Annotated in this window: 53 protein-coding genes (1 of these 53 running past the window's edge); 37 read left to right on the top strand and 16 right to left on the bottom strand. The window is 60.1% G+C overall.

The genetic code is table 11. The annotated features are described in order from the left end of the window. Window positions 1-1,810, bottom strand: partial view of an ATP-binding protein gene (locus H147_RS0115645; protein WP_019956335.1) — the 5' portion only. 1,157 nt of this gene lie to the left of the window's left edge; only the first 1,810 of its 2,967 coding nucleotides appear in the window; the start codon lies at window positions 1,808-1,810; its stop codon lies beyond the left edge, outside the window. 662 nt (window positions 1,811-2,472) lie between these two features. On the opposite strand from H147_RS0115645, the gene H147_RS0115640 reads away from it, so the two are divergent. Both H147_RS0115640 and H147_RS19955 read left to right on the top strand, forming a co-directional pair. Then, a complete protein-coding gene (locus H147_RS0115640; protein ID WP_026352598.1) occupies window positions 2,473-3,732 on the top strand; it encodes a site-specific DNA-methyltransferase in 1,260 nt (419 codons plus the stop codon). Then, entirely contained in the window at window positions 3,729-5,057 is a 1,329-nt protein-coding gene (locus tag H147_RS19955; protein ID WP_019956333.1) for a site-specific DNA-methyltransferase, read from the top strand. Before H147_RS0115640 ends, H147_RS19955 begins: the two co-directional genes overlap by 4 nt. A 478-nt stretch (window positions 5,058-5,535) precedes the next feature. Here the strand turns inward: H147_RS19955 and H147_RS0115625 are convergent, their stop codons facing one another. From H147_RS0115625 to H147_RS0115595, 7 genes are all read right to left on the bottom strand, one after another. After that, a complete protein-coding gene (locus H147_RS0115625) occupies window positions 5,536-6,069 on the bottom strand; it encodes a DUF3489 domain-containing protein (protein WP_019956331.1) in 534 nt (177 codons plus the stop codon). Window positions 6,070-6,081: 12 nt separating this feature from the next. Then, complete coding sequence (locus H147_RS0115620) at window positions 6,082-6,306, bottom strand: hypothetical protein (protein WP_019956330.1); 225 nt, start codon at window positions 6,304-6,306, stop codon at window positions 6,082-6,084. Continuing rightward, the gene (locus H147_RS0115615) at window positions 6,296-6,523 is read right to left on the bottom strand and encodes a hypothetical protein (RefSeq protein ID WP_026352597.1); all 228 of its coding nucleotides are present in this window, start codon (window positions 6,521-6,523) and stop codon (window positions 6,296-6,298) included. The genes H147_RS0115620 and H147_RS0115615 overlap by 11 nt, the downstream gene beginning before the upstream one ends. A 102-nt stretch (window positions 6,524-6,625) precedes the next feature. Continuing rightward, window positions 6,626-6,922 carry a hypothetical protein gene (locus H147_RS0115610; protein WP_019956328.1) on the bottom strand — a complete coding sequence of 99 codons (297 nt, stop codon included), beginning with the start codon at window positions 6,920-6,922 and terminating at the stop codon, window positions 6,626-6,628. 32 nt (window positions 6,923-6,954) lie between these two features. Continuing rightward, window positions 6,955-7,167 (bottom strand): hypothetical protein, encoded by a 213-nt coding sequence (locus H147_RS0115605; protein ID WP_019956327.1) that lies wholly within the window; start codon window positions 7,165-7,167, stop codon window positions 6,955-6,957. A 12-nt stretch (window positions 7,168-7,179) separates the two neighbouring features. Further along, complete coding sequence (locus tag H147_RS0115600; RefSeq protein WP_019956326.1) at window positions 7,180-7,392, bottom strand: DUF6900 domain-containing protein; 213 nt, start codon at window positions 7,390-7,392, stop codon at window positions 7,180-7,182. A gap of 2 nt (window positions 7,393-7,394) precedes the next feature. Further along, window positions 7,395-7,667: a hypothetical protein gene (locus tag H147_RS0115595; protein ID WP_245541169.1), complete on the bottom strand. Its 273-nt coding sequence runs from the start codon at window positions 7,665-7,667 to the stop codon at window positions 7,395-7,397. A gap of 85 nt (window positions 7,668-7,752) precedes the next feature. Here H147_RS0115595 and H147_RS0115590 point away from each other — a divergent pair, with 85 nt between their 5' ends. Genes H147_RS0115590 through H147_RS0115550 form a run of 9 tightly spaced genes read left to right on the top strand, consistent with a single transcriptional unit; the run spans window position 7,753 to window position 15,795 of the window. After that, a complete protein-coding gene (locus tag H147_RS0115590) occupies window positions 7,753-8,292 on the top strand; it encodes a hypothetical protein (protein ID WP_019956324.1) in 540 nt (179 codons plus the stop codon). After that, window positions 8,240-10,300 (top strand): phage terminase large subunit family protein, encoded by a 2,061-nt coding sequence (locus H147_RS0115585; RefSeq protein WP_026352595.1) that lies wholly within the window; start codon window positions 8,240-8,242, stop codon window positions 10,298-10,300. The genes H147_RS0115590 and H147_RS0115585 overlap by 53 nt, the downstream gene beginning before the upstream one ends. A gap of 1 nt (window position 10,301) precedes the next feature. Continuing rightward, window positions 10,302-10,517, top strand: a complete 216-nt coding sequence (locus H147_RS0115580) for a phage head-tail joining protein (RefSeq protein ID WP_019956322.1) — start codon at window positions 10,302-10,304, stop codon at window positions 10,515-10,517. Window positions 10,518-10,520: 3 nt separating this feature from the next. Next, window positions 10,521-12,017 (top strand): phage portal protein, encoded by a 1,497-nt coding sequence (locus tag H147_RS0115575; RefSeq protein ID WP_019956321.1) that lies wholly within the window; start codon window positions 10,521-10,523, stop codon window positions 12,015-12,017. Continuing rightward, the gene (locus H147_RS0115570; protein WP_043700164.1) at window positions 12,017-13,348 is read left to right on the top strand and encodes a S49 family peptidase; all 1,332 of its coding nucleotides are present in this window, start codon (window positions 12,017-12,019) and stop codon (window positions 13,346-13,348) included. Before H147_RS0115575 ends, H147_RS0115570 begins: the two co-directional genes overlap by 1 nt. Window positions 13,349-13,390: 42 nt before the next feature. After that, entirely contained in the window at window positions 13,391-13,771 is a 381-nt protein-coding gene (locus H147_RS0115565) for a head decoration protein (RefSeq protein WP_019956319.1), read from the top strand. 53 nt (window positions 13,772-13,824) lie between these two features. Then, on the top strand, window positions 13,825-14,847 hold the full coding sequence (locus H147_RS0115560; protein ID WP_019956318.1) for a major capsid protein: 1,023 nt from the start codon (window positions 13,825-13,827) through the stop codon (window positions 14,845-14,847). Between the two features lie 10 nt (window positions 14,848-14,857). After that, window positions 14,858-15,172, top strand: a complete 315-nt coding sequence (locus H147_RS0115555) for a head-tail joining protein (RefSeq protein WP_019956317.1) — start codon at window positions 14,858-14,860, stop codon at window positions 15,170-15,172. Beyond that, complete coding sequence (locus tag H147_RS0115550) at window positions 15,169-15,795, top strand: DUF6441 family protein (RefSeq protein ID WP_019956316.1); 627 nt, start codon at window positions 15,169-15,171, stop codon at window positions 15,793-15,795. Before H147_RS0115555 ends, H147_RS0115550 begins: the two co-directional genes overlap by 4 nt. A 22-nt stretch (window positions 15,796-15,817) precedes the next feature. Here H147_RS0115550 and H147_RS19950 read toward each other — a convergent pair whose 3' ends face one another. Next, on the bottom strand, window positions 15,818-17,128 hold the full coding sequence (locus H147_RS19950; protein WP_019956315.1) for an MATE family Na+-driven efflux transporter: 1,311 nt from the start codon (window positions 17,126-17,128) through the stop codon (window positions 15,818-15,820). A gap of 128 nt (window positions 17,129-17,256) precedes the next feature. Between H147_RS19950 and H147_RS0115540 the strand changes: the two genes are divergently transcribed. The 14 genes from H147_RS0115540 to H147_RS21545 all read left to right on the top strand — a co-directional run bounded on the left by H147_RS0115540 (window position 17,257) and on the right by H147_RS21545 (window position 31,176). Then, a complete protein-coding gene (locus tag H147_RS0115540) occupies window positions 17,257-17,679 on the top strand; it encodes a hypothetical protein (RefSeq protein ID WP_019956314.1) in 423 nt (140 codons plus the stop codon). A gap of 24 nt (window positions 17,680-17,703) precedes the next feature. Then, window positions 17,704-18,642 carry a phage tail tube protein gene (locus H147_RS0115535; RefSeq protein WP_019956313.1) on the top strand — a complete coding sequence of 313 codons (939 nt, stop codon included), beginning with the start codon at window positions 17,704-17,706 and terminating at the stop codon, window positions 18,640-18,642. After that, complete coding sequence (locus H147_RS0115530; RefSeq protein ID WP_019956312.1) at window positions 18,642-19,079, top strand: hypothetical protein; 438 nt, start codon at window positions 18,642-18,644, stop codon at window positions 19,077-19,079. Before H147_RS0115535 ends, H147_RS0115530 begins: the two co-directional genes overlap by 1 nt. A 62-nt stretch (window positions 19,080-19,141) precedes the next feature. Then, window positions 19,142-19,309 (top strand): DUF7697 family protein, encoded by a 168-nt coding sequence (locus tag H147_RS21625; protein ID WP_446001675.1) that lies wholly within the window; start codon window positions 19,142-19,144, stop codon window positions 19,307-19,309. Then, window positions 19,302-21,749, top strand: a complete 2,448-nt coding sequence (locus H147_RS0115520; protein ID WP_026352594.1) for a phage tail tape measure C-terminal domain-containing protein — start codon at window positions 19,302-19,304, stop codon at window positions 21,747-21,749. The genes H147_RS21625 and H147_RS0115520 overlap by 8 nt, the downstream gene beginning before the upstream one ends. Further along, on the top strand, window positions 21,749-22,375 hold the full coding sequence (locus H147_RS0115515; protein WP_019956309.1) for a DUF2460 domain-containing protein: 627 nt from the start codon (window positions 21,749-21,751) through the stop codon (window positions 22,373-22,375). The genes H147_RS0115520 and H147_RS0115515 overlap by 1 nt, the downstream gene beginning before the upstream one ends. Further along, on the top strand, window positions 22,372-23,256 hold the full coding sequence (locus tag H147_RS0115510; protein ID WP_019956308.1) for a phage/gene transfer agent baseplate hub protein: 885 nt from the start codon (window positions 22,372-22,374) through the stop codon (window positions 23,254-23,256). Before H147_RS0115515 ends, H147_RS0115510 begins: the two co-directional genes overlap by 4 nt. Next, a complete protein-coding gene (locus H147_RS0115505) occupies window positions 23,256-23,756 on the top strand; it encodes a C40 family peptidase (RefSeq protein WP_019956307.1) in 501 nt (166 codons plus the stop codon). The genes H147_RS0115510 and H147_RS0115505 overlap by 1 nt, the downstream gene beginning before the upstream one ends. Before the next feature lie 9 nt (window positions 23,757-23,765). Continuing rightward, window positions 23,766-27,764: a baseplate multidomain protein megatron gene (locus H147_RS0115500; protein WP_019956306.1), complete on the top strand. Its 3,999-nt coding sequence runs from the start codon at window positions 23,766-23,768 to the stop codon at window positions 27,762-27,764. 10 nt (window positions 27,765-27,774) lie between these two features. Next, window positions 27,775-29,700 carry a DUF2793 domain-containing protein gene (locus H147_RS0115495; RefSeq protein WP_019956305.1) on the top strand — a complete coding sequence of 642 codons (1,926 nt, stop codon included), beginning with the start codon at window positions 27,775-27,777 and terminating at the stop codon, window positions 29,698-29,700. A gap of 12 nt (window positions 29,701-29,712) precedes the next feature. Beyond that, window positions 29,713-30,021, top strand: coding sequence for a hypothetical protein (locus H147_RS0115490; protein ID WP_019956304.1), 309 nt, complete (start codon window positions 29,713-29,715; stop codon window positions 30,019-30,021). A gap of 75 nt (window positions 30,022-30,096) precedes the next feature. Continuing rightward, entirely contained in the window at window positions 30,097-30,771 is a 675-nt protein-coding gene (locus H147_RS0115485) for a YcbK family protein (protein WP_019956303.1), read from the top strand. After that, on the top strand, window positions 30,768-31,022 hold the full coding sequence (locus H147_RS0115480; protein ID WP_019956302.1) for a hypothetical protein: 255 nt from the start codon (window positions 30,768-30,770) through the stop codon (window positions 31,020-31,022). Before H147_RS0115485 ends, H147_RS0115480 begins: the two co-directional genes overlap by 4 nt. Before the next feature lie 25 nt (window positions 31,023-31,047). Further along, window positions 31,048-31,176 carry a hypothetical protein gene (locus H147_RS21545; protein WP_311135617.1) on the top strand — a complete coding sequence of 43 codons (129 nt, stop codon included), beginning with the start codon at window positions 31,048-31,050 and terminating at the stop codon, window positions 31,174-31,176. A 263-nt stretch (window positions 31,177-31,439) separates the two neighbouring features. Here H147_RS21545 and H147_RS19945 read toward each other — a convergent pair whose 3' ends face one another. Further along, window positions 31,440-32,276, bottom strand: a complete 837-nt coding sequence (locus tag H147_RS19945) for an endonuclease domain-containing protein (RefSeq protein ID WP_019956301.1) — start codon at window positions 32,274-32,276, stop codon at window positions 31,440-31,442. A 46-nt stretch (window positions 32,277-32,322) separates the two neighbouring features. Continuing rightward, window positions 32,323-32,688: a hypothetical protein gene (locus tag H147_RS19940; protein WP_019956300.1), complete on the bottom strand. Its 366-nt coding sequence runs from the start codon at window positions 32,686-32,688 to the stop codon at window positions 32,323-32,325. 207 nt (window positions 32,689-32,895) lie between these two features. Between H147_RS19940 and H147_RS0115465 the strand changes: the two genes are divergently transcribed. Together H147_RS0115465 and H147_RS21065 are read left to right on the top strand one after the other, a co-directional pair. Continuing rightward, window positions 32,896-34,248 carry an IS1380 family transposase gene (locus H147_RS0115465; protein WP_019956299.1) on the top strand — a complete coding sequence of 451 codons (1,353 nt, stop codon included), beginning with the start codon at window positions 32,896-32,898 and terminating at the stop codon, window positions 34,246-34,248. 279 nt (window positions 34,249-34,527) lie between these two features. Then, window positions 34,528-35,133 carry a hypothetical protein gene (locus H147_RS21065; protein WP_162561695.1) on the top strand — a complete coding sequence of 202 codons (606 nt, stop codon included), beginning with the start codon at window positions 34,528-34,530 and terminating at the stop codon, window positions 35,131-35,133. Window positions 35,134-35,456: 323 nt separating this feature from the next. Here H147_RS21065 and H147_RS19935 read toward each other — a convergent pair whose 3' ends face one another. The 3 genes from H147_RS19935 to H147_RS0115445 form a co-directional block, all read right to left on the bottom strand. Further along, window positions 35,457-35,786 (bottom strand): type II toxin-antitoxin system RelE/ParE family toxin, encoded by a 330-nt coding sequence (locus H147_RS19935; protein ID WP_019956297.1) that lies wholly within the window; start codon window positions 35,784-35,786, stop codon window positions 35,457-35,459. Further along, on the bottom strand, window positions 35,783-36,052 hold the full coding sequence (locus H147_RS0115450) for a hypothetical protein (RefSeq protein WP_245541168.1): 270 nt from the start codon (window positions 36,050-36,052) through the stop codon (window positions 35,783-35,785). Before H147_RS0115450 ends, H147_RS19935 begins: the two co-directional genes overlap by 4 nt. Window positions 36,053-36,739: 687 nt before the next feature. Continuing rightward, window positions 36,740-40,483, bottom strand: coding sequence for a hypothetical protein (locus H147_RS0115445; RefSeq protein WP_019956295.1), 3,744 nt, complete (start codon window positions 40,481-40,483; stop codon window positions 36,740-36,742). A 481-nt stretch (window positions 40,484-40,964) separates the two neighbouring features. On the opposite strand from H147_RS0115445, the gene H147_RS0115440 reads away from it, so the two are divergent. Continuing rightward, window positions 40,965-42,236 carry a tyrosine-type recombinase/integrase gene (locus tag H147_RS0115440; RefSeq protein WP_019956294.1) on the top strand — a complete coding sequence of 424 codons (1,272 nt, stop codon included), beginning with the start codon at window positions 40,965-40,967 and terminating at the stop codon, window positions 42,234-42,236. Between the two features lie 3 nt (window positions 42,237-42,239). Here H147_RS0115440 and H147_RS0115435 read toward each other — a convergent pair whose 3' ends face one another. Next, entirely contained in the window at window positions 42,240-42,842 is a 603-nt protein-coding gene (locus H147_RS0115435; protein ID WP_019956293.1) for a hypothetical protein, read from the bottom strand. A 629-nt stretch (window positions 42,843-43,471) separates the two neighbouring features. Between H147_RS0115435 and H147_RS20625 the strand changes: the two genes are divergently transcribed. Genes H147_RS20625 through H147_RS0115395 form a run of 9 tightly spaced genes read left to right on the top strand, consistent with a single transcriptional unit; the run spans window position 43,472 to window position 57,420 of the window. Next, complete coding sequence (locus tag H147_RS20625) at window positions 43,472-43,720, top strand: helix-turn-helix transcriptional regulator (protein ID WP_081625883.1); 249 nt, start codon at window positions 43,472-43,474, stop codon at window positions 43,718-43,720. Continuing rightward, window positions 43,717-43,959: a hypothetical protein gene (locus H147_RS0115430; protein WP_019956292.1), complete on the top strand. Its 243-nt coding sequence runs from the start codon at window positions 43,717-43,719 to the stop codon at window positions 43,957-43,959. Before H147_RS20625 ends, H147_RS0115430 begins: the two co-directional genes overlap by 4 nt. Next, window positions 43,956-44,351 carry a VRR-NUC domain-containing protein gene (locus H147_RS0115425; RefSeq protein ID WP_019956291.1) on the top strand — a complete coding sequence of 132 codons (396 nt, stop codon included), beginning with the start codon at window positions 43,956-43,958 and terminating at the stop codon, window positions 44,349-44,351. The genes H147_RS0115430 and H147_RS0115425 overlap by 4 nt, the downstream gene beginning before the upstream one ends. Beyond that, on the top strand, window positions 44,348-45,370 hold the full coding sequence (locus H147_RS0115420; RefSeq protein ID WP_019956290.1) for a helix-turn-helix domain-containing protein: 1,023 nt from the start codon (window positions 44,348-44,350) through the stop codon (window positions 45,368-45,370). The genes H147_RS0115425 and H147_RS0115420 overlap by 4 nt, the downstream gene beginning before the upstream one ends. A 56-nt stretch (window positions 45,371-45,426) precedes the next feature. Beyond that, window positions 45,427-46,053 (top strand): hypothetical protein, encoded by a 627-nt coding sequence (locus tag H147_RS0115415; RefSeq protein WP_019956289.1) that lies wholly within the window; start codon window positions 45,427-45,429, stop codon window positions 46,051-46,053. Beyond that, window positions 46,029-49,406: a DISARM system SNF2-like helicase DrmD gene (drmD, locus tag H147_RS0115410; RefSeq protein WP_019956288.1), complete on the top strand. Its 3,378-nt coding sequence runs from the start codon at window positions 46,029-46,031 to the stop codon at window positions 49,404-49,406. Before H147_RS0115415 ends, drmD begins: the two co-directional genes overlap by 25 nt. Next, complete coding sequence (locus H147_RS0115405; RefSeq protein ID WP_019956287.1) at window positions 49,406-53,482, top strand: Eco57I restriction-modification methylase domain-containing protein; 4,077 nt, start codon at window positions 49,406-49,408, stop codon at window positions 53,480-53,482. Before drmD ends, H147_RS0115405 begins: the two co-directional genes overlap by 1 nt. Further along, complete coding sequence (gene drmA / locus H147_RS0115400; RefSeq protein WP_019956286.1) at window positions 53,479-56,928, top strand: DISARM system helicase DrmA; 3,450 nt, start codon at window positions 53,479-53,481, stop codon at window positions 56,926-56,928. The genes H147_RS0115405 and drmA overlap by 4 nt, the downstream gene beginning before the upstream one ends. Before the next feature lie 9 nt (window positions 56,929-56,937). Further along, window positions 56,938-57,420, top strand: coding sequence for a DUF8724 domain-containing protein (locus H147_RS0115395; RefSeq protein WP_019956285.1), 483 nt, complete (start codon window positions 56,938-56,940; stop codon window positions 57,418-57,420). A 17-nt stretch (window positions 57,421-57,437) separates the two neighbouring features. Here the strand turns inward: H147_RS0115395 and H147_RS0115390 are convergent. Further along, window positions 57,438-57,671 (bottom strand): integrase core domain-containing protein (locus H147_RS0115390; protein WP_019956284.1); only part of this gene is annotated, 234 nt, incomplete at its 5' end.

Here is a 57,671-nt window from a genome sequence, read left to right as displayed (position 1 = left end):
TCCGGCCAATTTCTGTTTGGTAGGCCTCCCAGTTGTTTCGTAATTCAGTGTTGAGACCAACACCTCGTGGTTTTGAAATAGCATGCTCCTTGCGAAGCTGATCCAAACGCAATTTTGCTTCAGCCTCCAGGCGACCAATCGCAAGCGCCTTAAGTTGTGGCGTCTTTTTGCTTTCGAGTTCGGAAAGCACGTTCGCTTCAAACTCTGACACGGTATTGGATATGGTTGTTGGCAGTTGCCCTGAGTCTACGACCTTAAAAAATGCCTCTAGCTGTTCGCCAAACTTGTCTTTCTTGCCCTTTGACTGCTTCTCTCGCTTCTTTCGGACTTCATCGAGATGTTGAAGTTCATAGCGTTTCTCAGTCCATTCCTCAGAGTATTTGCCTTTTTCCCGAAAGAAGTCCGCCGCCGATTGTATGAAGAAGTTGATCAGCATACTTCTAAACTGTCGATAGGCCTTGTCGTCTCGAAAACCTTCCCTTCCAGCTTTTTCGACTAAGTTAGGGTTGTCCCGGGAGGTTAGTTCGACTGCCCCCATAATGTTCCTAAAAGAGTAGTATGCCGTTGCTGCTCTTAAGGTTCGTCTGCGTTCGACATCTAGGAAATCAAAGTCAGGCCCGCCGTATGGTTGAACGCGCACACCATCTTTGTAGATGTAAACACCGCCAAAGCGAGCAAGTTTATGTTTGATTTTAGCGTGCTCATTCGGTTCAACCAACGAGTCAATTGACGTTGGCTGTATTACAGCCATCGAAAATTCGAATGGACCACAACTAGTCGGTTTGCCGTCAGAGTTTTGCCAGTTGAGTACATATTCCGTTGGGAGCATTTGGTACACGCCGACCTTCCCTCGAAATTGACCATACTCATCGAAGCGTCCTCGGAAATGATGATCCACGTGCCTGAACTCGTCAGGACTGAAGAAGGCTTTTTCGCCAACTCTCTCTAGAGGTTCTCCTTCGTCTACATGATCCCTAAATCTGGTTATGATCTTCGGCTTCCGAAAGTCCGGTGTCATAGTATTTGTGAAACCAATGAGGTTTTTTTCGAACCTTGTAGCCTTGGTTGATTCATCCCGATCATCAATATCTTCTTGGATGATTTCATCAGCAGGCAGAATATAGAAATGTGTTCCAGAGCCGTCCAAGTCGAAGGAAGGATGGCCTAGGTACGTCGCTGCATCGCGAGGATCAACTGTAAAAGCGTTCATGTCCTCGAAGATCGTTTCAGCAACCTTCTCGTCTATACGACTTGATAGGTTTTTAAGGTTATCCCGAGCATTTGCTACCATCGCTTGGACGTCATCAAAATTGGGTAGCGTATCGGCTCTGAAGGTTTCAAGCGGAATGACTATTTCGTCGAGGTCGATTCCAGGAAGCTCAAATAGCCCCCAATGGATGTATGCAGCGGTAATGCTCTCTTCAGCTTTTCCGTCGACTTTTGCGCGAGTTAGTACAAGCACCTGCCTTCCGATGACCGCGATTGCGAGGCGTCCTATGCCCTTCTCGCCAAGCAGCGGACGTATATCTTGAGCGCTATCTACTGGGGGACGTTTTAAGCCAGCAAACGATCCGACTTTGCTGTCAGTACCAAGTGTGAGCCAGCGATCTTCAAAGTCCTTTTCGGTCATCCCGAGGCCGTCGTCTCTTAAGACAAACAGCCCATCGTCCCGAAAGTAATCGACCTCAACGGTCGTGGCATAAGCATCATGAGCATTTTTGAATAGCTCACTTATTGCTGTAGAAATGTTAGCGATTTGCTGCCGACCAAGAAGATCTATGGTTCTTGCTCTGATGTGAAACTTTGCCACTAGAAGTATTGCCCGACTTTCTGATTAGTAAGAGTGCCCGCGTCTCTTTGATACCGAAGGTAACTGCTAAGCTTGCGTCTGCCAAGCTGGTAGTGTTGAACTGTCGTCCGCACAGTCGTAACAACACGGCATGCCATGTGGGCAATCCGACTAGCGAGTTTTCGCCGCAACGATTGTATGGCGGAAGTCCAGCTTGGATGCACGTTTCTGCCCCCCATGGCATGGTTCCTCCCTCGTCCGAAACGTATGCGGGGGGGCGCAGCGCGGCGTTTCGCTAGCGACAGGCAGTTTCACCGGGGAAGCCAGGCGGAATCCACCTGCTGGGTGATCTTGGAAAAAGCGACTCAATATCAAAGGCTTGCGGAATCACGATCTTGGCGCGCTGGATTCTTTGCGGAATCCAGGGAATCCACCTTGCGGAAGCCACCAAGCAGGAAGCCAGCCAGTGGAAGCCACCTGCTGCGAAGCCATTGAATCAAAGTGCATTTTTCGTTTGACAAAGCTGCCCCCCTTGACCTACCCATTGATCATCGAAGAATTGCGCCCGGAGGATACCCCTCTCGGGCGTTTCTCATTTCCCGACATCGCGGATCCTGATCGTGACGCTGGCATCGCCCAGCGCGCATCGGCTTGCCCGCCCTGCCCAACATGAAAGCCACCCGATGGACCTGGTCTTTGCGCCGAGCCAGATTGAAACCTGGCCGATCGACAGGCTGCGCCCCTATGCGCGCAATGCCAAGATCCACGGCACGGACCAGGTGGCCAAGATTGCCGCCAGCATGGCCAAGTTCGGCTGGACCGTGCCCTGCTTGGTGGCCGACGATGGCGAGCTGATTGCGGGTCATGGCCGGGTGCTGGCGGCGACCATGCTGGGGCTGACCGACGTACCGGTGATCCGGCTCGGCCATTTGGATGAAGCGGAGCGCCGGGCGTACAGGATCGCGGACAATAAACTGACCGAGTTGGGCGAATGGGACGAAGCCATGTTGCGCGACGAGATCGCGGGGCTGTTGGCCGAGGATTTCGACCTGTCGCTGTTGGGGATCGCCGACGAGGATCTGGACGCCCTGCTGCGCGATCCGGATCAGGTGGATGGTGGTGCGGTCGAGGGCGAGGATGACATTCCAGAGCCACCGGTCACGCCGGTATCAGTCGCGGGCGACCTCTGGCAGCTCGGGTCGCACCGGCTGATCTGCGGCGACAGCACCTCCGCCGATGTCGTTGGCCGCTTGCTGGGCGATGTGCGCCCGCTGCTGATGGTGACCGATCCGCCCTATGGCGTGGAATACGACCCAAGCTGGCGCAACCAGGCGGGGGCCGCCAAGACCAAGCGCACCGGCAAGGTGCTGAATGATGACCGCGCGGATTGGCGCGAGGCTTGGGCGCTGTTCCCCGGCGACGTGGCCTATGTCTGGCATGGCGCGCTGCATTCCTCGACCGTGGCCGAAAGCCTGCTGGCTGCGGGTTTCAACGTTCGGTCGCAGATCATCTGGGCCAAGGACCGGCTGGTGCTCAGCCGTGGCGATTACCACTGGCAGCATGAACCGTGCTGGTATGCCGTGAAGAAGACCGGCAAGGGTCATTGGGCAGGGGATCGCAAGCAAACCACGCTGTGGCACATCTCTGGCAAGGACCAGGACGCGACCACCGTGCACGGCACCCAGAAGCCGGTCGAATGCATGCGCCGCCCGATCCTGAACAATTCCAGCCCGGGTCAGGCGGTGTTTGAACCCTTCATGGGATCTGGCACCACGCTGATCGCGGCAGAAACCACGGGCCGGGTGTGCTTCGGGATCGAGTTGAACCCGGCTTACGTCGATGTGGCCATCGAGCGCTGGCAGTCCTTCACCAGTGCAAATGCCGTTCTGGCCGACACCGGAGAAACCTTCGCCGAGCTGAAGGCCAAGAGGCTGACGGCATGAACGCGCCCCTCCTGCCGGGCCGGATCGAGCATTGGCCCCTCGCGCGGCTGAAACCCTATGCCCGCAACGCCAAGACCCACGACGCCGATCAGGTCGCAAAGATCGCCGCCAGCATGGCCGAATTCGGCTGGACCGTGCCGGTGCTGGTTGCGGCCGACGGCGAGTTGATCGCAGGCCATGGCCGTGTGCTTGCCGCCGCCCACCTCGGTCTGTCCGAGGCGCCGGTCATCGTGCTGGGCCATCTGACCGAGGCGCAGCGCCGGGCCTACCGGATCGCCGACAACAAGTTGACGGAGCTGGGCGGCTGGGACGAGGCAATGCTGCTGCAGGAGTTGCAGGCGCTGTTGGCCGAGGATTTCGACCTCGGACTGATCGGGATACCCGAGGATGAACTGAATGCCCTGCTGGCGGATGCCGACGACCGCCCCACGATTTCTGACGAGGCGGCCGACGCCATTCCCGAGCCGCCCACTGAACCGATCACCAAGCCGGGCGACATCTGGGCGCTGGGCAAGCACCGACTGCTCTGCGGTGATGCCACCGATCCGGCCGCCGTCGCCAAGTTGATGCAGAATGAGGCGGCAACTCTGATGTTCACCTCGCCACCCTATGCCCAGCAGCGCGACTATGGCGCGGCCAAGGAAAAGGTCGGCGATTGGGATGCGCTGATGCAGGGCGTCTTCACCGCAGCACCGGTCACCGCCGAAGCGCAACTGCTGGTCAACCTCGGCCTCGTGCATCGCGACAGCGAGTGGCAGCCTTATTGGGAAGGATGGGTGGAATGGATGCGCACATCTGGCTGGCGGCGGTTTGGCTGGTATGTCTGGGATCAGGGCCCCGGCCTGCCGGGCGACTGGAACGGTCGCCTGGCCCCGTCGCACGAGTTCATTTTCCACTTCAACCGCGCACCCCGCAAACCGAACAAGACCGTCCCGTCCAAGCACGCGGGCGAGGTCCTCGGCGGCGGTGGGCTGCGCGGGGCCGACGGCACCGTCCATGCCAAGACCGGCACCGGCAACGCAATCCAGAGCCACCGCATCCCCGATAGCGTGTTCAGGATCATGCGCCATAAGGGCGGGCTGGGTGCTGCCGGATCGCACCCGGCCGTGTTCCCGGTTGCACTAGTCGAGGCAGTGCTGACGGCGTTTTCGGATCCCGGCGACCTGATCTATGAGCCGTTCTGCGGTTCCGGCACCCAACTGGTCGGCGCAGAACGCGCTGGACGGCGCTGTTTCGCGATGGAGCTGGACCCGGTCTATTGCGACGTCGCTGTGCGCCGGTGGGAGATGGCGACGGGGAGGGTGGCAACGGTCGTCCCAAAGTGACTCTGCCGAAGAAGGCCGCCGATGTCTGCTGTGCGGACCAAGCGGCCTTTACCTCGCGCAACCTGAGTTACAAAACCGGACAAACAAACAGAAGATCGGGCGTTACGGCCTCTGGCGCTGTTAGGCGTTGATGAAGAAGTATCGAAATATCCCATACACATAGAGAGCCGAGAAGATTACATTGATGTGTTTCAGCTGAGGCTCTGTCCGGAGCCAGCCGCAGAAAACCCAGATCAAGCAAAATGGTAAGCCAAACATCATAGCCGCCAATTGCCAATCCTGAACGATGGAAACCGTGCTAAACAGGCCCAGCAATAGGGCTGCCCACTTAAGCGGCTGCTCATATGCAGCCAACTTCAAAAGTGTCATAATTAAAACTTTCGGATAAGCAGCGCCGTTGACCCAGCGTTCTGCTATATTGTCTCATAGCAAATGAATGACATCACGACAACACAGACACATCGAGCTCATCGCGACCTCAGCCGATCCGATACACCGATCCCCTGCCGTCGACCTTCGTCGCAGTGATCGCCAACCCCAGTTTCTTCTTCAGCACCCCGGAAATCACGCCCCTCGCCGTGTGCGACATCCAGTCGGTCGCTGCGACGATTTCGGCGATGGTGGCACCCTTATCGGTCTGCAGCATCTCGATCAACATCGCCTGCTTGGTTCCGGGGCGCAGGGTCGGCGGCTTCGGTGGCGTTGCCTTTGCGGCATTTTCGCGGATGGTGACCAAGGTCTTGACGACCACCGGTTCGATTCCGATGGCCAGCAGCCCGGCGTCGGTCACCACCAGCGTGGTGCCATGGCCATCGCCGGTCTCATACCAGAGGGGTTCGCCGCGCCGCAGATTGGCGTCGACCTCCTGCAGCCAGCCGCGTTCCATCATCTTGGTGACGACCATCTTCGCCGCTGCACCGTGCAACCCCTTCGGCAGCGGCAGGGCAATGTTCTCGGGGCGCTGGGCCCCGGCGCTGAGGATAATGGTCTGGGTTTCGGTGAGTTTCGTCATGGCAGGTTCCTCCTATTGGTCGTGGGTGGCAAGGAAAGCAGTGATGCGGGACATGAGGTCATTGTGGCCATCGGCATCGGTCCCGATGATCACATCACCATCGTCGTCGCGTTCCAGATCGGCGATTTCGCGCAGCAAGGCGATGGCATCGTCGCAGGCCACGAGACGTTCGGCCTCCCACGCGGCGGTGATCGCGTCCTGTTCGATATGGTGGCGCTGGGCGGGATCAAGCGGCATGTTCGCCCTCCTTGAAGGCGCTGTCGGTGATCTGGCGCAGCAGGCTTGCGTAAAGGTTCAGCGTGCCGACGTCGCCCCAGTTGATTTCGTCGGGGTGGGTCTCAAAATGGTCGTCGCTCAGGGCCTTCAGCCGTTCCAGCATCGCGTCGATCTGGAACTTGGTGGTCATGAAAGCGTCGAGGGCTTTGGAATTGTCGGTGGCGCGGCGGGTGGTCATGGCGGGGGTTCCTTCGCTGAGTTGCATCGTTTTCGTGTAATCACCATCGCTCTGGCGGGGCGGCAAGTGTAGGTAAATCCAAGCAATACCAGTGCTTTCTGATTACACTCCGGGCGCATCGGCCTTCGGTTCGACCGCCACCCACTGGCATCCGATCCACATGTAAAGGTGGGCAAACTCCCGCGTCGGGCGCGGTAGGATGCGCGGATCGCTGGGCGGGTTGAAGCAGTCCAGCGTGTCGACCGTGACCTGCCGGATTTCGCGGGCGTTGAGGATGTCCTCGGGCTTCCAGCCTGCCAGCGCGGGAAGCATGTGAGCGGGATAGCCGTCAAAGTGCACATAGACATGGGCCCATTCCTCGGGGCCAATCTGGATGGCGATCTGCGCGCGGGTGCTCATTGCTGTCTCCGTGTTGGGGGTTTCGCGCTGGCTCAGATCAGCCCGTGCTGTTTCAGGACTGGCACGACATCGGCCAGTTCGATTGTCAGGCAGTCGATCCCGACCCGGCCTGCCATCTCGAAGACCTCGGAATTCAGGTTGAGGTCGTTGAGGTGACCCTGCAGCGCGGCCACGCTCATGGCCTGAATGAAGCGGCTGCGGTCGATGAAAATGCGTGTCAAGTCAGTGGTGGTGGCGATGGCCATGATCTGGTCCTTTCAGGATTTGGTTGTGGTGGTTTCAGCGGCGTGACGTCCGGCCTCGAAAGCCTCCTCGAGCGCGGCGCGGATCGCCCAGACGGCGACATCGTGGAAGTCGAGCCGGTCCCAGTTGCGGGTTTCAAGCGTCTCGATGCGGAACTGGCGCTGGGCAATCTCGAGGATCAGGGCATCGCGGGTGGCGTTGGGATCGGCGGGCTTGCGGCGTGCCATGGTCACTCCTCCCAGCGGTGTTCAGGGTGGGTCGTCCGCGCGCGGGCTTCCTCGCGCATCATCTCCTGGGCGCGTGCCATCTCGACCATCCCGTCGGCCTGGCTCATCCGCCCCGACATCACCTCGTCCATCACCCAGTTCACCCGCTCTTGCGCAGGGCTGGTGTGGTCCCGCCACCCCTCGCTCATCGAGCTGTGCCCCATCTTTTCCTGTGCGCGCATGGCTGTCTCCGATCCTTGTGTGCGGGGTGCGATGCACCCGCTTCGTGCCACCATGAATCGCTCTATCCGGGAGTGTAATCAACTGAATTAGATCATTATTTCTGTTTAGTTCCAATATCTTGAGGTCAATCGCAGCGCCATGGAAGGTATGTCCGAACGCGAGTATTCCGCCCATTCCGGCCTGTCGCGCGGAGCGATCCAGAAGGCGCGCAAGGCGGGGCGGCTGGTGGTTTACAGCGACGGGTCGATCAATGCGGCGGCGTCCGACGTGCGCCGGGCCGACATGACCGATCCGGACCAGCAGCGCCGCAGCACCGGTGGCGGCGATAGCAGTTTCAGCGGCCCCGCCGACAGCTCGTCGTACCTGAAGGCCCGCACCGCGCTGACGGTCTACCAGGCGCAGGACAAGCAGCTTGGCATCCAGAAGAAGAAGGGCGCGCTGGTTGATCGCGCCCGGGCCGAAGCGCTGGTGTTCCGTCTTGCGCGGCAGGAACGCGACACATGGGTCACCTGGCCTGCCCGCGTGTCAGCACTGATGGCGGCGGAAGTGGCTCTGGGAGTGGAAAAGCAAACCGGAACACCGGTGATCATCGAGGCCGCGATCCTGCAGAGGGTGTTGGAAGCCCATGTCAGACAGCACCTCGAAGCCCTCGCCGATCTCCGGGTCTCGCTTGGATGATGACAAAGATGATCTGACCAGCGGGGATCTGACGGACGATCTCGACCTTGGCTTTGATGGGGCCGAAGACATCTTGCGCAGCTGGCGCAAGGGCATGCGCCCCGACCCGGACCTGACAGTGTCGGAATGGGCGGATGCACACCGCTGGCTATCGTCTCGTGCTGCGGCCGAACCGGGGCGATATCGCACCGCCCGCGCGCCCTACCTGCGCGAAATCATGGATGCCCTGTCGCCGCGGCACCCGGCCCAGCGTGTGACCTTCATGAAGGCGGCACAGGTCGGGGCGACCGAGGCTGGCAACAACTGGATCGGCTTTGTCATTCACCACGCGCCCGGCCCGATGCTGGCGGTACTACCATCGCTGGACCTGGCCAAGCGCACGTCACGCGGGCGGCTGGACCCTCTGATCGCGGACTCCCCTGCGCTGCGTGAGAGGGTCAATCCGGCCCGGTCGCGCGATGCTGGCAATTCAATGCTGTCGAAGGAGTTCCCGGGCGGCATCCTCGTGCTGACCGGTGCCAATTCGGCGGCTGGCCTGCGGTCCATGCCCGCGCGGTATATCTTTCTTGACGAGGTGGACGCTTATCCGGCCTCGGCTGACGAAGAAGGCGACCCGGTCTCACTGGCCGAGGCGCGGACCACCACCTTCTCGCACCGGCGCAAGGTGTTCATGGTCTCGACCCCGACGATCCGGGGTTTGTCGCGGATCGAGCGCGAGTTCGATGCCTCGGACCAGCGCCGCTACTTCGTCCCGTGCCCCCACTGCGGAGCAATGCAATGGCTGCAATTCGAACGCCTGCGCTGGGACAAGGGGCGGCCTGACACCGCCGCCTATCATTGCGAGGGCTGCGAAAAATCCATCGCCGAGCATCACAAGACGCAGATGCTGGCGCGCGGCGAGTGGCGCGCAACCGCCGTTTCCGCCGATCCGCATTCCATCGGCTTCCACATCTCGGCGCTCTATTCGCCCTTGGGCTGGAAAAGCTGGCAACAGGTCGCGCGGGAATGGCTGGCAGCCCAAGGCTCGGAGGCGATGCTGCGCGTCGCGCAAAACACGCTTCTGGGCGAGACGTGGGTGGAGTCGGGCGAAGCCCCTGAGTGGCAGCGGCTTGCCGAACGTCGCGAAAGCTACGCGGGCGTGCAGATCCCCGTCGGCGGTCTGTTCCTGACGGCTGGCGTGGACGTGCAGAAAGACCGGATCGAGGTCGACGTCTGGGCATGGGGTCGCGGCCTCGATTCCTGGCTGGTCGATCACATCGTCATTGCGGGCGGCCCGGACGATCCGGCCTGCTGGGACAAGCTGACCGCGCTCTTTGGTCGAACATGGGCTTGCGCCAATGGCGCGGTCATGGTCATCGGCAAACTAGCCATCGACACCGGCTATGAAGCCCCGGCAGTTTACGCATGGGCGCGGAAACAGGGCTTTGATCAGGTCTGCCCGATCAAGGGCCTGGAGGGCTTCAACCGCGCCACGCCGGTGTCAGGGCCGACCTTTGTCGATGCCACCATCGGCGGCAAACGTCTGCGCCGGGGCGCGCGGCTGTGGTCTGTGGCCACGGCCACCTTCAAGACCGAAACCTACCGCTTCCTGCGGCTGGAACGCCTGTCCGATGAGGACCGCGCGCTGGGCGTGCTGGATGCCCCGGGCACGGTCCACTTGCCCGACTGGATCGATACCGAATGGCTCAAGCAGCTGGTGGCTGAACAGCTGGTCACCGTGCGCAACAAGCGCGGCTATGCCCACCAAGAATGGCAAAAGATGCGCGAGCGCAACGAGGCGCTCGACACACGGGTCTATGCCCGGGCTGCAGCTTGGATCATGGGTGCAGATCGCTGGGACGAGGCGACATGGCGGCGGCTGGAAGCGCAGGCCGGAGTGGAAACCCGACCAGCAGCGCAGGTTGCGACCCCAACAGAACCCGCCACGCCCGCCGCGCCCAAGGCCGGAACACCGACAACGCCACGGCGCAAACGCCGGGCCTACACACCGAACTTCATGAGGGATTGAGATGGATCTGGAACGGATGCGCGCGCTGTTGGCCGCGTTGCAGGAGGCCCGCTATGCGGGCGTCCGGTCGGTCAGCTATGACGGCAAGTCGATCAACTATGGCTCTGACGCCGAACTGGCGAACGCCATCAGCGATCTCGAAACCCGGATTGCCACGGCCACAACCGGTGCGCCACGTCGTCGCCGCTGGGGCACCGTGGCCTCGAAGGGCCTGTGATCCATGGCGTTCGAGGCCTTTCGCCAGCGCATCGGCTCGATCATCGGGGGTTTCGATGCCGCGCAGGCCCATCGCCGCCTGCGTGGGTTTCGCGCCAGCCGCGCCCATGTGAACACGCTGATCGCGGCATCGGGCGATACGATCACCGCCCGCGCCCGCTGGCTGGTGCGCAACAATGGCTATGCGGCGAATGCGGTGGAGAGTTTCGCCAGCAATGTCGTGGGCGATGGCATCAAGCCGTCCAGTTCCATCGCCGATGCCGCCAAGAAAGAAGAGTTGCAGGCGCTATGGCTCGCCTGGACCGACGATGCCGATGCCGAAGGGCTGACCGATTTCTATGGGCTGCAGCGCCGCGCCGCGCGCGAGGTGTTCCTGTCGGGCGAGGTATTCATCCGCATCCGGCCCCGGCGCTTGGAGGATGGCCTGACCGTCCCGCTCCAGTTGCAGATGCTGCCCGCAGAAATGCTGCCGCTCGACATGAACCGCACCCTGCCCGGCGCCGGACTGATCCGTCAGGGCATCGAGTTCGACGGCATCGGCCGCCGTGTCGCATACCACTTCTTGCGCCGCCATCCGGGTGATCTGACCGATCCCGGCCTCGCGGGCGAAAGCGTCCGTGTCCCGGCTGGTGACGTCATCCACGTCCTCGACCCGGTCGAGGCGGGGCAATTACGCGGGGTCTCACGCTTCGCCGCCGCCATCGTGAAGCTGTTCACACTCGACCTCTACGACGACGCCGAGCTGGAGCGGAAGAAGATCGCGGCGATGTTCGCGATGTTCATCACCTCCCCCGCCCCCGAAACCCCGCTGGAACCGACCGAGGAGGATCTCGAAGTCGAACCCGGCCAGGTGGTGCGGCTGGATCCCGGCGAGGATGTTTCCACCCCGGCCACGCCTGACTCCGGCGGCACCTATGAGCCGTTCCAGTATCGGACCCTGCTGCAAATCGCGGCGGCGCTGGGCGTACCCTATGGCTATCTGACCGGCGACACGGCCAAGGGCAACTTCTCGAACACGCGGATCAGCCTCATCGAATTCCGCCGCCGCATCTCGGCCTGGCAGCACGGCGTGTTGGTCTATCAGCTCTGCCGCGCGGTCTGGGTGCGCTGGATGGACACGGCCGTGCTGTCAGGCGCGCTGGAACTGCCGGGCTATGACAGCCAGCGGCGGCAATATCAGGCCTGCGCCTGGTTGCCGACCAAATGGGACTGGATCGACCCGATGAAGGACGCCTCGGCCGAGATCCTGCAGATCGAGGCAGGGCTGAAATCCCGCACCCAAGCCTTGGCCGAGCGCGGCTACGACGCCGAGCAGGTGGACCGGGAAATTGCCGCCGAGCGGAAACGCGAACGGGATATGGGCCTCGACTTCCGGAGGCCGGGATCCCCGGCACAAGGGCCGGGCGAAGACACGGCGAAAGATGCGGATCAGGACAGCGCCAAAGACGACGAGGCCGACGACACCGGCGACGAGAAACCTGACCCTAAGGAGGGCGCATGATGCACCACGCCCAGATCGCCCAGCGCGCTTTCAACACACCGCTGATGGTCGACCCGGCCAAGGCGCTGGCCTTCCTGTCGGGGTTGGGTCCGCGCATCACCGGGCAGGAAATCACCTTCCAGGGGCTGGAGGGGGAAGCCGCTGACCAGACTGCCCCCAGCCTGCCCGTCCGTGCTTCGCTGTTCGGGAACGATCTGGCCCAGCGCCACCAGCGGAACGGTAGCCAGCCCTTCGCTATGATCGACGGCATCGCCGTCATCGAAATCGCGGGCACACTTGTGCACCGTGGGTCGTGGATTGGGCAATCTTCCGGCCTGACCTCCTACGAGGGGATCGCCGCTCAGCTGCTGGCAGCGCTGGCCGATCCCGGCGTGCGGGGCATCGCACTCGACATCGACAGCTTCGGTGGCGAGGTCGCTGGCGCCTTCGATCTGGCCGACCGCATTCGGGCGGCGCGCGCACAGAAGCCGGTGCACGCCTTCGTGGCCGAACACGCGCTGTCCGCTGGCTACGTCCTGGCCTCTCAGGCCGACCGCATCATCCTGCCCCGCACCGGCGCTGTCGGCAGCATCGGCGTCGTTGCGCTGCACACGGATATGAGCGGGGCACTGGATCAAAAGGGCATCGCCGTCACGCTGATCCATGCCGGGGTCCACAAGATCGACGCCAATCCATATCAGCCCCTGCCCGAAGCCGTGCACGACCAGATGCAACGCGAGCTGGAGGTGGTGCGCTTCCTCTTTGCAGAGACCGTCGCCGCAGGGCGCGGGGATCGTCTCAGCCATGCAGCTGCACTTGCCACCGAAGCGGCCGTGTTTCGCGGCGCTGATGCCATCGCAGCGGGCCTCGCCGACGAATTGGCCGATCCCGTCACTGCCTTCCACGCTTTCTCCGCCGCGCCCCGCGGCACTACTCCCCCCAGCAGAAAGGGTCCACAGATGACCAACACGCCCACCGATACCCCGAACCCGGCACCGACAGCCGTCACCAATCCCACACAGACAACAACAGCGGCCGCACCAACGATGCCCGTGCTGTCGGTTGCAGTGGCACCCGACACAGCGGCAATGAACGCCGACGCTGTTCGTGCAGAAGCAGCCGAAGTCGCGCAGGTCTGTGCGCAGGCCGCCCGCCTCGGGGTCCAAATCGACGCGGCTGACGCGGTCTCGCGTGGCTTGAAGCCCGAAGCCCTGCGCGCCCGCGTCCTGGCCGATTTGGCCGCCCGCAGCGATGCCGCTGGCATCATCGCCACCGCCCCGGCTGCGGCGGCTGCAAAAGACAGCCCGATCATCGCAGCTGCCAAAAAGGCTGCAACCGACGCCAAACGCTGATCCAGCGCCCACTTCCCTCACCCAAAAAATGGAGACTGACCAATGCCCGTCCTGACGGAACAGCCCAGCATGGGCGATGTCCTCAAATATGAGGTCAACCCGAACTACACCCGCGAAGTCATCACCCTGTTGATCGGCATGCCGTATCCGGTCGGCTCGGTCCTTGGGCGCATCACAGCCAGCGGCAAATACAAGCTGGCCACCAGCGGTGGCGCAGACGGTGCGCAGACCGCTACCGCTGTGCTCCTTTATGCCGTCGATGCCACGCTCGCCGACGCCAGCGGTATTGCCGTCGCCCGTGGCCCCAGCATCGTATCGCGCGCAGGCCTCGCCTACGACAGCACCGTCGATGATGGCGCCAAGATCACCACCAAGCTCGGCCAGCTGGCTGCCGTCGGCATCATCGCCCGCGACGGCGTCTGACGCCCACCGGCGCGGCGCATCCACATCCATCCCTCTTTCCCCCGGAGCACCCCATGACCCTTGTCCGCAATCCGTTTGACGCTGGCGGCTATTCGCTGGCCGAGATGACGCAGGCCATCAACATCCTGCCAAACCTCTACACCCGCCTTGGCCAGATCGGCCTTTTCCGCTTCGAGGGCGTCAGCCAGCGCTCGGTGATCATCGAGCAATACGAGGGCGTGCTGAACTTGCTGCCCTCCGTCCCGCTGGGCGGCCCCGCCACCGTCGGCACGCGGGAAGGCCGTTCGATGCGGTCCTTCGCGCTGCCGTGGATCCCGCATGATGATGTGATCTTGCCCGGCGACATTCAGGGCCAACCCGCGCTGGGCGTCTTCGACGGGGCCGACCCGCTGGTCGAGGTAATGAACCGCAAGCTGCAGCTGATGCGCCGCAAGCACGCCCAGACCCGCGAATACATGGAGATGAACGCCCTGCGTGGCATCGTCAAAGACGGCGCAGGCATCACGCTCTACAACTACTTCACCGAGTTTGGTCTGGCGCAAATCTCGGTCGACTTTGTCCTCGGCACCGCTGGCACCAATGTCCAAGGCAAGGTCCGCGAAGTCCTGCGCGCCATGGAAGACAACCTGCTGGGCGAAAGCATGAGTGATGTGCATGCCCTCGTCAGCCGGGAATTCTTCGACAAGCTGATCGCACATCCCAAGACGGAAGAGGCCTACAAGTTCTATGCCGCCACGGGCGCGCAGCCCCTGCGCCAGGATGTGCGGCGCAACTTCCCCTTCGCGGGCATCGTGTTCGAAGAATACAGCGGGACGGTGACACTTTCCACCAAAGCCACCGAACGGCTGGTGCCCGCCAGCGAGGGTATCGCCTTCCCCCTTGGGACAATGGACACCTTCACCACCTATGGCGGCCCGGCCAACCTGCTGGAGGCGGCCAACACGATGGGTCTGCCGCTCTACGCGCGTCAGCATCTGGACGAAAAGGGCCGCTGGATCGATCTCATGACCGAGGCCTCGATCCTGCCGGTGAACAAGCGGCCGCGCATCGCGATCCGCATTCATACCTCGAACTGACGGGTCCGCCATGAACGTCTTTGTTGCCGCCATGGACCGCATCTATGCCAACCCGTCCATGGCGGTGGCCGCATTGTGGATCTCGGCCACCACGTCAGAGGAAATGCCAATCCGTGTCATACGTCGCGCCCCGGACCGCATCACCGAATTCGGGGCTGGGCGCTTCGTCAGCGATACCATGATGGTGGACGTGCGCGTCGCAGACCTGCCCGATCCCCGCCCCGGCGATCTGATCGTGATCGGGGCCGACAGCTTTACGATCCAGGGAGAACCCATGCGGGATCGTGATCGTCTGATCTGGTCCTTGGACCTGCGGCCAACATGAGGCTCAGGATCGAGATCAACCCCGACATCGCCGCCTTGATGCAGGCGGAAATCGCTGCCGGTGAAAAGGCGGTGTCCGCCGCCATGCGCGAGGCGGGAACCTCTCTGAAATCCGCCTGGCGCGGCCAGATCACCGGCGCTGGGCTGGGTACCCGCCTTGGCAACTCCATCCGCCTCGCAAGTTTCCCCAAATCCGGCGACAGCCTGAACGCGGCGGCGCTGGTCTGGTCGAACGCGCCGGTGATCATCGGCGCGCATGACACCGGGCCACTGATCCGGTCCAAGAATGGGTTCTGGCTTGCGATCCCCACACCCGCCGCCGGGAAAAGCACCAAGGGCGGCCGGATCACCCCCGGTGAATGGGAACGCCGCACTGGGTTGCGCCTGCGGTTCATCTATCGCCGGAGGGGGCCCAGCCTGCTGGTGGCGGAAGGGCGGCTGAACACCAAGGGCCGAGCGGTTGCTTCCAAGTCGAAAACTGGCCGAGGCGTTGTGACCGCGCCGATCTTCCTGCTGGTGCCGCAGGTGAAGCTGCCGAAGCGGCTGGATCTGGCGCATGATGCAGAACGGGCCGTCGACGGCGTGCCAGGGTTGATCGTGGAGAACTGGAAAACGACACGATAAGTCCTCCTCGCATTGGCGCGTTTTAACCTTTCGTTGCTTCTGGGTGTTGGTGCGCCAGCTGAAAATATCCGGACCGATTGAACTGCCAAAGGGTAACCAACGAGTCGATGACTATGCCACCCCCGAACAGCAAAGCGATCAGCTGCAGATCTGGTACGAACACGCCCATTCGATACGCGACAAAAGCGGAACCGTAGTAAACGATGCTCACGAATAACGACTGATAGAGCATTAAATCTGTCCGACCGACGCCGTAGAAATAGCTGTCAAGCATGTGGTTGAAAGCAAAGACTATGTAGAAGCCAAGCATCAGCAGGGTCAGCGACACAACTCTGTCTGCTTCGGTTGACCCCATTGCTGTGGCGACGAACCATGTCCAAGCAGGTATGGTAACGAGCCAGACCAGAATGATGATCAAAGTCAGCCAAGGATATCCATTGAATCGGACACCCAGCCTACCACCATGATTTCCTGCATCCTGCCGAAGCAGCGTTCCGAGCGTCAAAACCGGCAAGAGCAGCCAACCCCAGATAAAGCCGTTCGTAACCCAAAAGAGCCCAGCTTCCTGCACTTCATTCATCAGGCGCAGAATCATGAGTGAAAACGCTAGGTTCCGGACGGCAGATTCAAGGCCAGATCGGATCGCGACACGAAACCAGTTTCTTGCCCAACCATGATTTGCCGGGCGCGTTATCCTGCCAACCAATCCAAGCCTGCGTAGAATAAGCGCCGAAGGGATCAACAAAAGCATACCCACGGTGATATTGGTCAAGGCAACACCGGTCACCGCAAGGTCCATAGACCAAGGGAATTGACCGACAAAGAATGCATCAAAGGCTATTGTTGCAATGGCTCGGACGACAACCAGCAAGAGGACCAGTCGGTACAAACCAAGGGCCACGATCACAACGATACAGATATCGTTCAGTGTGCCGATCATGATCGCAATGGATTCGAGGCGAATGAAGCGTGCGGTCAAGGATTGAAGGTCAACTTGCTGCGCCATGGCGGCCGTAAACCAGTCTGCGCCCACAAGAATGATCAGTGTCAGCACCGCATAAGCTGCCATCGTCAAAACCAAAGCCCAGCTTACGCGATCACGCAATGCGGGAAGATCTCGAATAACCTGCCCAAAGACAAAGTAGAGCGGCAAAAGGAGTGCCTCTTGCAGCACTTCATAGGATAGGTGAAGCCACGCTGATTGCGCGGCAATACTGATGTTCCATGTGTCGGGTACTGAGTTCAGGAAGTAGATCCTAACGGTCGAGTAAACCGCTGGAAAAAACGCAACAAGAAAAATCGAACCCCAGAGCCGGTAATTTATGGACCGCATTAACAAAAACCTCTCTCAACCAATTGATGAAAGTCGCTTTATGAGGGATCACCTTTCGCGTCAAGCGAGCAACCGCCACCAGCAACCGACTGAAATCGTTTGAATTTCGTACAGCGAGTACCCACAATATGCCCACCACCCGCGATATCGTCCTCGCCGCGCTGGACGCGCGGCTGCTTCCACTTGCCGCCCTCACCTTGCGTGATGAAGTCCTGCCCGATCGAATCCCGGCAGCGGGCCTGATCATCCTGCGGGACGGCCAACCCGGCGAGCCAGAGGTGACGCTGTCACCCCTGCGCTACCACTACCAGCACCGGGCCGAGCTTGAGGTGGTCGTCCAGGCACCGAATGGCCGCGCCAGCGCCTTCGACAGCCTGATCGCCACCATTGGCACCACGCTGGAAGCCGATCGTACATTGGGCGGGTTATGCGACTGGGTTGAACCAGAGGCCCCGGCCTCGGTCGATCTGCCCATCGAGGGCGCGGCAGCGATGAAGGCGGCGGTGATCACCGTCGTCTTGCACTACACCACCTCCGGCCCACTGGCCTGACATTCCGACAATAAGGAGAAAGATATGGCACGTGCGCAAGGCGCGCGGGCGCAGATGGCGCTTGCGTATGAGACAGTTTACGGGACCCCGCCGCTCAGTGGTTTCACAAAGATGCCGTTCGCCAGCACTTCGCTAGGATCGGAACAGCCGCTCCTGAACAGCGAACTGCTCGGCTATGGCCGCGACCCGCTGGCCCCGATCAAGGACGCGGTGACAGCCGACGGCGATGTCATGGTGCCGATCGACGCCGAGGCCTTCGGGTTTTGGCTGAAGGCGGCCTTCGGCGATCCGATCACCTCTGGTGTGGGGCCCTACACCCATGAGTTCCGCTCGGGCAGCTGGACCCTGCCATCGATGTCGATCGAGACCGGCATGCCCGAGGTACCGCGTTTTGCGATGTATTCGGGCTGCGTGCTGGATCAGCTGTCGTGGCAGGTGCAACGCTCTGGCCTGCTGACCGCCACCGCGCGGCTGGTGGCACAGGGGGAGACCATTGCGATTACGACCAGCGCAGGCACGCCCCCTGAACTGGGCTTGAAGCGGTTCGGGCATTTCAACGGCGCGATCAGCCGGAACGGCACGGCACTCGGCAATGTCGTCTCCGCCGAGATCACCTATGCCAACAACCTCGACCGGATCGAGACCATCCGCAGCGATGGCAAGATCGACGGGGCCGATCCGTCCATCGCAGCACTGACTGGCCGAATCGAGGTTCGCTTTGCCGACAGTACGCTGGTGACGCAGGCGATCAACGGCGATCCCTGCGAGATCAGCTTCGCCTATGTCCTGCCCTCGGGGGATAGCTTCACCTTCACCGTTCACGCCGTCTACCTGCCGCGCCCCCGGATCGAGATTTCCGGACCGCAGGGCGTGCAGGCCACCTTTGACTGGCAAGCGGCGAAAGCCACCAGTCCCGCTCGCATGTGCACCGCAACCCTGATCAACGATATTGAGGCATACTGATGATCCGTCTGAACCTGACCGCCACGCCGCAATGGCTGGACCTCGCCCCCGGGCTGCGCCTGCTGGTCGGCCCCCTGACCACTGCGCTGATGGTTTCAGCGCGTGCCGATCTTGCCATCGAAGGACTGCCCGATGGTGCTTCTCAAGAGGAACTGGCGCTGGCCATGGCGAAAGCCGTGGCCCGGCGCGCGGTGCTGGATTGGGAGGGCGTCGGCGATGACGCGGGCAACGTTGTGTCCGTTTCGCCAATGGGCATCGACGCCCTGCTGGAAATCTGGCCGGTCTTCGAGGCATTCCAGACACAATATGTCGCACGCGGCCTGATCCTGGACGCGGAAAAAAACGTCTCCGCGCCCTCGCCGAATGGTCCTTCGGCGGGGGCGACGGCTACTGCGCGGCCTGCACGGGGCGCTGCCCCGACTGCCCCGCAAGACTGAACCGGCCGCAAACGCAGGACGGCTGGCAGGTCTGGGATCTGGTCGGCCGCCTCGGCGGACAGTTGCGGGTAATCCCCGGCGCTGTCCTAGGCTGGGACATGAGCGCGGCTCTCGCCATGGCTCGGGCCCTTGGGATCGACCCACTGATCGCCGCTGAACTGCTGCCCGAGATCGAGGCCGTGATGGTCCGCATGCTGAACGAACAGATGGAAGGAAGCCGCGATGGCTGAAAAGAGAGTCAGCGTCCGTCTCGTGGCGGAGGGCGGCCGCCAGGTCCGCGCCGAGTTGGAAGGTGTTGGTGAGGCAGGCGCGCGGGGCTTCGGGCGGCTGTCGCGCGAGATGGACATGGCGAATGCGCGCGTTGCCGCTTTTGCCCGCCGAGCGACGGTGGCTGCTGCGGCCGCCACTGCGGCGCTGGCGGCGGCGGGGGTCGCGATGATCCGCTCCGGCCTGCAGACCGTCGATGCGCAGGCCAAGATGGCGCAGTCGCTGGGCACGACGGTCGCCAGCCTTCAGGTGCTGGAGCGCGCGGGCGATCTGGCTGGCGTGTCGATGGGTCAGGTCGAGCAGGCCACGGTGCAATTGACCCGGCGGCTGAGCCAGGCGGCTGCGGGCACCGGACCAGCGGTCGATGCCTTGGACCGCCTGCACCTCTCGGCCGAGGAGTTGCAGCGCCTGCCGCTGGATGCGCGCATCGCGGCCATTCAGGAGGCGCTCGGGCAGTTTGTCCCCGAGGCCGAACGCGCGGCGGTGGCCTCGCAGCTCTTCGGCGACCGCGCGGCGCTGGTATTCACCCGGATCGACACTGCGACACTGCGCCAGGCGACCGAGGATGTGCTTGCCTTCGGGGTTGTCGTTTCCGAAGCTGACGCAGACCAGATTGAACGTGCCAATGACGCGATCTCGCGTCTCGGCCTGATCTGGCGGGGTCTGTCGAACCAGCTGGCGGTCGCCGCCGCACCAGCGTTAGAAGCGGTGGCCAACGCCATGGCGGCGATTGCCAGCCGCACCGGGCCACTCGGGATCGCGATCAAGGCGCTGTTCGACAACCTCGGACGGCTGACCACCTATGCCGCGACGTTCGCAGGCCTCATGGCCGGGCGCTGGGTCGCGGGCATGGCGGCGGCGGCATTGTCGGTGCGCGGGCTCGCCACGGCCCTCGTGCTCCTGCGCGGCGCGCTGATCCGCACCGGCATCGGGGCGCTGATCGTCGGCGCGGGCGAGCTGGTCTATCAATTCTCGCAACTTGTCACCCGGGTTGGCGGCGTTGGAGAGGCGTTCCGGCTGCTTGGCAATCTGGCCAAGGAGGTCTGGTTGCGGATGGGGCTGGCGCTCGATGGTGCGCTGGCACAGATGGCGGCCGGTTGGGAAGGGCTGAAGGCGGCCGGGATTTCGGCACTTGAGGGTACAATCGCGGGCGTCGTCAGTTTCGGCGACCGGACGGCGGCGATCTTCCAGGGGGCCTATGATGCAGCCGTGGCGATCTGGGGCAGTCTGCCTGGTGCCATCGGTGACTTTGCGTTTCAGGCCGCAAACGGGCTGATCTCCGGCGTCGAGGCGATGCTGAACGGTGTCGTCACCCGGATCAACACTTTCATCACCGGGTTGAACGCAGCGCTAGCGCTGCTGCCGGAATGGGCAACGGGTGAAGGTGGCATCAGGATCGGCACGCTGGATCCGGTGGACCTGGCGCGGATCGGCAACCCGTTTGAGGGTGCGGCAACCGCAGCGGGTGCCGCCGCAGCCGACGCCTTCTCCTCCGCGCTGTCGCGCACTTATCTTGAACCACCTGACCTTGGCCTTGGCACAATGGCCGAAGACGCCCGCGCCCGTGCCGATGGTTACCACGAGGCGGCGGGAATGCTCGCCGATGCCGCCGGTCGACCGTTGGCCAGCTGGCAAGCCCTGCGCGACGCCGTGACCGGCAGCGGGGCGGAGGCTGAAGCCGCACTGGCCGATGCTGCAGCCTCGGCCGACACACTCGGGCTGGAATTGGACGAGACTGCCGCCGCTGCTGGTGGTGCGGGAGCCGCGGCGCGCGCTGCCGGGGCAGCAGCAGCCGAGGGCGCGGAGCAAGCCGCAACAGGATGGGGCGCAGTCACCGCAGCGCTCGCCGACTATGCCGCCAAGGCCCGCGACATTGGTGGCGATATCGGCCAGACACTGGTCGGTGCATTCCAAAGCGCCGAAGACGCGGTGGCCACCTTTGTGAAAACCGGCAAACTGGATTTTCGCGACCTCGTCACCTCGATGATCGCCGATCTGGCAAAACTGGCGGCCCGCCGTTTCATCCTCGGGCCTATCGCCGATGCCCTCTCGAGCGCGCTGGGCGGTGCGGGTGGATTGTTCGCCGATGTCCTGCATGGCGGTGGCACGGTCGGATCGCCCGGCCCGGGCCGCATGGTACCAGCCATGGCCTTCGCGGGCGCACCACGCATGCATTCCGGTGGCTGGGCGGGACTGCGACCGGACGAGGTGCCCGCGATCCTCCAGCGCGGCGAGCGCGTGCTGTCGCGCCGGGAGGCGGCTGGCTATGGCCAAGGGCAGAGCGCCGCCCCAAATATCTCCGTCACGATCAACGCGCGTGACGCCGAAAGCTTCCGGCAATCGCGCACACAGGTCGCGGCCGACATCGCCCGCGCCGTCTCACTTGGCCGAAGGGGTATGTGATGGCGTTCCATGAAGCTCGCTTCCCCGACAACATCAGCCGTGGCGCGCGAGGTGGGCCGGAACGACGCACCCAGATCGTTGAATTGGCGAGCGGCGACGAGGAACGCAACGCCAGCTGGGCCAACAGCCGGAGGCGGTTTGACGTCGCCTACGGCATTCGCCGCGCCGATGATCTGGCTTTGGTCGTCGCCTTCTTCGAGGCCCGGAACGCTCGCCTGCACGGGTTCCGCTACAAGGATTGGTCGGATTACAAATCCTGCCTGCCGTCGCAGGCCGTGGCCCCGACCGACCAGCCGATCGGCACCGGCAACGGCGCTGTCACAACCTTCGCGCTCCTGAAACGCTACACCTCCGGCGCGCAAAGCTGGACCCGCGCCATCGCCAAGCCGGTCGCAGGCACAGTCCGCCTCGCTCTGAGCGGGGTCGAGCAGATGTCGGGCTGGAGCATCGACACCGCCACCGGCAGTGTCACGTTCGTGACCGCACCGGGCGCAGGCGTTGCGATCACGACAGGCTTCGAATTCGATGTGCCCGTCCGCTTCGACACCGACACGCTGGATGTCACCCTCGATGTCGAGCGGCTCGGGTCAATCACCTCCATCCCCCTGCTGGAGATCCGCAGATGAAATCCCTCTCCCCTGCGCTGCAGGCCCATCTGGACGATGGCACCACCACCTTGGCCTGGTGCTGGCGGATTTCGCGAGCGGACGGCGTGGCGCTGGGCTTCACCGATCATGATCGCGCCCTAAGCTTTGACGGCACCGAGTTTGAGCCTGAAAGCGGTTTCGCCGCCTCGGAAATCCGCTCAGGCTCCGATCTGGCCGTCGATGCGCAAGATGCCACCGGCGTGCTGACTTCGGATCGGATCAAGGAAACTGATATCCTCGACGGACGCTGGGACAATGCTGCGGTGGAGCTGTGGCGAGTGAACTGGTCCAACACCAGCCAGCGGGTGCTGCTGCGCCGGGGTGCAGTGGGGCAAATCCGCCGCGGGCGTTTGGCCTTCGTGGCTGAAGTTCGGTCCTTGGCGCATGTGCTGGGCCAGACCGTCGGCTGGACGTTTCAGGCGGGCTGTGATGCGGCGCTGGGCGACGCGCGCTGTGGGATCAATCTGAAAAACACCGTCTACAAGGGTTCGGGCGTGGTCACCGACCTGTTGCGCGACCGTGCGTTCATGGCCTCGGGGTTGTCCGGTTTTGACGCTGGCTGGTTCACATCAGGCACGGTCACCTGGATCAGCGGTACCAATGCCGGGCGGATCACTGAAGTACTGGCCCATGGATTGGCCGATGCCATCGCCACCCTGACCCTCCTGGAAGCGCCAGTGCGTGCCATCGCCGAGGGGGACAGCTTCATCGCGCGGGCGGGCTGCGACAAGCGGATCGCCACCTGTGGGGCGAAGTTCGTCAACACCGCCAACTTTCGCGGGTTCCCGAACATTCCCGGCCAAGATGCCGTGTTGCGCTATGCCAGCCAAGACGGCGGCCATGAAGGGAGCGTGCTGTGATGAACGACGTTTCCGTTGGAAACGGCGGGCGGCAGTGCATCGTCTCACGATGCACGAGAGCCATCGCTGATCCCGTCCTCGTTGTCGCCACAGCGCGGTTATGGCTGGGCACGCCCTATCACGACCAGGCGAGTCAGCGCGGGGTCGGCTGCGACTGCCTCGGGCTGGCACGTGGCGTCTGGCGCGATGTTGTAGGAGACGAGCCTTTTCCGATCCCGCCCTACAGTCGGGATTGGGGCGAAACAGGGCCTCACGAGGTGCTGGCGAACGCTGCCGCATCAATGTTGATCCCGATTGCAATGAGTGATGTCGGTCCCGGCGCGCTGATCCTGTTCCGCATGGCCCCGCGCGCCATTGCCAAGCATGTCGGGATTCGGACCACCCCCGACCGCTTCATCCATTCCTACGAACGGCTTGGCGTCGTCGAAGAAATCCTGACCCCAACATGGCGACGGCGTATCGCTTTCGCCTTCATGTTCCCACGCTCCAGCAACATCTGAGATTTTCACATGGCAACTTTGGTTCTCGGTGCCGTCGGCTCCGCGATTGGTGGCGCTTTTGGCGGTGCCATCCTCGGCTTTTCTGGTGCTGCCATCGGTGGCTTCATCGGCTCGACCATCGGGTCGGTCGTCGACAACTGGATCGTGTCGTCCCTCGCCCCGGCCCAACGGATCGAAGGCGCGCGGCTGGATAGCCTGCGCATCACGTCCTCGACCGAAGGGGCCGTGATCCCGCGCCTCTTTGGCCGGATGCGCATCGGCGGCAACATCATCTGGGCTACGGATTTTCGCGAAGAGGTCAACACCACCAGTCAGGGCGGCGGCAAGGGCAGCGGGCCGAAGGTCACGACCACCGAGTATCTCTACTATGCGTCTTTCGCCGTCGCTTTGTGCGAGGGGGAGATCACCGGTATCGGCCGCGTCTGGGCAGACGGCAAGCCCATGGATATGACCGGCGTCACCTGGCGCTGGTATCCCGGCGACGAGGCGCAAAGCCCCGATCCCTTCATTGCAGCCAAGATGGGCGCGGCCAACACCCCCGCCTATCGCGGCACGGCCTATGTTGTGTTTGAGGAACTGAACCTCAGTGGTTTCGGCAATCGCCTGCCGCAGATCAGTTTTGAGGTGTTCCGGCCCCTCGCGGATCCGGACACCGCCGAGGGGCTGGTAAAGGCCGTGACATTGATCCCAGCTTCAGGGGAATTCAGCTATGCCATTGCGCCGGTCAAGAAGACCAGTGGCGGCAGCACGAACATCCTCGGCCAGACCTCGGGTGGCAGCACCGTCGCCGAGAACCTGAACGCCATTTCCGACACGGCCGACATCGTTGTGGCGCTGGACCGGCTGCAATCCATGGCACCGGCGGTGGAAAGCGTGTCGCTGGTGGTGGCGTGGTTCGGCGATGACCTGCGCGCAGGCAATTGCAAGGTTCGCCCCGGCGTCGAGGTTGCAGCCAAGACCACGACACCGTCGGCGTGGTCAGTGAACGGCGTCAGCCGCGCCAGTGCCTTTCTGGTCAGCCGGGATGCCGAAGACCGCCCGGTCTATGGCGGCACGCCTGCAGACTTCGCTGTGGTGCAGGCAATCAGGGAAATGAAGGCGCGAGGGCTACGCGTCACCTTTTATCCGTTCATTCTGATGGATGTGCCGCCCGGCAACGTGCTGCCGAACCCCTACAGCGACAACGCGGCCACGACCGGTCAGCCGATCTTCCCGTGGCGGGGCCGGATCACCTGTTCCCCGGCGGCCAATTATGCCGGGACCGTGGACAAGACCGCCACGGCGGCCACGCAGGTTGCAGCCCTGTTCGGCACAACAACACCTGCCAACTTCAGCGTTTCCGGAGAGGCGGTCACATGGACCGGCCCGGTCGGTGAGTGGGGCCTGCGCCGCATGGTGCTGCATTACGCCCAGCTTTGCAAAGCGGCTGGCGGAGTCGATGCTTTCCTGATCGGCACCGAGATGCCCGGTCTGACCACGATCCGCAGCGGGGCCACGACCTATCCGGCAGTGCAGGCCTATCGCGATCTGGCTGCAGCCATCCGTGCAATCCTCGGGCCGGGCACCAAGATCAGCTACGCAGCCGACTGGTCGGAGTATTTCGGCCACCAGCCAGGCGACGGCAGTGGCGACGTCTTCTTCCACCTCGACGCACTCTGGTCGGACGCGAACATCGATTTCATCGGCATCGATAACTACATGCCGCTCTCGGATTGGCGCGACGGATTTGATCATGCTGATGCAGCACTGGCCCCGGCGATCTATGACCGCGCCTATCTGCAATCGAACATCATCGGCGGCGAAGGGTTTGACTGGTTCTATCCCAATCCAGCCGACCGGACGGCGCAGGTTCGCACGCCGATCACTGATGGGGCAGCGGCCAAGCCATGGGTCTTCCGCTTCAAGGATCTGCGGGCATGGTGGCAAAACCCGCATTTCAACCGACCCGGTGGTGTGGAAATTGGGACGCCAACGGCATGGGTGCCGCAATCAAAGCCGATCTGGTTCACAGAGTTAGGGTGTCCAGCGATTGATCGTGGCACCAATCAGCCGAACGTGTTTTTCGATCCAAAATCGTCGGAGAGCTTCACGCCCTATTTCTCACGGGGCTGGCGGGATGATGCGATCCAACGTGCCTATCTTGAAGCGACGTATCTTTTCTGGGCCGCATCGGCGAACAACCCTGCGTCCTCGATCTATGGTAACCGCATGGTCCATGTCCCTGAATGCGCTGCCTGGACCTGGGACGCGCGGCCCTATCCATTCTTTCCCGAACTGACGGACGTCTGGACCGATGGCCCGAATTGGCAACTCGGTCACTGGCTGACCGGGCGACTTGGCGCGGTATCGCTGGCGGCATTGGTGCGGCACCTGTGCCTGCGCGCCGGAATGCTGGAAGACCAGATCGACGTTTCCGGGCTTTGGGGCGCGGTCGAGGGCTATGTGATCTCCGCACTGGAAGCCCCTCGCGCCTCGATCTCGACCCTCGCGCGCCATTTCGGCTTTGATGCCGTTGAGAGTGAGGGCCGCATCCGGTTTCTGATGCGCGGCCGGATCGCCGGTCTGACCATCACACCCGACAGCATGGTGGCCCCCGCCTCGGCACAGGGCGATGTGATGGAACTGACCCGCGCGCAGGAAACCGAACTGCCGCAGGCGCTGAAATGGCAGGTTGCCCGCGCGGATGAGGATTATGACGCGGCGCAGGTCGAGGCCCGGCGCATCACCGTCGACACCACGCGCATCGCGTCCGAGGCGTTCCCAATTGCGGTGCCGCCCGAAGAGGCGGAGCGCCGTTGCCGTCGTGCGCTGATGGAGGCTTGGGTCGGGCGCGAAAGTGCCGTGTTCCGCCTGCCGCCCTCACGTCTGGCGCTGGATCCCTGCGATGTGATCCTGCTCGACCATGACGGCCGCCTGACCGAGATGCGGTTGGTGTCGATTGCAGACTCGGACCTGCGCAGCATTGATGCTGTTCGCCAGGACCGGGCCGTCTACGATTTGCCGCCCGGCGAGCCGCGCCCAGCCTCACTGTCGGTGCCCACGGTGTTCGGAACACCCGATGTGATCCTGCTTGACCTGCCGCAGCTACGGGAGGATCAGCCAGCCCATCGTCCCTTTGTCGCCGCCCATGCAAAGCCGTGGCCCGGCGAAATGGCGGTGTATCGCAGCGCCGCGACGGATGGTTTTGCGCTGCTGGCCACATTTGGGAGCCGCGCACGGATCGGCGTGCTGGCGGAAAGCTTTTATGCCGGGCCGGTGTCGCGCTTTGATCGAGGCAATACGCTGGTGGTTGATCTGTTCTCGGGGACATTGGAGAGCGTCACCGACATCTCGCTCTTGGGCGGGGCCAATGCACTCGCAGTGGAAACTGGTCCCGGGCAATGGGAAATCGTCCAAGCGGGAGCGGCAGAGCTGATCGCGCCGAGACGATATCGCCTGACCCGGCTGCTGCGCGGTCAGCGTGGGACAGAAGGTGCTGTTGTCAGCATCGTCCCGACCGGCGCGCGGGTTGTCGTGCTGGACACTACGCTGGCCTCACTACCGATTTCTGAGGCCGATCTCGGTCTGCCATGGAACTGGCGCATCGGCCCGGCCTCACGCCCGGTCGGCGATGAAACCTTTGTCGCGGCCACATTCACGCCGGAGGGCGCTGGGCTGCGGCCCTTCTCTGTGGCGCATGTGGAACAACCGTGGCGCACCGCTCGCAGCCCGGGCGACTTGACGATCCGCTGGACGCGCCGGTCGCGGTCGCTTGCAGCCGATAACTGGGGTGCGGGCGATGTTCCTTTGGCGGAAGACAGTGAGGCCTATGAGGTGGAAATCTTCGACGGGGCAACTCGTAAGAGATCCTTACAAGTTGCCGCACCCTCTGCCCTCTACACCGCCGCCCAGCAGACAACCGATTGGGGCGCTCCCCTTGGCCCCGGCCAATCCATCGCAGTTCGGATCTACCAACTCTCGGCCCTGATCGGCCGGGGTGCCGTTCGATCCGTCACGCTCACCTTCTGAAAGCAGGACCATGTCCGACATCACCACCCATCTCCTGCTGCCATACATCCTGGCATCGCAGGCCCAAAAGCATGTCACCCACAATGAAGCCCTGCGGCTGCTCGATGCCATGGTCCAGCTGTCGGTCCTCGACCGAAACCGCACGACGCCGCCTGCGAGCCCTGCCGACGGTGATCGGCATATCGTGGCCAGTGGGGCCACCGGGCTGTGGGCCGGTTGGGATCTGAACGTGGCCTTCTGGGTCGACGGCGTCTGGATGCGCTTGGTACCGCGCCCGGGCTGGCTGGCTTGGATCGCGGATGAGGCTGCCTTTGTTGTCTGGAATGGCACCACCTGGGATGCGGTCGGCGAACCGGTGGATGTGTCTGATGCCATCTTCAGTCTGGTGAGCAACGCCGATCCAACGAAGAAGGCGACGTTTTCTTTGTCGGGGATCACCACCGGCACCACTCGGACGTTCATCCTGCCAAACACGTCATCGGAACTGGCAATCCTTGCGGGCACGCAGACATTCAGCGGCAACAAGACGTTTTCCGGCACCCTGACAGCGTCGGGCACGGTGACGGTATCGGCAGCCGCAGCATCCATCGGCACGGCAACGACGACAGCAACCTATGGGATGGGAACCGGGACCACGACGACCGGGGTCACCAAGACGCTGAACCTCGGCACCGGCGGCGCATCCGGATCAACCACGGTTGTCAACATCGGCTCGGCCACCGCTGGCGCGGGCGGGGCCATGGTGGTGAACACGCCGACCGTCACCTTCGCCAATGCCGTGACACAGGTCGGGATGCCGCAAGCCAACCTGACAGCCCAGCTGCTGGGCCTCGGCGGGGCCACGGCTGACAGCTACAATCGGCTGTCGATCAATGCACCGGCTATGCTGTTCAATAATTCAGGCGCGGGGATCGAGGCGACTTTCAACAAGAACGCCGCTGGAAATGACGCCGCCTTTGCCTTCAAGACTGGGTTTTCGGCACGAGCTCTGATCGGGTTGCTGGGCAATGACGACTTCAGCTTCAAGGTCAGCCCGAACGGATCGACCTTTTTTGACGCCATCAGGATCGACCGGAACTCGGGCCGGGTTGAACTGCCCGAACCGCTGCACATGCCCAGCCTGCCCGCCGCCCCGGACCCACCGCCTGCGGGCAAGCTCGCGGTCTATGCCCGGGACCGCGCCGGGGCGGGATGGCTCGATGTGCAGCGCCCCTCGGGCCGGTTCTTTCCGTTGCAGCCGCATTTCGGAGTCAACCGGATCGCGACATGGGCACCCTCGACCAGCACCACCGTCAACACCAATGGCATGCCGCGTACCGCCGTCGGCACGGTTGCGACGCCAACTTTGGCCACCACCAACCTCTCGACCAGCATGCGCCGCTGGCGGGTGACCAGCGCTGCGACGGCCGACGCGGTGGCCGAAGAACGATCTGCAGGCTGGGTCTGCTGGCGCGGCAATGCCGATGGTTTGGGCGGCTGGAACTACGTCAACCGCCTGTCTCTGACGACCCTGCAGGCCAACGGCATGGGCTTCTTCGGGCTTTATGGGTCGACTGCTGCGCTCGCCACCACGCTGACATTGGCGGCTGCGGTCAACTGCATCGGCATCGGCTTCCAGCGCGGCACCCATACCAACTGGCAGCTGGTGCACAACGATGGCACCGGCGCGCCGACGCTAACCGATTTGGGCGCGAGCTTCCCGGTGAACAACCTGACCAATGTGCTCACTCTCTATATCTCCGCCGCGCCGAACGGATCTGACGTAGGCGTCCGCGTCGTCGAAGAGGTCAGCGGCACGGCCGTCGAGTTCACCATCACCACCGACATGCCCGCCGCCACCCAGCTTCTGAGCCCACGCAACTACATGAACAACGGCGCAACGGCGGCGGCGGTCGCCTACGACTGCTCGGGTGTCTACGTCGAGACCGATTATTGAAGGGACATCATCATGACAGAACGAACCACACTGCTACAAGAGGTTGGCGCAGCCTTGCGTGACCACGGCATCACCGCCGCCATCACTGCCCTGATCGGCGGCACGATTGCCCTGCTGGCCGCCGTCACACGCCGGGCCTTCACCAACGACGCCATGCTGGCGCGGCTGGACCGCGAACTTATGGCCGAGCGTGACCGCGTGGATCGGCAGCGCGCCGAGGACCGCAAAGGCGACGCCGACCGGCTGGAGCGCATTGAGACCGACATCCGCGCCATGCGCGATCTGATGTTTGAAGCCTTCCAGCGCGGCCGCACCGACTGACCGACGACCATACCCATCACCAAACCTGTCACCCGACCCGCCCCAGAGGCGGGTTTTGCATTTCTGGAGCCCACCATGCCGACCACGACCTACGCTCATTTCCGCGACGTGCCTGAAAGCGCCTGGCGCTGGCCCAGCTTTTCCCCGGCCGAGATCGCCTGCCGCGGCACCGGCGCGATCAAGATCAACACCGAAGCCATGGACAAGCTGCAATCCCTGCGCAACCGTCTCGGCAAACCGCTGATCGTTCGCTCCGGCTATCGCAGCCCCAGCCACAACCGGGCGGTTGGCGGGGCACCGGCCTCCAAGCACATGCTGGGCACCGCGTTCGACATCGCCATGTCGAACCATGATCCAGCCACTTTCGCCGAGGTCGCCCGCGCCGTGGGTTTTCTGGGCTTTGGCACTTATCCTCGGTCGGGTTTTATGCACATCGACCTCGGGCCCGCGCGCAGCTGGGGCGACCCCTTCGCCATTCGCGCAACACCCTTTGTGCCGGAGTTGGCTCCTGCCCGCGAAGTCTTGGCAGATAGCCGCACCCTGAAAGGCGGCGGGGCAGCCGGGGTGGCGACCATCAGCGCAGCAGGTGTGGAGGTGGCACAGGACGTCCTGGCCGAAACCCAATACGCCATCCTGCCGCTGGTACCCTATCTCGACACCTTGCGCTGGGTGTTCATTGCCGTGGCCCTGATCGGTATCGCCGTCGCCATCCACGCCCGGGTCGACGACTGGAAACGGGGCCAGCGATGATGGGCTGGATCACAACCACTGTCGCCAGCGGCCCGGCGCGCAAAGCGCTGGGCTTGTTTCTGGCGGCCCTTACCATCGGGCTGTTCATTCTAAACCTTCGCCGCGCCGGTGAACGCACGGGGCAGTTGGCTGAACGCCTTTCATCATCGGAGAAAACCCATGAAATCCAACGCCAGATGCTGGACGCCGCCAGCCGTCGTCCCCCTGATCGCGACGCTTTGGCTCAGCGGATGCGCAACGGTCAGTTCTGACGCACGCGCGCCATGTCCGCGCGTGGTGCTCTACAGCGCCACCGAACAGGCGCGCGCCGCATCCGAAGTGGCTGCCCTGCCAGAGAGCGCGGTCGTTGTCCGGATGCTGAGCGATTACGCCGTTCTGCGCGATCAGGTACGGGCGTGCATATGACTGCTGGGCCGGGCTCTCAACCGACAAGAGTACAAGGCGGCTGGATAATTGGATGACCGACGCAGTGGGCGGATTGCAGACATTCGCTGCGGATGCAAATAGATTACTTTGAAACCTGAAAGGCGGACGTTAAAAAAAGCAATCCCTTTAAATTCTGGTCTCTCAGGGCTTATTTACGGGCACCGCTTGTTTGGGTGGATAAATGAAGAGCGAGCCAGATATTTAGATCTCCATGATGTGGGTCAAGGCTCGCGGCGACTCTTTCACCAGTTCTTCTTGACTTCCTCATATTGCTTTCTAAGTTCCTCGCTCCCATCGAGTTCTGCCTGAATATCCTTTTCGTATTCTTCAGCTTTTCTCTTCGCTTCAGAACTTATTTGCTTCTTTTTTCTTTCATGCTCGCGTGCAACGTAGACATTCATTTTATCGAGCCCATCGACAACAGAAATTGCTCCATTCCTCAAGGCAGATGCGACTTTCACTGGTCGAAAACTATCTTTTACCTCAGCCACTCGGTCTTCTTCTTTGTGCTTGTCCTCATTGTCCTTAAGCTGAGCGAGAACTCGGGCGCTCGTTACAAGCGGAATAATTTCGTGAGGATAGTAGAGTGCTGTTTTTGCAGGTATGCGCAGCACTTCATAGCCTATCTCTTTAAGGAATGAGTCGCGCTTTTTATCTCGCTCAACCGCCTCTGGTGACGAATGGTATGCCGCTCCATCGATTTCGACCACCAAGCGGTTGTCCACAAGAAAATCAAGTCTGTAGGAGGAAACCGGAACTTGTAGATGCAGTTTCAGTCCCTCACCTGAAAGAAGGCCGTTTTTCGGCTTGAGGTCAAACGCTGAAATCATTGAATGTAAGAATGCTGTTTCCGCAGGAGACTCGCACACCGCCTCAAAACGGTCGAGCCAACCATCACTCGTGGGGGTTAAATCTTTTAATTGATTGTGGCCCTGTCGCTCATTGCTAGTAGGCTTTGAAACATCATCATAGACTGAGAACGCAATTACCACTGCTAACGCAAAACTCAGCGGGAAAATAAAGCCGATGAGCACAAAAATGATGACTAAGCCGACACGGAGAGAGATATTAGCGTTCATAAAGAACCTTTAAAAATTTGTTTGAGCTAGTAGCATGAATCGATGTCTACCAGAAACAGCAATGTGTAGCACCCCGAATGTCCGCAGTGGTGCTGCGCTGAGGCAGCATCAGCTCGTCGTGCCAAAGTCGACAATGGGCCGTTCGCCTACCGCTAAACGGGACGACGTTTGAACCACCGTTGGCAAAAGCAACTGCGCCTTCACTGCGAATGGTGCTGATTGCCTCTTCGAACGCGGCTCGGTCGTCTTCAAAGAGATTGTCCCAGACAATGGATGTCCCGTCTTCGGTCACAACTTCCAGCGACCAACTGTCCCCGCCTTCAAGTTTGTAAATATCCACCTTGAATGGCACCCCATCCTCAACGATGCGCTGCGAGATGCTGGAAATGACAAGGTTAGGTTCGCGTTCCATCTGAATACCTCTTTAGTCTGCGGCAGATTATAGGAGCATTGAACACTTAAGCCAATGTCCGCAAGGCGGGATGCGATTGCAGCATTTTGAGCAAGCGACGAAAGACAGCTAAGCCCGCATTCCCCAAGTAAATCTGTGATTTCGCTGTCCTGAACTCGTTATTTCCTATATAAAACATAGTGTTGATGGCTGCGAGGGACGTGTTTTATGGATCACCCAGAGGGTGCGAGTTCGGATCGGGGTGATCGGGTCGATTTCGACCGCCGCGTGCGGCTGGAGTTCCGGGGTGCGCAGATCAGTTCGGACGGCGGTTTGCTGGTGATGCGCGAGCTCGATGACGCGCTCGGGCTGTCGGGCCTTGCGTCAGAGGCGCTACGCGATAACCGCACCGGCAAGAACATCGTCCATCGGCTCGACGGGCTGTTCCGGCAGTCAGTGTTCGGGCGGCTGGCCGGATACGAGGATGTCAACGATGCCGACCGTCTCGCGCTCGATCCCGTGATGCGTCAGGTTGTCGGTGGTCGGGCTGTCGATACACAGGCTGCTTCGGCCTCGCAAATGGGGCGGTTCGAGACCGAGACGCTGGCCTTGGCTGAGAACCGGGCGGCGCTGGCAAACCTGAACGGCCAATGGATCGACCGCTTCCACGACCGCAACGGGCTGAAGTATATCGTGCTGGACATGGACAGCTCTGTCAGCCCGACCCATGGCGACCAGGAGGGCTCGGCCTGGAACGGGCATTTTGACTGCACCTGCTATCACCCGAACTTCCTGTTCAACCAGTTCGGCATGCTGGAACGCTGCGCCCTGCGCAATGGCAACGTCCACAGTGCTGACGGCTGGCAGGATGTGCTCGATCCTGTCATCGCCCGATATGCCAAGCGCGACCTCATGCGCTTCTTCCGTGCCGACGCCGCCTATGCGATCCCTGCGATCTACGCGCGGCTGGAAGAGACGGGCTATTTCTACACCATCCGGTTGCCCTCCAATGCAGTGCTCAAGGAGAAGATCGCGCATCGACTGACCCGGCCTGTGGGGCGTCCGTCGCTGACCAAGATCAAGCGGTTCTACGAGGACATTGAGTATCAGGCGCAAAGCTGGGAAAAGCCACGTCGGGTGATCGCCAAGATCGAATGGCATCCGGGCGAGCTGTTCCCAAAAGTGGGCTTCATCGTCACCAAAATGCCGATGGACCCGGACTGGGTGGTGCGCTTCTACAACCAGCGCGGCACAGCAGAGCAGCATATCAAGGAAGGCAAATACGCCTTCCGCTGGACGCGGCTGTCGTGCAAGCGGTTCCGCGACAACGAGGTCCGGCTGCAACTGCACGCCCTTGCCTACAACTTGGCAACGTTCCTGCGCTGCATCGAACTGCCCGAGGCCATGGCCAACTGGTCGCTGACATCCCTCCAGCTCAAGCTGATCAAGATGGGGGCCCGCGTCGTGCGTCACGCCCGCGCCATCACCTTCCAGCTTGCCGAGGTGGCGGTCACAGGCCCCATGGTCAGGGCCATCCTCACTGCGATCCACCGCCTTCGAGCGCCACCGTCATGTGCGTGACCGCGATCCTGACAGAAACTGAACGAAAGCGGCAGGACAGTTCTGTCCACCGCGCTGAAGAACGGCAATGCTGGGCCAGAATGATGCGAGTTTGCGGCCCGACCTGCGCGCATTCGAGCGTTTTGACACATGCGAGCGCCGCCCGAGGCGCAAAACGCTTGATCAGCAGGCGAAATCAGGCGACCCTGACGTCAAACGGCATGCCACTTGGGGAATGTCGGCTCAAAGGCCGCAAGTCATTCGTCGTATTGCCGATGAGTTAGAGCGAGGTGACATCAATTGGTAATTTTGAATACCTACTATGATCTGAAATATCCGAGCGGAACCAATGGATGGGTCGCCACTTTGGGTGAAATACCAGAGCAGAAGTTCCACCCGGATACCGGAAAGGAAGATTTCACTGAGCAGAGGCGTGTAAGAACGTATCTTCAGAATTGGCAGCCGGGGCAAGAATGGAGCCCTCAACCGGTATGCTTGCACTTTGAAGCAAGAGGTAGGAAACTTAGCAAAGTTGACCGAATTTTCCACGGCATGGTTGGCCCATTCATCTCAGAAAACGCAGTTAATAAATTGCGCCCACTTCTCGAGCGGGAGGGCCATGTTTTGCCTCTAGAGGTAATGAACAGCGACGAAAATTTCTATCTGTGGTGGGTGCCATTGGTGAAAAACAGCGTTGATATTGGCCAGTCTGAAAAGTTTCCGAATGGCAAAACCGTTAAGCGCTATGTGTTCAATGAGAGCGAAGTGAAAGGACTGACGGCATTCCGGCCGCACTATTCAGAAATGTATAGTCCGGATGCTCAGGGGCAGGTACTTGTAAGTGAAGATTTCAAGCAAGCGTGGGTTGATGCTGGCCTGACAGGTATCGAGTTCAAGCTTGCCTGATCACACCGCACTATTTGCTGACTGTTGAAACTGCCCAATTGCACAACGAAAGATCAACTGCCAGCCGCCAAACCCTGACATTTTCCCGAAACGGGCCATCTAAGGCTATGATTAACATATGACCTAATGCGAGCTTTATGATAAAAGCTCGCATGAAGACGAGAGCGGACGTTCGCAGAGAGCGCAGCGAAATCCCGGTTCGAGCCCAAACTGCACCGAACGTGCTCAGCTATTCAGGCACCCGGAATATGCAGGATGAAAGGCGCTACCCCACGTTGGAATAATCAGTATCCTCGTGCGTCCTATGGTCAGATGGATGACAGCTAAGGGCCGAGACTGTCATCGGCTGCGCGCGCTGCTGCGCATGGCCCAATCGGCACCGCCATAAGTGCGTAGATCAGAACGTCCCTTTGGTCATCATCAACCACAAAAGCGATCACGGATTTCCGTCCTGCCGGGATAGCACGCAGACCAGGGGCGATTTCATCGCGGAGGCTTCCCTTGTGCGGCGTGGTCTTCAGCGTGGCGATGGCCGCCTCGATCTCGCCCAGCTTGCGGGCTGCCTCATCGGGCCCGGCATAATCGAGGATCCAGTGCGCGATGGCGTCGAGGTCACGTGCGACGAGAGGATGAAACCAGATGCGGTAATTCACGCGCCCCGCGCTGTCCCGATGGTGGCACGCGCGGTGGCAAACGCATCGTCCTGGCCGATAAACGCCGAACGCGGTGTTTCCATCCGGGCGCGGATTTCCTGCGTGAGGGCTGCGAGGGCCACATCGCGTTCCTGTTCGTCCTGGATCATCTGCTCCAGCGCGGCCGCGACTGCCGCGCTCTGGGTCGCGAACACGCCTTGCCCCACCTTTTCCGTGAGGAAGTGGTGATGGCGGTCGGTAAAGCTGAGGGTTGTTTTGACGGTCATCTGCGCCTCCATGGTATGACTGAGTCATATACCAATTACGGGCGATGGTTTCAACGGTGGCGGAAGGGCCGTTCTCGCATCGCTTTTGCGTGCGACTCGTCAAACGTTGACATGGCGTTGACACAAAATGCGCAAGCAAAAACCCGACTGTTTAGGTCGGGTTCTAAGCATTTAATATCGTTGAGTAATTTGGTTGCGGGAGTAGGATTTGAACCTACGACCTTCAGGTTATGAGCCGCAATCGAGACGAATAGCCAATCCTAGCAATTTCAATCACTTATGCGATAAGCCATTGAAATCACAAACTGAGTCAGCCTTTCTTGGCCTTGATTCACCGGGTTTCTCCGCCTTCCGATACAGCCAAAACCGCGTTCGCGTGTTGACCAGGCGTTGACAAGAGCAGTAGCAGCACCCAACGGAAAGTAATCGCGGAGTCAAATCCGAGATAGTCATGTGCCCAAGCATTTTGGTGTCAGTCTCGGCCCATTCCCGCCCTTGACCCATCCTCTGCTTTGCTGCGGTGCCGCACACCAAAAGAGACGCTCGTTTCGGGTCAGGGCTCGCTATGTCAGCGAGTTCACACTTTTCTGGAACTGCGGTCACGATCGAAAAATATTTGCATTTCTTTTGGAAGCTCTGTTTGCCTTAGACGCACAAGAAAAGGCAACAAAACCTCCCCAAACCACTTCAAAGCGTATCGCGCAATGCACGCTGCCTCACTTCACTGTCCTGACGTTCGGCGTCCCGTTCCCAACTTTCGGCAATTCGAGATAGCAAGGAATTTGTTCTGGCCCATCGTTCTGCAATTCCAGCCCACCGGCGGTAGTCTGCAGCGAGCTCCCGCTCGAGCGTACCGCCATCCCTCATCCCTCGCACCGTTGCGCCACGCATATTAAAACGCTCTGTTTGAATGCCGCGTTCGATATCAGTGTTAGAAAGCCGCTCAATTTGATCGCGTACAAACCTATGAGGCCAGCCGCCATCTACATCGTCATCTGGCGAATGCGCGAGGACATTTCCCAAAGTCAAATCAGTGCTGATTCGACGATCGTGTTCAGTTGCAAGCTGTTGCAATCCGTCGATCCAATCCCTCAAATTCGATAGGTTTCGTTCATCGCCCTCAAAGCCAGGTACAATGGAAAAACCTTTCAATAGCTTGTATGACTGACGCCATTTCGCTCGCTTCGCATCCGACGCCTCCACCTCTTCGTCCTCGGTTGATGGTGTGTCCTCACGATAAACATTGCGGAGGATTTCATGAAAAAAAACAGGATTCGAAGCCATCAAGTGGTGAAGCCGAAGCGGTCGATTGGAGCGCTCAAGAAATGGCAACAGAGCATACTCAAGAGGCGCAATCTCCGAGTCCGACAGTTCACGCCGGTCGAGTTCTTTGAAAACGGTTTCGATTTTGTAATCGAGGTTCGAGGTAATCTGATCGGTATTCAACTTGTTAATTTCGGTAACACTCTGACGGAGTAAGAAAAGTAACATGCACGATGGGACTTCCTTGATGCGATTGTGACCACTCTCAAGAGCAGCAATTGGTCGCCCGTGCCGCGCAAGCCGGATCATCAAACGCAACAGGATAGATCGTGGTGCTTTAGTCCATAGGGGCTGCACTTGCTGCCAGTACGATTTTTCCACCGCGTCACCGAAGCAGGACACTGCGGTCCAGAGCCATGGTTCAGATGGCAATGCACAGAGCATACGGGCTATGTTCGCATCATTGATCCCGGGGCGGTGAAGGTCTTTAGTCAAATTGATGACCGCGAAATCTCCTGCGACTTCCCGAAATACCCTCAAAAGTGGCCCTGCTTGGCGGTTTTCCGGATCATCTGCAAAACTGTCTTGAGCAAGCTGGGCTAGGAAAGATGTAGGCTGTTTCGCGTCAACAAGAGCCTGAAGAACATGATAAGAGTTCCGGGTTCTTGTAAGAAGCTCAATTATTTTCGACGTACCTTCTGTTGCTAACTTTTTAATTGCATCGGCGCGGAGGCGGTTATCTGTGTCCTCGTTTTCAGGCGAGGAGTAGTGGTCAAACAGGTCCAGAACCCGAAGGACGGGGTCTTTCGGAGCAAACTCGGATGAAATTTCTATAACTCTCGCAAGTTCATCGCCGGTCAAAGCCCAATCGGTGTGTCCAAATCTTTGATGTCTCTTAACTTCTTCGTTTAGACGTTCCCACAGTTTGTCACGTTCACTCTGTTCAGCCTGTCGGAGAGTTGTCTCCAGAGCATCAATAGCTGGTCCCATACTTTGGTCCGGAAAACCGAACATCGCTCGGATTAACTCCGCCATTCTTGCGGGTATTCCTGTCGCGACTTCTGTAGCGCGCCTACAAACATAAAGTTGCGACTCCCAAACATCGGAATTCGTGAGCTCGCGCGCCCTCTCGATGTCAAAGCCACGCAGGCGCGGCTCATCAGTACCGCTGGTCGTTGTTTGTTCATCCGGAAGAAGGCGAAGCAAGAGCTTCCAGCCTGTTTCAGGAAACTTTTCGACGATATCACCAAGTACGCTGATGCGAAGTGGAAGGCCTGCGAAAGTCGACGGAAACCACGTCAAAAATATGTCGGTGAGGCTAGCGACTGGACGGTTCGCAAGTCGACCGCCCGGGTCAATCTTATCGAGCTTAGCTAGGACAAAACAAGCGCGTCTGAACAGCTTCGGATCCCATGCAAGGCGTTCCAGAGCCCAGAGCACATTGGTGTGCTCTGAGCTTGGAAAGGCGAAGCCTTGGACTTCGTCAAAGATTGGGCGGATAGTCTCCCCTTCGCCCTCGAGCATATGCTCGAGGGCCGAGAGAAAAGGTTCAGGAGCTGCCTCCGCCAGCATTGGGAGATTTCCTGCTAGACTCGTCAACAGTCTATGGTTGCTCTTCAATCCAGGAAGAGCATTTACCACTTCGTTGGCAAATATTTGTCCAGCGCCTTCGATCACTGCAAGTCTCGCCTGTTCCTCCCAAACCGCAGTCAGTAGCAGCGTTGCCGCCAAGCCTTCTCGGAGACACTCGCTATGCCGGTCTGGAGCCCTACGCATGTACGCGGGCTCATCTGGGTCAGGTTCGGGATCTATATGCCCAAATACTTTTCCTAAAATCGGCCTTAGTTGGTCTAGTGTGTCTTGCCCTATGAGATGACCAGAATGGATGAAAGCATCCAGCGGTGCGCGAACTTTATAAATACTCTGCTCACGGGCGATGGGTGATCCTGGCCCAGAAGTGAACGGCCGGATAGTCTTTTCAAATGCAGCATAATCTACCGTTCCAGCAATGGCAGTCATTATCTCTTGATCGTGAGTATTGTCTGTGTCCCAACTGCCTGCAAGAAAAGCTGGAAGCAGAACCGTCGCATCATTATACCATTCTGGCAGTTCAGACATGCCGCCGGGAATTTGACGCTCAAGCGCCGCCAAGCTTCCGCCACAGCCTCTCGCTAGGATCTGTGCCTTTTGTTCAGGCAGTTTCATCTTCTCCAGCGCTTTCATCAGAGCGAAGCTGGTTTGGCGAGCAAGTTGTTGACCTTTGACGCTGCGTTGCCAGCCGCCTTGCGGGACTATGGTTGGGCCAGCTTCAGAGAATTTCCCCGGCGAACGTGCCGCATCGCTACGCAGCAGGAATGCGAGGTTCGGCTTCGCAACTATGCCACGTCCGCCTGCTTCAGTGTCTATGACAAGCGTCCGTGCTTCGAGAAATTTACGGATCTTTTCATCAGCGCTCCTGATCGCCGCAACTGCAAAGGCAATAACTTCGTCCGGGGCGTCCCCTATCAAAGACATCTGATCAGGTGGCCCCATAAGTACCCCAAGCAGTTCCTCAACCAAGCTTTCGCGCTCTGTCGTAAGAACCTCCTCAATCAGGGGAGGTGAAAATCTGTTGGCGAAGTCGTTCCAGAATTCATCGGTGCTTCGGACGGCGTCGACTGGCGCTAGCTTGAGCGTGTTCCGTGCGTGCCACGCTGAAACGGCTGGTGCTTCAGCGAGCCACCGCTCTAAGCTTGAGCCATCGATCACAATGAGGTCTTTCCAAGCCTGTTTATTCTTTTGGATTTTCACCCAATTCTCTAATTTCCAATCCTTCTTCGTTGAATCCCAAGTGAATGGCGTGACCAAGACAAGCGTGACATTTTTCTGGTCTGCGCGAGATATTTCGCCGCTGCGCTTGTTGAAGTCATCAAGGGCTTTCCCCTTGTAGTCATTCTCTGTTCCGATTTCCCAAATCGATTTACCCTTAGGTACGAAAAGGGTATCGCCATCACTCTCGAGGATCCCGTCTAGGCCGCGCGTTCTGCCTTTGTCTCCGCTTGGAAAACGGATAGAACGAATGTCACTCGCGGTTGCGCTAATCAGGTCTGCGATGAGTTCAGGAAGCTCGGGTTCTGCAGAATTAGTTCGCCCCCATGCATCGAGATTCGCGGCCGTTATCCATTTCATATAGCGTGAACTCCTACATTCCCTGCATTTCCGGCCCCATCCAACTTAAATGAGATATTCAGAGGTGCCAACACTCTGAAACACGAGGCGTGCCTCGTATTCGGATATCACGGTAGCGCTTCTTTTTATCCAAACTTTTAAGTTGTGTTCAAGCGGCAAACGTTGTCGATCAGACCAATCGTCTGGCTGGTGGTTAACGTCCGCTCTACGCCCGGCCAACGCGTACCCTCGCACCTGCAGTGAACGCCCACTCCGCGCCCTTCGTGTCATACGCCGCACCAGTAAAATTGCGCGCCTTCAACTGGCAGCTTGCGACCCACCGGGCGCTGGGCGCATCCGCCTAACCCATTGATCTGCATGTCCGGAATAGTCCCACCCACTTCAATTCCACCTTCCGCCTGTATTCCGCACTCTGTCCCATGCTCGGACTTGATAAGGGCGCAGATCTACGCCTGTGTCGAGGGACAAGGAGGCCGAATGCATGGTCAACAGACTGAAACTGAACGAGAAAGCCCTGCGGGATGCCGAGCTGCGGCCGGGCGTCAGCTATCAGATATTCGACACCGAGGTGATCGGCTTTGCCGTGAGGGTCCAGTCTTCGGGCGCACGGACCTTCACCATCGACTATCGCCATGCCGGGCGGCAGCGGCGCATGAACATTGGACGCTGGCCTGAATGGAGCGTGACGGCTGCGCGCGAACGCGCCAAAGAATTGCGCCGCGCCATCGACGAGGGGCGCGACCCTCTGGCGGTGCGGGAGGATTTTCGTGAGGCCCCGCGCGTGAAGGACATGATTGACCGCTATATCGCGGAACATCTGCCCAAGCTGGCCAAGAACAATGCGGGTGATCAGGTCTCGATGCTCAGGAAGATGTTGGAACCGGCATGGGGCAACAAGCTGGTGACCGAGATCACCAAGTCCGACGTGGCGCGTTTCCTCGATTTCGTGGCCGAAGGCCGCCCCCGCCCCAGCAAGGCAAAACCCAACAACCGCGCCCGCAAGCTGCAGGGTCATAAGCCGACCCCGATCCGCGCCAACCGCATGGGTGAAGTCCTGCGCAAGATGTTCACGCTGGCGATGGAGTGGGAATGGCGGGCTGACAATCCTGCGCAGGGGTTTCACCGCCGGATCGAACAGGCCCGCGAGCGGTTTCTGGGCCCTGAAGAACTGACGCGGATCGCGGCGGTCCTCGACAGTGCCGAGGATCAGCGAGGGGCAGCGATCATCAGGATGTGCATGCTGACCGGCGCGCGCGTCGGCGAGGTGCGCACCGCGCGTTTTGAGCAGTTCAATCTCGACTATGCGATATGGTCGAAACCCGCCGCGACCACCAAGCAACGCAAGATCCACCGTGTGCCGATCTCGCAGGAGGTCGTGACCATCTTGCGCCAACGCCAGATGGTTGTGCCGAACGGTAACCCATGGCTATTCCCCGGTGAGGTTATTGGCCAGCCGGTGCGCGAAATCCGCCGCTTCTGGGCGCGGGTCCAGAAAGAGGCGGATCTGCCTGATGTTCGTATTCACGATCTGCGCCACACCTTTGCCTCCCTTTTGGTTAGCGGCGGTGCGTCACTGGAAATGATCGGCAGGCTTTTGGGCCATAGCCAGATGCAAACGACGCAGCGCTACGCCCATCTGATGGACTCACCGCTGCGCGCTGGTGTTGACACCGTGGCCAGCATCCTGCGCCCACGACCGCGCCTTGTGCACGGCGCAGCGCAGGATGAAAGCGGGCTGCCGAAGTCGGCGTGACCCTCACACCGGCTCCTCGCCGCGCAGTTTGCGCCAGAGTGGTGCAAGCCGCTTGCGGATTGTGCTTTCATCCGGGACATCCCCCGACCGTGAATTTTGCACGAACCAGTCCTGTACGAGCGCCACCAGCGCCGTTTGCGTCTCGGGCACGCCCTTGTCGAACAAAAACCACGTCAACCACGCGTACATCGCATCCCAATCATAGCGTGGTGCGGCCCCTGTATTTGTGGGCGGGCGGCGCAGCAAATCGCGTTCCTCCTCAAACTCCTGCACAGAATGCGCTGCCAGCAGCAGATCCGTCGACCGAAGCGGGATACCATCAAGTGGATCGGTCACTTTCAGCCAGACTTTGCTTCCGGGCGGCAGGACACGTTTCAGACGGCAGAGTTCATCGCTGGGCCCATAGCGACGAAACATCGGCATCAGCTCTGCAATCGGAACTTCGACCAAGCCAGCGACGGTCTCATCGCCACAGCTAACAGGCGGGATGCCCGCCAGAACCTGAAAATGTCCGGCTGCGGCCCAGCCCGCGACATCGGCCGGAGGACAGCCCCAGCGCGCCGAAAGTTCATAGATCGAATAAAAGGCGATAGGCGGCAGTGGCATAGATAGAATCCTTTCAGACATGCGACTTCGTTCGGCCAAAACCGTCGGAATGCGGGATTAAAAAGCCCGCGATGCAATGCATGCGGGGGGATTGGCTGCTGAGCCTTGTCTCGAGGAAAACCGCCTGTGGGCCAGAGCCGCATCGCACAAGATGCTGGCGCCTGACTGTGTTCGTGTTTTTCGATTCTTGTTTGCTGCTCATTGCCAGAATACCCAACCTATGGGTGAGCACGCAATCACGAACCCGTGATAGTCGGCCTATGCAGCCGGTTGCCGTAACAAACTGTTGAGTGCCGTTGAATGTCGGCGGCGCGGGACCGGAATTGGTCATTCCGTCAATTCCGCACCGCGCAAATCCCGCGAATCACTCTCAAATGCCAGCCAATTTGACCTGCTAGAATGAGCGAGCCGTTTCGTCCTGCGACCAGCGCATAAAGCCTTTCGATATTGGATCTGTCAGGCGCGCAGTGGCGGTCTCGCCCTCAACCCCAACAGCCTGAAACCCTCATGAAACAAGGGCCGGAATTGCTCGGCGGGTTTCAATTCCACCTTCCGCCTGTCTTCCGCCCCGCGCGCTCTGCTTCGCTGTCCCTGCCCCCAAGAGAGGGGCAGAGGCAAATGGAGCAGCCATGAAACAACTCTTACCTGAAGTCCCGCAAGAACCGCTGAACCTGCTGGCTGACTGGATCAGCCGCGAGCAGTTGGCAGGCGAATTGGGTATCACATCCGACACACTCGCCAGATGGGAGGCGCGCCGTCAGGGGCCACCCTGCACGCGCATAGGACGCAAATCTTTCTACCGTAGGGCCGCCGTTCAAGACTGGATCCGCGCGCAGGAACAGGTGCATCCGGTGCGCAAATCAAGGGGGCGGTCATGACCGTGCCTCTCTTCCTCCCCGCACCATGGCCCGCTGATCGCGTCGCGGAAGCCCGGGCCGTCATCGCCGATGTCGCCCATCACAGCGACCACCTGATCCGGCTCGCCTGCAACGTTCTGGCGGCGCATGGCGAGACCGACGGTGAACGCAAAGACGCGCGCGCGCTGCTGCTGGTGATCGACGCACGGCGGCCGATCCGGCAGGCCCAGCGTGAAGGCAACGGGGAGGCAGGGCAATGAACCGCCGTGGCACCCCCGAGGCCGATCTGCAGCGTGCGGTCGTGCAGGCGCTGCGCACAGTTCTGCCCCGCACCGCCATTATCCATCACTGCGCCAATGAGGTGACTGAACCCGGTCCTCGCGGTGCCAAGCGCCAGGCGATCCTCGTCGGCATGGGCGTCCATGCGGGCTTTGCTGATCTGATGGTGATCTGCGACGGGCGCGTCCTGTTCCTTGAGCTGAAAGCCCCGAAGGGTCGCTTGCGTCCAACGCAGGAGGCGTTTCGCGATGCGATGCTGGCGCAGGGGTTTGGCTGGGCGCTGGTGCGCGGCCTCGACGACGCGCTGGGCGCGCTGACAGAGCACGGCTTCACCACGCGCATCGCCGCTTCCGCTGGGAGGCCCGCGCCATGAGCCATGAAGCCACCAACTGGGCCATCAAGCAGCGCGGGCTGAAACCCACCACCAAGATCGTGCTCTGGCATCTGTGCGACCGGTTCAATCCAGATTACGGCTGCTTCCCTTCACAGGCGCGGCTGGCCCATGATTGCGAAATCAGCCGATCAACGCTGAACGATCACATCGGCCAGCTGGAAGCCAGAGGGTTGTTGCGCCGCGTTCCGCGCATCGATCCGGTGACCAAGCGCCAGCTCCCCACCCGCTACATCTTGGGCTTTGAGCGGGGCTTCACACCGGCGGGTGTGGTTCCATGTCCGGAAACCGGACACGGGTTTGCGCCCGTCGATCACAGCGATGAAACTGCTGGTGAAATCAACCCCGATGCCCGCGTATCAGTCGAGCCATGTCCAGAATCCGGACACGGAATTGACCCAAAAGCCGTGTCCGAATTTTGCCCTGACCCGTGTCCGGAAAATGACCAAAGCCGTGTCCGGAATCCGGACACTAACCTTGTAAGGGAACCTTTAAGTAAACCAGTAAAGGAGGAGGAGGACGCGCAAGCGCGCGAGATCGAATTTGATCAGTTTTTCGAAGAAGTGATTTTGGCGCTGGGCTTGGACCCAGCTTGCCTTCCCGGCTGGTGGCAAGGCTCACCACCCCGGCTGCACGTGCAGCGCTGGCGCTCCGAGCTGGGGCTGACCGAGGCCGGGATCGTCGCGGCCGCAAAGGACAGCCGCGAGGATCACCCCGAACCGCCCGATGGGCCAAAGGCGCTGGATCGCGTCATGGAGCGCGCTGCTCAGCGCAATGGGCAGGAGACTGCCGCAAATGGCAGCGCCCTCAAAGCAAAACAGCGCCGCAAGGGGCAAGGCAAGGCAACAGCCAGCCCGGATGAGTTGGCGGCGTTCTATGCGGCCAAGGTGAACTCGGACGAATATCTGCCCACGAGCATGATCAGCAACGCCATCTGCGAGGCGATGCTGGCCCGCAAGCTGGTGACGACCGACAGGCTGCGTCAACGGGGGTTCCTGTGAATGGCTTGGTGTCACGTCCCCGGCACGGATTGTCCCTCTGCGCAGGCGGCAAACGGGTGAAACGTGCGCTGGGCGTGCAGGCAGCGCTGGAATGGGCGTTTCGGGTGGAAAAGGCGCAGCTGGAAATACCCCCGCCGAAGGATGTGGTCGAAGAAGGCTTTGGGTTCGGGCTCGAGTACGTTTTGATGCAGCGTGGTGCGCTGGGCTGCAAAGTGGACGGTGGTCAGCACAAGATGGGCAGTTACACACACGCGGACGCCGAGGTGATTGCCGCCACCGTCGCCGGGATGCCCGACAGCCTCGGCGGCATTCGCATGGCGATCCGCGTGGCGGAACTGGCCCGCGCAGGGCTGACCCCGGACTGGATGCCAGGGGTGGTGCCGCGCTGTGTACCGGTCGAGACCAAACGCAATCAGCACGGCGAGCGGTCAACCACGGTGGTGGTTGGCACCGAACGGGTACTGAGGCGAGGCAAATGGCGCACCGTCGAGGTTCTGGCCTGCCCGGTAACCTGGCGGCCGCATCCGGAACAGATTGTGTCTGCGCGGCGTGGCTATAAGGAATGGTGGCAAGCGCTGGATTGGGTTCGCGACGGGTTGGTGGTAGGCGGCATGATGCGGGATGTCGATGTGACGGCGGCGATGCCGAAGGTGCGGCCATGGAAGCGGCAACCTCCGTTCTGAGCCTGACCACTTTAAAGATCCAGTTTGTGCGTCTGTGCCCATTGCATCTGACCCAGCACAATGCAATTTTATTTTGGAAAAAGGCGCAGGAGATTGGCAGCCTTTGGGTAAGCACCGTATTTCTGTTTGTTGGGTTTTGGAGTTGGAATTTGCACGAAAAACCATTCGACAGCATTGAGTTTGGTGAGTTTGTCGAACTCAGAGGTCGGAAGTGGCTGTCACAAGGTGCGGATATCCTCGCAAAAGACCTGAACGTCCTGCATCTTTCGTGCATTGAAGACGATGCACAAGGCGAAGAAGCGACAGTAATCTGGGATGCGGAGGTTTCGGCACATTCAGCAACAGATTCGCTTTGGGGTGCAATTGGATCATCGGGTACAGACACTGCGGCTACGTTTTCGGCGTGGCTAAAAACGGTCGATTGGAATTCGACATCGGTTGCGGACAAAGGGCTATTCCAGGCGCCATTTCGCGCAGGAATACGACTTGATCCTTACCAGCTTGCTCCGCTTCAAAAAGCACTAGAACTCCCAAGGGTCAACATGTTGATTGCTGATGACGTGGGGCTGGGAAAGACGATCGAAGCTGGGCTTGTGCTGCGGGAAATGATGCTTCGCGGGCGGGTAAATTTTGTAGTAATCGCGTGCCCACCTTCGATGATTATGCAATGGCATGAAGAACTGGGCCAGAAATTTGGTATAACGGCGACTATTCTCGACAGAAGTTATTTAGCTCAGGTTCGCCGAAGGCGAGGCTTTGGCACCAACCCATGGGCTTCTGGGTCTTGCTTTCTAGTTTCTCACCGCCTTCTAGCTGACGAGACCTACGCGTCGGGCTTGCGAGAGGTTCTCGGCTCAATGCGGTCGAACTCAATGCTAATTCTTGATGAGGCGCATCATGCCGCTCCCGCCAGCGGAGGTCGTTATGCCATAGACAGCCAATTCACCCGGGCGATACGCGATATTGCACAAGGTTTTGAACATCGCTTGTTCCTCAGTGCGACTCCGCACAATGGTCATTCAAACAGTTTCACTGCACTTTTAGAGATTCTTGATCCGCACCGATTTACGCGTGGAGTTCCTGTAGAGACAGCGGATTTAGAACCCGTTATGGTTCGGCGGCTGAAATCGGATCTCCGTGCGCTGGGCGAGCATTTTCCAGAACGTATTGTCGAAGAAATCAAAATTGATGGCTTGGCGATTGATGCTGCTGATTTACAGCTCTCGGAAATGCTGGAATCCTATGGCGCGATGCGAGACGCTCGGCTTCACGCCATGACCGCCCGTGCACGGGCGGAAGGTAAGCTGATATTTTCCGGGTTACAGCAGCGGCTTCTGTCATCGCCAGAAGCGTTCAAGAAAACACTCGAAGTTCATTTGCGGGCCATGAAAGCTCCCACCGAATCCGAGCGTTCAACGCTCAGTTCGTTGGCGACGACCTTTGCAGATGGAAAGGAGATGGACGGGTTTGATGAGGATGACCTTAACTATTCTTTGGCCACAACCGATGACGTTGATGATGATCCGAGCCTCGTTATCGCGGCAACCAAGGTGGGTCTCGCAGGGGCTACAGAACCAATCGTCGAAGACGAAAAAGCATTCGTGAAATCGATGTTGGAAGTCGCACGCAAGGCCAGCCTGAAACCAGATGCTCGAGTCAGATGGATGGCATCTTGGATTCGTGAGAACATGATATCTAACGGGCATTGGAACAACCGCAGGTTAATTGTTTTCACGGAGTACCAAGATACGCGGCTGTGGCTACAAAATCGCCTGCTTGAGCTTCTTGATGACCTCGATCCTGAAAAACACGTTTCAAGCCTCACTGGTATGACTTCATTGGATGATCGGGAGCGCATAAAATTCGCTTTTAATTGCAACCCGACCGAAAGCCCATTGAGGTTGCTGATCTGCACCGACGCGGCACGGGAAGGGATCAACCTTCAGAAGGGCTGTCATGACCTGATCCATTTTGACCTTCCGTGGAACCCATCGCGCTTGGAACAAAGGAATGGTCGCATCGACAGAAAGTTGCAGCCAGCACCAACGGTATTCTGCCGCTACTTCAGGTACGCACAACGTCCCACGGACATTGTACAAGCTGCATTGGTTCGGAAGACTGAGCGAATAAGGAATGAACTTGGTGCCGTCGGTCGTGTTATCGAAGATCGCTTGATGAAACGTCTGACGTCCGAGGGCATCAGACGCGACAGGGCTGTAGCGCTGGTGGTGGAGCTGGAGAGTGACGACGAAACCGCTGCATATCGCGACGAGATTCGGGCTTTGAATGGCAGCGAAGAAAAACGGCGCAAGATAGTTGGCGAGCAGAATGCCAAACTTCGCAAGACGCTAGAGGATTCACGTCGGCGCGTTGGCATTGAGGGCGGCGATCTTCAGCAAGTCATTGGTATCGCTCTTTCGCAAGCGGGTGGGCAGATGATAGATTCGTCAGTGTCAGCAGTGCCCAGCGCCAAGGTATTCACGATCAAGGAGAACGATCCGGTATTTTCTGGGCCAGGATGGGCACCCATCTTGGATGACTTACGTCTTGCTCCACCTGCTAAGGGACAAAAGCTGAACGAGTGGAGGGCAGCACAGCCGCTAAAGCGATTGTCCTTCGATCCAGTTATCTTGCCTGATCAAAGAGATGCACCCGAAGTTTGCCATCTGCATGTCGAACATCGGCTGGTTCGGCGACTGGTAGCTCGGTTTGTCTCTCAGGGCTTCCGTACCCGCCTGAACCGCGCTTGTGTCCTCCTCGTCCCCAACGCACAGCGGCGTGTCGTCCTCCTTGGTCGAATGTCGCTCTACGGGCCTAAAGGGGTACGCCTGCACGAGGAAGTCATACCGATAACAGCGCGCATTGGTGCTGATGGACAATTGCGCCTGCTGCGCCAAGGACTGGATGCTGAGGCACTCACTTTGACGAGCCTCGACGATTCACTTCGGAATGGGAAAGCGGCGAGTGAAGCCATTTCGACCGAGGCTCTGAGTCGCCGAAAGAGCGATGTTGCAAGCCTGCGCTCTGAGTTCGAACTGCGTTCGGCCCCGATAGCCCAAGCTGTAACTGAACAGCTACACGAGCTTGGCAGGAAAGAAGAGGAGAGCATGCGTCAGCTGCTGATCGATCAGCGCGCACGCCTGCAGAAACGAGCGCACGAACCAGAACAGAGTGAATTCAACTTTGAAGAGCAGCGCCAGGTAGATGCTGACCGTAGACACTGGCAGGCGAAGCTGGACCGCTTATTAAACGAGATCGACGTTGAGCCCGAAAAAATCCGTAAAGGCTTTGACGTCATCGCTTGTCGTCTTGAACCGGTAGGGTTGATTTATCTCTGGCCGGAGGCGACTTGATGATCATTGCAGAGCCATTGAAATACGCGCCATTTGAATGGCTTGATCATGTCCAGCGCGAAGGGTTGGTTTTTGCCAGACCCATTCTTGAAGATCTTGGCATCAGTCCCATTCAGCAAACGCGCTTTGACAGTCAAGAGGTTGCCGCCCATCTGGCCTCTACGCGCGACGAACCAGCGGTTGCTGATCCATTGGGTTTTCTGCAGTCCGCCCTTGGCTGGCCGGTCAGTCGTCTCGCTGGCGCTCCCGGTGGCCCATCTCTGCCGGAACTTGCGACGTTGGCTCTTCCAGAGCTGGACACCGTGCTTTCCGCCGACTTAGCACTGATCGACACTCGTGCAGAAGATCGTGTGCTTTTACTTGTGCGCTCCGAGGACCCGGGAATTGATCCGGACGCCCGCGGCGCACTTGACGGTTGGGAAGCTTCGCCCCAGCAGCGATTTGAACGCCTGCTCCGCGAAAGCGGCGTCGAGGCTGGAATTCTATTTTCTGACCTGCAGCTGCGACTTGTCTATGCACCACGGGGTGAAACAGCAGGCTGGATCGGCTGGCCTCTGCATGATCTGAACTCGGTCGCTGGCCGTTCCATGCTGGGTGGGCTTAAGTCGGCGCTGGGTACGGACCGCCTGTTCACAGCCCCAGCCAACATGCGTTTGCACGCAGTTCTGAAAGCTTCGCGAGAGGCGCAAGCAATCGTCTCGATCACCCTTGCTGAACAAGTCCTTGGTGCCCTGCATGAACTGTTGCGCGGTTTTCTCGCTGATGACGATGCCCGTGAGCTAATCGAAACCCTTGCCGACGAAGACCCCGACCAGCTTTATGAAGGCCTGCTTACCGTCCTCCTCCGCTTGGTGTTTGTCCTTTTTGCCGAAGACCGCGAGTTGCTGCCCTCGATGACCGAGGATTCTGCCCGCATCCTTTATGACGAAAACTACTCCGCTCGTGGCCTCTATGACCGTCTGCTGGAAGACCGCGCGCTAAACCCGGACACCATGGATGAACGGGTTGGTGGATGGGGCCGTCTGCTGGCGCTGTTCGGCATGATTCACAGTGGCCATCGCAGCGGCTTTATCAGGTCTCGTGGCGGGCGGCTGTTCGATCCGGATGTCTTTCTGTTTCTGCAGGGCCGCACGGCCAAGGACGACAAAGCCCGCGTATTGCGCATTTCCGACGATTGCATCCTCAATGTACTGGAAGGGCTTCTGTCCCTGAAAGGCGAACGCCTGTCCTACAAGGCGCTCGATGTCGAACAAATCGGCTCGGTCTATGAAACCGTCATGGGATTCCGTGTGGAGCGTGCCAGCGGCCCGATGCTGGCCATAAAGGCGGGCAAGAACAACAAGACCCCGGTCTATGTTGACCTCGACGCACTGCTCGTCCGCAAGCCCGCTGATCGCAAGAAATACCTCAAGGAGGAATGCCAGCGCTCAAACCTGACCAAGCGGCAAGAAGACGGCCTTAAGAACGCCACATCAGTCGAAACTCTGGCCGCTGCCCTTGATGCCATCGTCGATGAGCGCGCTTCGCCGCATAAACGCGCGGCCCCCAAAGGCACACCAATCCTGCAACCCACCGATGAACGCCGCGAAAGCGGATCGCACTATACCCCGCGCAGCCTGACCCAGCCCATCGTGGCCGAGGCGCTGGAGCCTGTGCTGCTTCACCTTGGCGACACTCCGACGCCCGATCAGATCCTCGACATCAAAGTTTGCGATCCCGCGATGGGCTCTGGGGCCTTCCTTGTCGAAACCTGCCGCGCGCTCGCGGCCCAGCTGACTCGCGCTTGGGAGCGGAACCCCAGCTTACGCCCCACCTTGCCGCAGGATGAGGACGAAGACCTGCACGCCCGCCGCCTGGTTGCTCAGCGCTGTCTCTATGGTGTTGACCGCAACCCCATGGCGGTTGATCTGGCGCGGCTGTCGCTGTGGCTGGCCACCTTGGCCCGCGATCATGAATTCACCTTCCTCGACCACGCTCTGAAATCCGGCGACAGCCTCGTAGGCCTGACGGCAGCCGAGATTGGTACTCTGACCTGGGATCCAAAGATCTCGAAGCCGCTGCTGATCGGCCATATCAAGGAGCGGCTCGAGAAATGGCGCGAGGGGCGGCAGGCCATTCGCAGCGCCCCCGACGATGTGGCGCTGGCCCTGCAAGAGGTGCGGCTGCGCGAAGCGGAACGCTCGCTCTCCACCATCCGCAATGTCGGCGATGCTTTGGTGTCCACCTTCTTCGCCGCCGCAAAAGCCACCGCCCGCAAGAAGGAACTGCAGGCGTTTCAGGTGGCCTTTACCGAACGCCGCGCCGATGCTTGGGATTTGGCGGCGCGCTTGGCCGCCGAACTGCGCACCGGCGAGCACCCCATCGCACCCTTTCATTGGCAGATCGAATTCCCCGAGGTGTTCGGAAGTGACAATCCGGGTTTTGACCTGATCGTTGGCAACCCGCCCTTTCTGGGCGGGCGTAGTATTTCGACGGTGAACGGCGAAAGCTATAGCACTTGGCTTGCCTATCGAAACACCGGGAGTCAAAAAAGTGCTGACCTAGGTGCATTTTTCTTTAGGCAGTCTGAGTTTCTTCTGCGACGAGGAGCGGCATTCGGTCTCGTTGCTTCAAATACCATCAAACAAGGTGTGACACGGGAGTCCGGCCTACTCCCGATGATATCCGGCGGGACGGTTATCTATCGAGCAAAACCGAGAATGAAATGGCCCGGCGAAGCAGCCGTTGTCGTGTCCGTAGTCCACGCTGTGAAACGGCCGGGCAATCGTCAGATACCATCCCTCTTGATCGATGGACGGCCAGCAAAGCGGATATCAGCATTTCTTGTCGACGGAACAAACGACGCTAGTCCCATACCCTTGAAAAACAACGAAGGTATGGCCTTTATCGGTACATCCGTGCTCGGGATGGGTTTTACTTTCGATGATGTTGGAGCAGCAAAAGGAACAGCAAGTTGGTTGGAAGAAATGGATCGACTGATCGCTGAGGATCCTCGAAATGCGGAACGAATTCGGCCATATCTGGGTGGCGAAGAGGTAAACAACGATCTGCGCCACTACCATAGGCGGTATGTAATCGACTTTGAGGACTTTCCCCTTAGGAAGAGTACAGATTTAAGTTCTTGGTTAAGCATGTCGGACAAAGTCAGGGATAGCCATTTCCAAAATGGAATTGTACCGAGCGATTATCCCGGGCCGGTCGCGGCTGATTGGCCTGATCTAGTAGCGGTACTTGAGAAGCTAGTGAGACCAGAGCGATTGAAAAGCAAGAGTAAGGAGGTGAGGGCCTATGCGTGGTGGAAGCACTGGCGCCCGAGGCCTGACTTAAACCAAGTCTTGTCCAATGCCCAAAATGCAATGGTCTTATCAAGGGTTTCCCCTCATCTTAGCATTGCAAAAACCAGAACCCAAACGAACCGTCACATCATAAGCTTTGCAGATAGTTGCGTGGTATTTGCGAAGTATTCCGACGAGGGGTTTGCCACCCTTCAATCTCGTCCTCACGAAATCTGGGCACGTTTTTTCTCCTCGTCGATGAAAGACGATCTCCGCTACGCACCGTCCGACTGTTTCGCCACATTTCCATTCCCCGAAATCCAAGACGGCTCAGCGGACCTCCGAGCGGCAGGTCAATCGTACAACGACCTTCGCGCCAATCTTATGCTAGACACCGAAAAGGGCCTGACCCCCACCTACAATCGTTTCCACGACCCCTACGATGCAGATCCGCAAATCCAGCGTCTGCGCGATCTGCACGCCGACATGGACCGCGCCGTGCTGCGCGCTTATGACTGGGACGATCTGGCTGAAGCGGCGAACCCGGTCTTCCTGACCGAGGAAACCGAGACGGAATTCACCTATCAGGGCCGCCTGTTCTGGCCCTCGGACTTCCGCGACGAAGTACTTGCCCGCCTTCTCGACCTCAACCGCGCCCGCCATGCCGCCGAGGCGAATGAAGGCATCGCCATTGCAACCGCACCGGACGCGCCACATTCTGCCGCCCAATCCGGCAAACGGCCCAAGCAAAACACGCTGGATATTGGTGAAGGCCCCCTTTTTGACAGGACGATTAAATGACGACGAGTTTGGAAGTCCGCGAAACCATATTGACCAAACTGCGCCGCGACCTGATCGGCCCCAATCCCACCCCCGAAGATACCGATCTGGCCGAGGAAATCCTGCCCGAGGAACCGTCGAAATGGTATCTGACCGGCTGGATCGCCCCCACTCAGGACGGCACATCGCCGCTGGACGAAGACGACGTTGACGCCCCGGCCGAGGAAACCCTCGCCGGATTGGAAGCGCCCAGCACCGCCCCCGACGACGAAGGCACCGCCCAAGACCACTCCGCCAGAAAGCGCTTTCTGCCCACCTCGCTCGGCCTCTCCACCGCCCTGCCGATAACGGCGACCGAGGTGACGGTGACACTCGACTGGGGCGACTACATCGCCGAGCCGATGCCCCCCGAAGCGATCCTGGAGGCCGAGGGCCGCACCGCCATGCCCGACGTCCGCTGGAGCCGCAAAGCCCGGCATGTGGATCACACGCTGGTGCTGAAGGAAGGTAAGTGGGACGAGGTTCTGCCCGACAGCAAAACCTTGATCAATCGACCCGGTGCATTGGTCCTGTCGATGATCTGCCGCAAGACCAAGATGCGCCAGGCCGAGGGGCCGGATGTCGATATCTGGTCGCTGTCTGTGTTCGTGGTGAACCGCCGCGCCGTAGTCCGCAATCGCCGCTTTGCCGAAATGTCCTATGCGTTCCAAGTGCGGATGACGGTGGAATGCGCGCTGGGCATCGTGGCGGGTTATGACCTGACCGGCTATCGTTCCAATGACGCCGATCTGCGCACCCACGATCTCCACTACCACGATGTCCCGCAATACGCCGCTGGCCGTAACACCGCCTGTGCGCATGAGGCAGACGCCGACGGCGTGGTGCGTCGCGTGTACACCGAGCCGATGCCAGTGGCCGAAGTGGAACGCGTCGCCCCGAACGAGTCTATCACCGGAGTGACCTTTGACATGGTGGCCCTGCGCGACGCCGCCCGCGCCGGGACTGAGCCGCTGCGCGCCGCCCTTGCCGATCTTCCCCTCCACTATGGTGATTGGATCGCCGCCCAATCCCCCTTGGCGGATCAGTTCGCAAGTGAGCCACGCCGCCGCGACATGGCGCTTGATCTGATCAAAGCCCAGACTGAGACCAAGGCGCGTATGGAAGCCGGGATCAAGCTGCTTCTGACTAACGACATGGCACGTACGGCATTCGTTGCGATGAACGAGGCGGTGGAAACCGCCGGTCGTCGCCGCTTCGCGTCTGAGCGAGGCGTGCCGCTTGAACAGATCGACCCGCTGAAATGGCGGCCGTTCCAGTTGGCGTTTATTCTGGTGAACCTGTCTGGCCTCACTGACAAGGCTCACCCTGACCGCGAAACCGTTGACTTGCTATTCTTCCCCACGGGTGGTGGCAAGACAGAAGCCTACCTCGGCCTCGCGGCCTACACCATCGCGCTGCGACGGCTTGGTGCATCGGGTGTGTTGGGTGCGGGGGTGACAGTGATTATGCGCTATACCCTGCGTCTGCTGACACTGGATCAGTTGGGCCGGGCCGCTGGCGTAATCTGTGCCTTGGAACTGATGCGTTGTTCGGATGCCTGGAAAGACGATCAGGGGCGACGGATGCTCGGCGATTGGGATATCGAGATTGGTCTGTGGATCGGCTCTGCGGCATCACCAAACAAGCTGGGCGGTAAAGGTGACACCGGCGATGATCGCGCAGTGACGCGGGTGCGGGCTTACAAACGCAGAAGCGGGCCCGCACCCGCGCCGATCCGAAACTGCCCTTGGTGCGGCACCAACTTGGACCATACCAGCTTTAAATGCTGGCCGAATGAACAGGTGCCATCGCGCATGCTGATCGTGTGCCCGAATATTGATTGCGAATTCACCGGAGATCGCGCGCTGCCAATCTTGGCTACCGACGACGAAATCTATCGCCGACTGCCTGCGTTTATCGTGGCAACGATCGACAAATTCGCGGCCCTACCTTGGGTCGGGCAGACAGGTGCATTCTTCGGTCACGTTGATCGCGCTGATGGCCAAGGGTTCTACGGGGCATCCGAACCTCGAAGCGGGGCGAGGCTAAACAACGGCTGGAAGCTTGATCCGCCAGACCTGATCGTACAGGACGAACTGCACTTAATTTCTGGCCCCCTCGGGACTGTTGCCGGTCTCTATGAGACAGCGATCGACTATCTGGCGACAAGGACTAAAGGTGGCGTTCGGATCAGACCCAAAATCGTTGCTTCAACTGCGACAGTTCGACGTGCCCAAACCCAGATCCGGGCCCTATTTGATCGAAACGAAACAGCGATTTTCCCACCGCCTGGGATCAGCCGCCGCAACAGTTTCTTCGCAGAGACACTTCGGTCTAGTGAGGCTAATCCCGCCAGAAAGTATGTTGGTTTGGCGGCGCTGGGGCGTGGCCCGAAGCTCGTTTTCCTGCGTGCGCTCGTGACACTTGAAGCGGCGGCGCAATCAGAATTCGAAGCGCAAGGGGCGGCTGATGGGAATTCGGCCGATCCATACATGACTGCAATGTGCTATTTCAATGCGTTACGGGAGTTGGGCGGCGCTCGACGTATTGTGGAAGACGAAGTGCGTGACCGCGCCCAGCGCTATGGCACGGAAAGGCGAAGAATCAACCCTGCCGATATACCCTTTGCCAATCGGAAGATCGCAGCACCGGTGGAACTGACGTCGCGCGAAAGCACCGACGATGTAGCGAAATCGAAACGACGGCTCGACTCAAAAGCGGGCTCAAAAGACGCTGTTGATGTTGCTCTTGCAACAAACATGATCTCGGTCGGCTTGGACATCACGAGGCTTGGTTTAATGGTGGTTATGGGCCAACCGAAGGCAACAGCTGAATACATCCAGGCGACCAGCCGCGTCGGGCGTGACCATCAGCGACCCGGTCTGGTTCTTTCCCTACTGAACGTCCACAAACCACGCGACCGCGCACACTATGAACGATTTGGGTATTTCCATGCGAGTTTCTACCGCGGCGTCGAGGCGACCAGCGTTACGCCTTGGGCCGACAGGGCGCTAGATCGAGCTCTGGCTGCCGTTATAGTAGCGATTATTCGACATGCTGATAGCCAGTATGGCGGTGACGAAGCGGCCGGGGCATTTTCCCTACCTGAAACGGTATATGATCGGGCGCTTTCCTACATCTTGGATCGCGCGGCACCCTTCACTGACGAGCCCGCCGACCTTGAACGCCAGATTGCGTCGCTTGCAGATATCTGGGCGAGGACTGCTTCATCGCAGACAGAAAACGGCGGAAGGCTTAGTTATAATCGGCGGGGGCAAAACAGCCTGCTGCAGGATGTTCTGGATCCCCAAACTAAAACACTTGATCCTGAGAGGCAACTTTTCACAGCAGGTCGATCCATGCGGGATGTTGAGCCTGTTGTCAGGCTAGACATATGTGGTCCGAATGCCCGACCACTTAAGAGTTAAGGAAAAAGAATGAGCGATAATGAAATTCGCCTAAGCCAGATGATCATGGGGTTTGGGCCTGGGGCGATGATAGACCTCCCTTCGCGTTCGATCATCGTCGGTGGCCTACCGTTGTGGCGACAGCAGATAGAGCCAAGGATCATTGTCGAACCGCGACTACAGGAAATGCTTGAGCGTAGCCTGTCCCAAAGTGGGCGGCTCGCCGAAGGAGTCAGGCTTACTCTTCGTCAGCCGCCTTATGCTACGAATGATGCGGATCGGATGAAGCGTGATGTCCCGGCCTTGGTCTTTCCACTGTGGTTTGTCTGCGATCCTGGCTCTGGAACAGCTCCATCGACCGGCGGATCGCGACGACGAATGGTCCAGTGGAAGGAACTTGAATGGGCAACCGGAAAATTCAAGGATGGAACCAAGACTATCAGTGTCACCCCGATGCGGTTCGTTGCGGAGAGGTGGTTCGGTTTGATTGAACAGGTTCCTGGCGTTTTCTAAGTGGTTTTCCGCCTTGGTTATGCCGCTACCGCTTCGGGCATCGGCTGGTTGAAGTAGGCCTGATCGGGGGTTCTGCCGTCAAGCGATGAATGGGGCCGCCGGCTGTTGTAGAAGGTCAGATACCGGCCAATCCCCGCGCGTGCCTCGGAGACGCTGGCATAGGCTCGCAGGTAGACCTCCTCATATTTGATGCTCCGCCACAGACGCTCGATGAAGACGTTGTCGCGCCAGGCGCCCTTGCCATCCATGCT

Origin of the sequence: Yoonia vestfoldensis DSM 16212 (genome assembly GCF_000382265.1) — a bacterium.
GTDB lineage: Bacteria > Pseudomonadota > Alphaproteobacteria > Rhodobacterales > Rhodobacteraceae > Yoonia > Yoonia vestfoldensis.
Note: the sequence above shows the minus strand (reverse complement) of the source record. Positions and strands in the feature narration are given on the sequence as shown.

Excerpts from the sequence above, each read along its gene's own strand:
- H147_RS0115430 (WP_019956292.1), top strand. The coding sequence starts at position 43,717 with ATGACCGTGCCTCTCTTCCTCCCCGCACCATGGCCCGCTGATCGCGTC.
- H147_RS0115620 (WP_019956330.1), bottom strand. The coding sequence starts at position 6,306 with ATGCCGCTTGATCCCGCCCAGCGCCACCATATCGAACAGGACGCGATC.
- H147_RS0115505 (WP_019956307.1), top strand. The coding sequence starts at position 23,256 with ATGAACGACGTTTCCGTTGGAAACGGCGGGCGGCAGTGCATCGTCTCA.
- H147_RS0115405 (WP_019956287.1), top strand. The coding sequence starts at position 49,406 with ATGATCATTGCAGAGCCATTGAAATACGCGCCATTTGAATGGCTTGAT.
- H147_RS0115395 (WP_019956285.1), top strand. The coding sequence starts at position 56,938 with ATGAGCGATAATGAAATTCGCCTAAGCCAGATGATCATGGGGTTTGGG.
- H147_RS0115555 (WP_019956317.1), top strand. The coding sequence starts at position 14,858 with ATGAACGTCTTTGTTGCCGCCATGGACCGCATCTATGCCAACCCGTCC.
- H147_RS0115560 (WP_019956318.1), top strand. The coding sequence starts at position 13,825 with ATGACCCTTGTCCGCAATCCGTTTGACGCTGGCGGCTATTCGCTGGCC.
- H147_RS0115530 (WP_019956312.1), top strand. The coding sequence starts at position 18,642 with ATGATCCGTCTGAACCTGACCGCCACGCCGCAATGGCTGGACCTCGCC.
- H147_RS0115440 (WP_019956294.1), top strand. The coding sequence starts at position 40,965 with ATGGTCAACAGACTGAAACTGAACGAGAAAGCCCTGCGGGATGCCGAG.
- H147_RS0115535 (WP_019956313.1), top strand. The coding sequence starts at position 17,704 with ATGGCACGTGCGCAAGGCGCGCGGGCGCAGATGGCGCTTGCGTATGAG.
- H147_RS19945 (WP_019956301.1), bottom strand. The coding sequence starts at position 32,276 with ATGAACGCTAATATCTCTCTCCGTGTCGGCTTAGTCATCATTTTTGTG.
- H147_RS0115490 (WP_019956304.1), top strand. The coding sequence starts at position 29,713 with ATGACAGAACGAACCACACTGCTACAAGAGGTTGGCGCAGCCTTGCGT.
- H147_RS0115585 (WP_026352595.1), top strand. The coding sequence starts at position 8,240 with ATGTCAGACAGCACCTCGAAGCCCTCGCCGATCTCCGGGTCTCGCTTG.
- H147_RS0115605 (WP_019956327.1), bottom strand. The coding sequence starts at position 7,167 with ATGGCCATCGCCACCACCACTGACTTGACACGCATTTTCATCGACCGC.
- H147_RS0115600 (WP_019956326.1), bottom strand. The coding sequence starts at position 7,392 with ATGGCACGCCGCAAGCCCGCCGATCCCAACGCCACCCGCGATGCCCTG.
- H147_RS0115625 (WP_019956331.1), bottom strand. The coding sequence starts at position 6,069 with ATGACGAAACTCACCGAAACCCAGACCATTATCCTCAGCGCCGGGGCC.
- H147_RS0115570 (WP_043700164.1), top strand. The coding sequence starts at position 12,017 with ATGCACCACGCCCAGATCGCCCAGCGCGCTTTCAACACACCGCTGATG.
- H147_RS0115445 (WP_019956295.1), bottom strand. The coding sequence starts at position 40,483 with ATGAAATGGATAACGGCCGCGAATCTCGATGCATGGGGGCGAACTAAT.
- H147_RS0115520 (WP_026352594.1), top strand. The coding sequence starts at position 19,302 with ATGGCTGAAAAGAGAGTCAGCGTCCGTCTCGTGGCGGAGGGCGGCCGC.
- H147_RS0115510 (WP_019956308.1), top strand. The coding sequence starts at position 22,372 with ATGAAATCCCTCTCCCCTGCGCTGCAGGCCCATCTGGACGATGGCACC.
- H147_RS0115590 (WP_019956324.1), top strand. The coding sequence starts at position 7,753 with ATGGAAGGTATGTCCGAACGCGAGTATTCCGCCCATTCCGGCCTGTCG.
- H147_RS0115575 (WP_019956321.1), top strand. The coding sequence starts at position 10,521 with ATGGCGTTCGAGGCCTTTCGCCAGCGCATCGGCTCGATCATCGGGGGT.
- H147_RS0115540 (WP_019956314.1), top strand. The coding sequence starts at position 17,257 with ATGCCCACCACCCGCGATATCGTCCTCGCCGCGCTGGACGCGCGGCTG.
- H147_RS0115480 (WP_019956302.1), top strand. The coding sequence starts at position 30,768 with ATGATGGGCTGGATCACAACCACTGTCGCCAGCGGCCCGGCGCGCAAA.
- H147_RS0115615 (WP_026352597.1), bottom strand. The coding sequence starts at position 6,523 with ATGACCACCCGCCGCGCCACCGACAATTCCAAAGCCCTCGACGCTTTC.
- drmD (WP_019956288.1), top strand. The coding sequence starts at position 46,029 with ATGGAAGCGGCAACCTCCGTTCTGAGCCTGACCACTTTAAAGATCCAG.
- H147_RS19950 (WP_019956315.1), bottom strand. The coding sequence starts at position 17,128 with ATGCGGTCCATAAATTACCGGCTCTGGGGTTCGATTTTTCTTGTTGCG.
- H147_RS0115495 (WP_019956305.1), top strand. The coding sequence starts at position 27,775 with ATGTCCGACATCACCACCCATCTCCTGCTGCCATACATCCTGGCATCG.
- H147_RS0115640 (WP_026352598.1), top strand. The coding sequence starts at position 2,473 with ATGGACCTGGTCTTTGCGCCGAGCCAGATTGAAACCTGGCCGATCGAC.
- H147_RS0115565 (WP_019956319.1), top strand. The coding sequence starts at position 13,391 with ATGCCCGTCCTGACGGAACAGCCCAGCATGGGCGATGTCCTCAAATAT.
- H147_RS0115425 (WP_019956291.1), top strand. The coding sequence starts at position 43,956 with ATGAACCGCCGTGGCACCCCCGAGGCCGATCTGCAGCGTGCGGTCGTG.
- H147_RS0115420 (WP_019956290.1), top strand. The coding sequence starts at position 44,348 with ATGAGCCATGAAGCCACCAACTGGGCCATCAAGCAGCGCGGGCTGAAA.
- H147_RS19940 (WP_019956300.1), bottom strand. The coding sequence starts at position 32,688 with ATGGAACGCGAACCTAACCTTGTCATTTCCAGCATCTCGCAGCGCATC.
- H147_RS0115595 (WP_245541169.1), bottom strand. The coding sequence starts at position 7,667 with ATGGTGGCACGAAGCGGGTGCATCGCACCCCGCACACAAGGATCGGAG.
- H147_RS0115550 (WP_019956316.1), top strand. The coding sequence starts at position 15,169 with ATGAGGCTCAGGATCGAGATCAACCCCGACATCGCCGCCTTGATGCAG.
- H147_RS0115515 (WP_019956309.1), top strand. The coding sequence starts at position 21,749 with ATGGCGTTCCATGAAGCTCGCTTCCCCGACAACATCAGCCGTGGCGCG.
- H147_RS0115580 (WP_019956322.1), top strand. The coding sequence starts at position 10,302 with ATGGATCTGGAACGGATGCGCGCGCTGTTGGCCGCGTTGCAGGAGGCC.
- H147_RS0115465 (WP_019956299.1), top strand. The coding sequence starts at position 32,896 with ATGGATCACCCAGAGGGTGCGAGTTCGGATCGGGGTGATCGGGTCGAT.
- H147_RS0115485 (WP_019956303.1), top strand. The coding sequence starts at position 30,097 with ATGCCGACCACGACCTACGCTCATTTCCGCGACGTGCCTGAAAGCGCC.
- H147_RS0115610 (WP_019956328.1), bottom strand. The coding sequence starts at position 6,922 with ATGAGCACCCGCGCGCAGATCGCCATCCAGATTGGCCCCGAGGAATGG.
- H147_RS20625 (WP_081625883.1), top strand. The coding sequence starts at position 43,472 with ATGAAACAACTCTTACCTGAAGTCCCGCAAGAACCGCTGAACCTGCTG.
- H147_RS19955 (WP_019956333.1), top strand. The coding sequence starts at position 3,729 with ATGAACGCGCCCCTCCTGCCGGGCCGGATCGAGCATTGGCCCCTCGCG.
- H147_RS0115450 (WP_245541168.1), bottom strand. The coding sequence starts at position 36,052 with ATGACCGTCAAAACAACCCTCAGCTTTACCGACCGCCATCACCACTTC.
- H147_RS0115500 (WP_019956306.1), top strand. The coding sequence starts at position 23,766 with ATGGCAACTTTGGTTCTCGGTGCCGTCGGCTCCGCGATTGGTGGCGCT.
- drmA (WP_019956286.1), top strand. The coding sequence starts at position 53,479 with ATGACGACGAGTTTGGAAGTCCGCGAAACCATATTGACCAAACTGCGC.
- H147_RS0115435 (WP_019956293.1), bottom strand. The coding sequence starts at position 42,842 with ATGCCACTGCCGCCTATCGCCTTTTATTCGATCTATGAACTTTCGGCG.